Below are 55,457 nucleotides of genomic sequence, written 5' to 3' on the forward strand. Positions count from 1 at the left end.
AGCACGACGGATGCACCGATGATGCCCGTTGAGGCCGCCAGAATAATTCCGATCAGGGTCACGGTGATCGCCAGACCACCCCGAACCGTCCCGAACAGGCGCTGCATCGAGGACATCAGACGCTCGGCCACTCCGGATTCGTCCAGCATCAGCCCCATGAAGATGAACATCGGCAAGGCCACAAGAACCGCGTTCGACATGGTCGCATAGACCCGGTTCACAACCGCGCCAAGGGTCAGGTAATCAAGCCCGGTAAAGGTGCTTTCAAGCCCGGTCCACAACATCAGATCATTGTCGAACAGATAGGCAAGACCGCAGTAGGCAACGCCGACACCGGCCAGCACCCAGGCCACCGGGTATCCGGTGAAGAGCAGCGCGATGAAGGTCAGGAACATCGCGATGACCAGCTTTTCCTCGGTCGTTTCGACAAGGAAGGTCAGGCCAACACAAACCGCAGCAAACACGGCCAACACCAGCAGGACACGTCGCAGCGGTGCGCCTTCTCGTTCCGATGCCGGTCCGTAGAGCAAAGCATGACCGTCGTGGATCAACCGCGCCAGCGCGGCCAGCGCCAGAAGAATGAAACTGATCGGAATGACCGCCTTGAAGGCCCAGCGCGCAGGCAGGCCGGTGGGGCTATCCGAACGTTCGTTGACGCGGAAACTTTCGTAGAAATAGTCGTAGCCCTGATCGATCATCAGATAGATGAATGGGGTCAGCAGGGTCAGAATGCCGATCACCTCGATGATCCGCTGCGCGCGGCGCGATAACTGCATATGCAGGACGTCCACGCGGACATGGCTGTCAGTGATCAAGGCATAGGAAATGCCGATCATCGTGACGATGCCGTAGAAATGCCACTGAATCTCGTCCAGCTTGGGATAGTTCTGGCTGAACAGGTAGCGTAGCGAAACCTGGCTGAAGATCGCAGCCATCAGCAGGATGTTCGCCCACATGACCACATGACCCACCGCCTTGACCCCGGTGTCGATTGCAACGGCGATTTTCTGGCGGTCGGTTTCCGGGTGTTCCAGGATGCCCTCATAGGCTTCGACCGGATCGTTGAGGTTGTTTTGGGTGGCCATGGTCATTCCTCGCTCAGCAGCCCGGAGCGCGGGCAGTGAAAGGTTAGAAAGTCCGAAGTTCAGAAATAAGAACCGGAGCGGCGGATTGGGCCGCCCCGGTATCGTCAGTGAGAGAGAGCTTACTGACGAGGGAGGAAGGCGTTGGTCTTCCAGAGACTGTAACCGTCACGGAACTCGTTCATGTCGGCCAGAACTTGCGCAAAGAAGGCATCGTTTGCGGCTTCTTCAGCAGCGACCTCGTCCCAGGTCGCGCGGAAAGTATCCAGCATTTCGGGCGACCACTGTTTGATGGTGACACCGTTGTTTTCAACATTGTCGATCAAGGCAGCGTGCTGAATCGCTTCACCTTCGGCAAAGCTGTCTGCCATCGATGCCTTACAGGCAGTTTCGATGATCGCCTTGTGCTGATCGCTGGTTTCATTCCAGACATCCTTGTTGATCAGTAGTTCGAAAACGGTCGCCTGCTGGTGCCAGCCAGGGAAGTAGTTGAACTTGACCAGCTTGTGGAAGCCCAGACGCGCGTCGATCGCGGGCATCGAGAATTCGGTCGCGTCGATCGCGCCTTTTTCCAGCGCAGGGAAAATCTCGCCACCTGGTAGTAGAGAAGTCGCCACGCCCAGTTTCTGCATCACTTTACCGCCCAGACCGAAGAAGCGCATTTTCAGGCCGTTCAGGTCTTCGGGCGAGTTGATCTCGGACGCGAACCAGCCCGAGGTTTCCGGTGCGATGATGGCGCAAGGCAGAACTTTGACGTTGAAACCGGCCTGATCATACATTTCTTGATACAGGGTCATGCCGTTGCCATAGTAGAGCCACGCCATGTATTCACCCGCCTCGGGGCCAAAGGGCACGGCCGAAAACAGAGGCGCAGCCGGGATTTTACCCGCCCAATAGCCTGCGGTGGTGTAGCCTGAGTTGATCTTGCCGGTGGACACTGCGTCCAAAATCTCGAACGGCGGAACCAATTTGCCCGGCTCGTACACTTTCATCTTGAGCGTTCCGCCCGACATCAGTTCCAACTGATCAGCCACGCGTGGGATCGGCGAACCCAGGCCTGGCAGTTCGGTCGAAAAGGCAATCGGTGTTTTCAGCAGCAGTTTGTCAGCGGCAACCGCAGGTGCAGCCAGAATGCTGGCGGCCACGGCCAGGCTCGTCAGGGTCTTCTTCATGAAATCTCCTCCAGGGTAGGTCGGGACTTTGCCCCGATCATTGGCGCAGGCTCTTCCAGCGCCGCTCCGGTGGTAAACTAACTTTACCATTAATTTCCAGTCAACAACTTTCTTTACCACTGGAGGCAGCCACGGATGAAAGTAGGGAGCTTGTTTGAAGGAACTGCGATCGACAGAATCCGTATATTTAGGCAGCGTGTTGCATAATTTTTGTTCACAACCAGACACCTGAGGAATTCTGCGAGCACATGTTCCGAAGCTTGAATTTACGACCAAAATGGTTATGTTTATTTACCAGTTAAATTGAGTTTCGAGCATCACACAGGGCATCAGATCATGAGCACCACGGCGATATTTGAACCTGTTGGACACGAATCGCTGTCCGAAGCGGTGGTTGCGCAAGTTGAAGACCTGATCGCTTCAGGCATCCTGAAACAGGGTCGAAAACTGCCCTCGGAACGCGACCTGGCCGAGATGTTGCGCGTATCGCGCCCAAAGCTGCGTGAAGCCCTTCAGGTTCTGGAAGAACGCGGTCTGGTTACAACACAACATGGCGAAGGCACATTCGTCGCGGCCCTGACCGGACAGGCCATGATGCCAGCGCTTCTTGCGCTATATGAACGCCACGAGCCTGCTTTTTTCGATTACCTGGAATATCGCCGCGAACAGGAAGGGTTTGCAGCCCGCCTTGCCGCGCATCGCGCCACCAAGGCCGATAAAGAGAGAATCTCGGAAATCCTCGACGAAAACGAGCGTGCGTGGCAGGAGCAAGACGCCAGGGCCTCGCAAGAGGCAGACTTTGCGCTGCATTCTGCAATCGTCGATGCCAGCCAGAACGCAACACTGATACATATGATGGCGTCGATCTACGAATTGACCCGCAAGGGAGTGTTCTACAATCGCGATTTTTTGCGCACGATTGACGGTACCGGGGAAAAGCTGTTGCAACAGCATCTTGAATTGGGTCGCGCCGTGATCGACGGCGACGAAGCGCGTGCCGAAAAAGCAGCCACCGACCATATCGATTTTGTCGAGGAATCATTCAGACTCGGGATCGAGCAACGCCGCCGCGAAGCCATGGCCGAAAAGCGTCGGATTTTGTCTCGGTAAAAGACAAAAAGGCGGAACTGTACCGTCCAATGCGGTTACTGGTCGGTTATCAATTGCGCGCTACTTTTGCCAGCTGGGCAGCCGCATCCTGACATCTTCAAGTCAGGTTCAAACCCCTCACCCGGCTTCAGTTATGGTCCCGACCATCCCCGTTTCTTTCACCGCCTCCATCGCCACAAAGGTGGACGTGCTGGCCACATGCGGCATGGCAGAGACCTTTTCAGCCAGAACGCGGCGATATTCCGACATGGTGGCGGTGCGCACCTTCAGAAGATAGTCAAAGTTCGAAGCGATCATATGTGCCTGTTCCACCTCAGCGATCTTGCACACGGCGGCATTGAACTCGGCCAAGGCTTTTTCACGGGTGTCGGTCAGACGGACCTCGACAAAAGCCACATGATCCAACCCCAAACGGATCGGGTCCAGCATCGCCCGATAGCCTTTGATCACACCATTTGCCTCTAAACGCTTCAGCCGTGCTTGCGTCGGAGATTTCGACAAACCAATCTCGCGCGCAAGATCTGCGACCGAGATACGGCCATCTTCGGCCAGAATCCTCAGAATCGACCGATCGAACCGATCCAGATCAGGAAAGTTCATTTGCGTCGCTCCATACGGAAATTTGAGAACAATGACCTTCCATTATACAAAACTTGGTCCGTTGTCCCGATTTTTCGCCCCTATATTACCACAAAGACCGGAGGACCCATGTCACACAGCCTGCGCACACTCATCGATACCCCAACCTATGCCGATCAGTCGGCTGTCCTTGACACCCTGATCACTCAGGCGAACCTGACGGATGCAGATCGCAGCGCCATCAGCTCTGCGGCAGCGCAGCTGGTGCGCGACATCCGTTCCAGCACCTCACCAGGGTTGATGGAGGTGTTTCTGGCCGAATACGGCCTATCCACCGACGAAGGCATCGCCCTGATGTGTCTGGCCGAAGCGCTGCTGCGGGTGCCGGATGCCGACACAATCGACGCGTTGATCGAAGATAAAATCGCACCTTCAGACTGGGGCAAGCACTTGGGGCAATCTTCGTCATCCCTTGTGAACGCGTCGACCTGGGCGCTGATGCTGACCGGTAAAGTACTGGACGAGGGCAAGGCGTCTCCGGTCGGAGCGTTGCGCGGGGCCATCAAACGGCTGGGCGAGCCGGTGATCCGCACCGCCGTAGCCCGCGCGATGAAAGAGATGGGGCGGCAATTCGTTCTGGGTGAAACCATTCACTCCGCTATGGAGCGTGCCCGCGGGATGGAGGAAAAGGGCTATACCTATTCTTACGACATGCTGGGCGAAGCGGCCCGGACAGACGCAGATGCCGCGCGTTACCACCTGTCCTATTCGCGCGCCATTTCGGCCATTGCCGAGGCCTGCACCCATGACGATATCCGTGCCAATCCCGGTATCTCGGTAAAACTGTCGGCCCTGCATCCTCGCTATGAACTGGCCCAGGAACAGCGGGTCATGGACGAATTGGTTCCACGGCTGCGTGCGCTGGCGTTGCTGGCCAAGGCCGCCGGAATGGGCCTGAATGTCGACGCCGAAGAAGCAGATCGCCTGTCGCTGTCGCTACAGGTGATCGAGGCGGTGATGTCTGATCCGGCCCTCGCCGGATGGCACGGATTCGGTATCGTGGTTCAGGCTTACGGCCCGCGCGCCGGGCTGGTTCTGGATACGTTATACGACATGGCCGAACGTCACGATCGCAAGCTGATGGTGCGACTGGTCAAGGGCGCCTATTGGGACACCGAAATCAAACGCGCGCAAGTCGAGGGGGTGGATGGGTTTCCGGTCTTCACCCACAAAGCAGCGACCGATGTCTCGTACATCGCCAATGCACGCAAGTTGCTGAACATGACGGACCGGATATATCCGCAATTTGCCACCCATAACGCCCACACGGTCAGTGCCATCCTGCATATGGCCGAGGATCAGCCCTACGAGTTCCAGCGTCTGCATGGCATGGGCGAGACCCTGCATCAGATCGTGATGGACAAGCAAAATACCCGCTGCCGAATCTACGCACCGGTTGGGGCGCATCGCGATCTACTGGCCTATCTGGTGCGGCGCCTTCTGGAAAACGGGGCGAATTCGTCCTTCGTCAACCAGATCGTCGATGAAAACGTGCCCCCGGAAGAGGTTGCAGCCGATCCGTTTGTCACTGTGCAGACACCTCCGCCCGCGCTGCCGAAAGGGCCGGAGCTGTTTCAACCCGAACGTCCCAATTCCAAAGGGTTTGATCTGCACCAGACGCCCACTCTGGATCAGATCGAGGCGGCGCGGGATGGGTTCCAGGCGCAGCATTGGTTTGCTCAACCCCTATTGGCTGACAAGGCCAAGCCCGAAGCCGAAGAACCTGTCACAAATCCGGCCAACCCGCAGGACAGGCCCGGTGCCGTTGCGTCGGCCAGCGCGGCGGATGCAGAGCTTGCCCTGGCCTCGGCCAACCCCTGGGACGCGCCCGCTGCCGAGCGTGCGCGCGTTCTGAACGCCGCCGCCGATCTATATGAAGCGCATTATGGTGAGCTGTTTGCCCTTTTGGCACGCGAGGCCGGGAAAACGCTGCCGGACGCGGTTTCCGAACTGCGCGAAGCGGTAGATTTCCTGCGCTATTACGCGGCCAACATTCCTGCGGCCAATCCCGCTGGAATTTTCACCTGCATCAGCCCTTGGAACTTCCCTCTGGCGATTTTCTCGGGGCAGATCTCGGCCGCGCTGGCCACTGGAAACGCGGTTCTGGCCAAGCCTGCGCCTCAGACGCCTTTGATTGCGCATCGCGCGATTCAGCTGATGCATGAGGCAGGCGTACCGCGAGATGCGCTGCAACTGCTGCCGGGTGGGCCTGCCGTGGGCGCAGCTCTGACGTCGGATGAGCGCGTCTCGGGCGTGGCCTTTACTGGGTCGACAGCCACTGCGCTCAAGATCCGTTCGGCGATGGCTGGATCTATGCGTCCCGGAACACCTCTGATCGCAGAAACCGGAGGTCTGAACGCCATGATCGTCGACAGCACGGCCTTGCCTGAACAGGCGGTACAGTCGGTCATTGAAAGCGCCTTCCAATCGGCGGGCCAGCGATGCTCAGCCCTGCGGTGCCTGTACCTGCAGGAGGATATCGCCGACGATGTTCTGACCATGCTCAAAGGAGCGATGGACGCGCTGAGCATCGGGGACCCCTGGCTGATCTCAACCGATTGCGGCCCGGTGATCGACGAGCAGGCCCGCCAAGGCATCGCAGACCATGTGGCCAAGGCGCGCGGCGAGGGACGGGTTCTGAAAGAGCTTCCGCTGCCGGCCGAAGGGATCTTTGTAGCACCCACTCTGATCGAGGTTTCTGGCATTGCCGCACTGGAGCGCGAGATCTTCGGCCCCGTACTGCACGTGGCCCGGTTCAAGGCGCAGGAGATTGACAAAATCATCGACGATATCAATGCTACCGGATACGGCCTGACCTTTGGCCTGCACACCCGCATCGACGACCGCGTGCAGCATGTGACCGAGGCGATCCATGCGGGCAACATCTATGTAAACCGCAACCAGATCGGCGCTATTGTCGGCTCTCAGCCCTTTGGTGGTGAAGGGTTGTCGGGCACCGGCCCCAAAGCGGGTGGGCCGAACTACTTGGCCCGGTTCTGCGCGCCGGACCGTCAAAGTACGGCGGATACTTGGAGCGCTGTGGCTGACCTGCCCGCGCCACAAGGGCAACCAGCGCCGGTCAAAACCCAGTCATTGCCCGGTCCGACCGGAGAATCGAACCGCTTGAGCGAATACCCCCGCCCACCATTGCTGTGCATGGGACCCGGAGAGATCGCCGCACAGGCGCAGGCTGAAGCCGTTCAGGCGCTGGGTGGCATCGCCATTCAGGCGACCGGTATGCTTGACCTGCACCGGTTAGAGAACCTGACCGGTATCTCGGGCGTTTTGTGGTGGGGAGATGACCAAACTGCCCGGCAGATCGAGCAGCATCTGGCGCGCCGCGACGGCCCGATTCTGCCCCTGATCCCCGGCAAACCCGACCGCGCCCGCGTTCTGGGCGAGCGTCATGTCTGTGTCGACACGACCGCTGCGGGCGGAAACGCTGCATTGTTGGGAGGTGCGGCATAAGCTTGCCTTGACGCCGGGCGCGCAAAAGCCCAGCGTCACACCATGTTTCCGATCCGAGACCATAACCCTTCGGGGCGCACGCCTTATGTTGTCTACGCGCTGCTGGCCGCCAACATTCTGATCTTCCTCAGCTATGTTGGTATCATGGACGATGGGCCAAGGATCAGCAGGCTGTTTTTCGACTACGCCATCATCCCGGCGCGGGTCAGCGACGGGTTTGGACTGGAAACCTTGGTGACGTCCATGTTCCTGCACGGCGGCTGGATGCATCTGGCCGGGAATATGCTGTTTCTATGGATCTTCGGCGACAATCTGGAAGACGAGATGGGCCACCTGCCCTTCCTGCTGTTCTATCTGGCAGCCGGGATCGGTGCGGGCCTCATTCACATCATCACCGGGCCGGCCTCTCAGGTCCCGACCGTTGGGGCCTCGGGCGCGATTGCGGGCGTGATGGGCGGCTATCTGCTGCTGTTCCCAAAAGCACGGGTGGATATTCTGCTGATCCTGATCGTCTATTTCAGGGTCTTCACCATTCCGGCCTTCATCATGCTGGGGGTCTGGCTGGCAATACAGTTCTTTGGCAGCGTCACCAGCCACCCGGACGAAGGCGGCATCGCCTATTGGGCCCATACCGGAGGGTTTGCCGTAGGCTTGATCCTGTGCATACCGCTATGGCTGCGGCGCGGAGGGGTGCAGTTCTGGGACCGCAACCATGGGCATCCGCCCCACCCCGAAGCAAAGTACAAGCTGTCACAGTCGCGCATACCGCGTGTTCCGCGTCGATAAGTTAAAAGGGGGTCAGGCCCTGATCACCTTGGCGAACTGATCAAAGATCGGTTCGTTCGAACAGATCACTTCACCGTCCTCCAGCACACTGCCTTCAGGGTTCAGTGCCTGCACGAATCCGCCTGCTTCTTTGACGATGATGATACCCGCCGCCAGATCCCATGCGTTCAGGCGACGTTCCCAGAAGCCTTCGTAACGGCCCGCGGCGACATACGCCATGTCCAGCGCTGCAGCACCCCAACGGCGCACACCGGCGCAGGCGGGCATCAAACGCGCCAGATCCTGCAGAGTTGCGGGCAGGTCCGAACGCCCACCAAAAGGCAGACCAGTCGCAAAGATCGATTCAATCATGCGGTGACGGCCTGACACGCGAATACGCATATCGTTCATCCATGCGCCTTCGCCTTTTTCGGCAAAGAACATCTCGTCCTTGGCAGCGTCATAGATCACACCGGCAACGATCTTGCCCTTATGTTCCAGCGCGATGGAGATTGCCCAGTGCGGCAGGCCATGCAGAAAATTGGTGGTACCATCCAGCGGGTCGACAATCCAGCGGCGGGTCGGGTCTTCGCCGTCAATCGTGCCGCCTTCTTCGGCCAGCCAGCCATAGGTCGGGCGCGCGCCCAGCAGTTCTTCCTTCAGAATGGCTTCGGCGGCGATATCGGCTTTCGAGACAAAGTCGCCCGCGCCTTTCATCGACACCTGCAAATTCTCGACTTCACGGAAATCCTTGACCAATGAACGCCCCGCTTTGCGCGCGGCCTTGATCATGATGTTGAGATTTGCACTGCCAACCATTGTCAAAGGGCTCCTGTCCGGTCAAACCGCGCGTATACTGCCGCAATGCGTCCTTGCCAAGAGGAATGATACGCATAACGGACCCGCCGCAAACGCCGTTACTGGGATTGCAGCGTGCGCGCTTCGTCCCGGGCCAGTTTCACCAGTTCCTGCACATAGGGTTTCTCCAGATCCTCAGACCGGACTGCAGCGTACAGGCGCCGTGTGATGCCCTCTTTCGTCAGGGGTCGGGTGACGTAGTCCGAGTTGTATTTGACCTCGCGCACGACCCAATCCGGCAAGACCGAGATCCCACGGTTTGACGCCACCAGCAGCAATATTACTGCGGTCAGTTCCACTTGCCGGATCGTGGCAGGCTCAACCCGTGCGGGGATCAGCAACTGGCTGAACACATCCAGACGCGTGCGCTCTACCGGATAGGTGATCAGGGTTTGACCCCGAAAATCCTCGGCCTCGATAAATTCATTCTTGGCCAGCGGATGGGTCGAGGCCGCCACAAAGACAGCGTGATAGTCGAACAACTCAACAAATTCGACACCCGGCAGGTCTTCGGGGTCGGACGAGACCACCAGATCAACCTCTTCCTTTTGCAAGGCCGGAAGGGCGTCGAAGGCCAGGCCGGGGCGGATATCCACATCAACATCACCCCAGGATTTTCTGAAGGACTCGAGCACGGGGAACAACCATTCGAAACAGGCGTGGCATTCGATCGCAATATGCATCCGCCCCGTGCGCCCGTCCCGCAGCGATGAAAATTCGTGTTGAGCGGCCTCGACCTGCGGCAGGATCTGTTCCGCCAATCGAAGCAATCGAAACCCTGCGGCTGACAGTTTCATGGGTTTGGAGCGGCGCAGAAACAGCTCGACCCCGGCCTGATCCTCCAACCCTTTGATCTGATGGCTTAATGCGGACTGGGTGATATTCAACTGGTCCGCAGCACGCGCCAGTCCACCGCATTCATGGATCGCCTTGATGGTGCGCAGATGCCGGAATTCAATGTGCATTTCGAACACCATTCATGTTGTTGTTGAATAATATGAGTTTGTCTCACATTGCCTGACATGGCACAAGTGGCTCAGATGATCCAGCGAGGCTGCAATGTCCAAACCTGAAATTTCATTCGAGTTCTTTCCACCCAAAACCCTGGAAGCCTCATTCCGTCTTTGGGACACGGTTCAGACCTTGGCCCCGCTGGACCCTCGCTTTGTCTCGGTCACCTATGGCGCTGGCGGTACAACGCGCGAACTGACACGCGACGCGGTTGCGACCCTGCATAAGTCGTCGGGGTTGAACGTGGCTGCACATCTGACTTGTGTCGATGCTTCGCGACAGGAAACGCTTGAGATAGCGGATACATTCGCACGCGCCGGTGTACAGGACATCGTCGCCTTGCGCGGTGACCCGCCAAAGGGTCAGGACACATTCGCGCCCCACCCCGACGGGTTTGCCAATTCGGTTGAGCTGATCGAAGCCTTGGCCGAAACCGAGATGTTCAGCATCCGTGTCGGCGCTTATCCCGACACGCATCCTGAAGCCGCAGATATGGCTGCTGATGTCGACTGGCTGAAAGCCAAGCTTGATGCGGGCGCGGATGAAGCTCTGACGCAGTTTTTCTTCGAAGCCGACACCTTCTTCCGGTTTCGTGACGCCTGTGCAAAGGCTGGGATCGACAAGCCGATCGTGCCGGGCATTCTGCCAATCGAGAATTGGTCGGGGGCTCGCAATTTCGCCAAGCGCTGCGGTACCCATATTCCTGTATGGGTCGAGCAGGCATTCGAAAAGGCAGTGCGCGACGAGCGCGAGGATCTGCTGGCGACTGCGATCTGCACAGAGCTGTGTTCAGACCTGATCGAAGGCGGCGTGGACAAGCTGCATTTCTACACCTTGAACCGCCCGGAACTGACACGCGATGTGTGTTTCGCGCTTGGCGTCACTCCGAGTGTTGAATTGGAAAACGTCGCCTGACGCAAAAATCCAAACGATTCTTTTAGGTTACGTTCAACCTAGGGCAATTTTCGCCCCATATTGTGCGAACTGTTTCACACTCGCATTCGCGAATTCACTGCTTTACGGGACAATTGAATCTCCTCGTTGCGATTGTTGTCAGCACCCACGCAAACCGGCTGGGGAATTTGACAAAACTATGACCTTGGCGACACTGAGGACGTGTAGTTTGTAACGAGTGTATTGAGTATGGAACCTGTTGATAAAGTGCGGGCACGCAGCGATGCCCTTGCAGATTTGGGTTTATCCCCGTCTGCCAGTTCCAGCGAAATCAGAGAGGCCTGGCGGCAGATTGCCTTTCATTCGCATCCCGATCACAGGGATGGTGACAGTTCAGGGTTTTCCCGCGCAAAGGCCGCTTATGATTTCCTGCGCAAGGAGGGATCGGTAAAAAAAGGCGGCTGCAACGCTGGTCCGCCCCAGCCACGCCGCCCGCGTTTGAAAAAGCGGATCATTGAACTGCCGCAAGAAGATATCGCCGCCTGCAAGGCAATGCTAAGTCCTGATCAGGTACTATCGCATATGCATAGCGCAGCAGATGCGTGCGACATACCCGAAGAGCGTGTCTCGGATCATGTTCCCGATGCAGTGGGCTGTTACGGGCGGCATTTGACCTATTTTGTCACCACGCCGGTCCACCACGGGGCAAATCGCGTGGCCCTGCCCACTACGGTCCTGAGCGGTACGCGGCATACCGAGGCGGAAATTCTGAGCTTTCAGTCCAAGGATACCGGCGCCGGAGAAGTGGTTATTCCCGATACCATCCGTGAACGCAAGTTTCCCGGGGCCAAGAGTGTACGGATCAGATTTGACGCCGATCAGGATATTCGGGATCAGTTCTGGCTTGCTGGCTAACCGCAAAAGCCCGGCTTAAACAAGCCGGGCTTTGATCTTTCAGTACCGGATCAATTGGAAACCGGACCTTCCGAAGTAAATTTCGGGATCACGCTGGTCGAGGCATCCGTGGGCTCGATACCCGGCCAGTTGCCTTCAGCGAGATTGATGTTGCCCGGGATGTCTTCTTCGAAGAACCCGACAACCACATCGGTGATGTTCAGGTACAGCTTGTCGTCCACAATCCGCCACAGGTTTGGGTTTGCCGGAACTTTACCACCGCGCGACACACCATAAGCGCAGTGCCCATCATATTGCGGTGCGTAATAGGCCGGGTTTTCCAGGAATTTGTCGCGGTTTTCCTCGGTCGCGAAAGCCCAGGTTGAACCGTTGTGTTCCGCGGTGATGTCGGCTTTGCCCCGCACGCCTTCCGGCTGCGACTGGCCAACAGGCACCTGTTCCAGATTGCGATAGGCGACAACGTCATAGCCCGAGACGGCAAAGCCAGTGCCGTCAACATATTGTGGGCCAGCAAAGGCCGGAATGGCCAAGAACAAGGCCCCGGCGAATGTCATTGCGAAGCGTTTCATGTGATCTATCCTTTTCGTGTCAACTGTCTCGGTGACGCCGTATTGGCTGGTCTGAGAAGACAATATGCGATTCCCGCCCAGTTCGTAGTCCACCTAACGGCGCTGTGACCCCGAACGAGAAAACGTGAGAGATTGCTCGTGGATTATTACAAAATTAGCCGGATAGACTGGGTTGGACTCTGCAGACTGCAACATTAGCTGTAAGGCAGCCGTGGGCACGGCCCCGCAAATTAGGGAAGAAAGGCAAGAGATGAGCGACCAATCCCCGTACACCCCTCCAACGGTCTGGACCTGGGACAGTGAAAGTGGCGGACAATTCGCCAACATCAATCGTCCAATTGCTGGGGCCACCCATGACAAGGACCTGCCAACCGGGCGTCATCCCTTTCAGCTGTATTCGTTGGCAACACCCAACGGTGTAAAAGTCACCGTGATGCTGGAAGAGCTGTTGGCGCTGGGCCATGAAGAAGCGGAATACAACGCCTGGCTGATCAACATCGGTGAGGGCGATCAGTTTGGCTCGGGCTTTGTTGGTGCCAACCCGAATTCAAAAATCCCCGCTCTTTTGGACCGGTCGGGCGAAGAACCAGTTCGTGTCTTTGAAAGCGCCTCGATCCTGTTCCATCTGGCCGAAAAGTTCGGCGCGTTCCTGCCCGAATCCGGTCCGGAGCGAACCGAAGTGATGAACTGGGTGTTCTGGCAGATGGGCAGCGCGCCCTACCTGGGTGGCGGGTTCGGCCATTTCTACGCCTATGCACCCGAGAAATGGGAATACCCGATCAACCGCTTCGCGATGGAGGCCAAGAGACAGCTGGACGTTCTGGATCAGGAATTGGCGGGTAAAACCTTCATCGCAGGCGACGAGTATACGATTGCCGACATGGCGATCTGGCCGTGGTATGGTCAGTTGGTTCTGGGTCGCCTCTACAGCGCTGCCGAGTTCCTGGACGTTGAATCGTACAAGAACGTCATGCGTTGGGCCAAGGAGATCGACGCGCGCCCAGCAGTTCAGCGTGGTCGTATGGTCAACCGCGCCTTTGGCGAGTCGCACACGCAGCTTCACGAGCGCCATGACGCCAGCGATTTCGAAACCCGCACGCAGGACAAATTGGAAGCGGCTGCAGAATAATCACAGCCCTCGTCGAATAACACGCGGTGCAGCTTGCGCCGCGTGTTTGCGTCTTGTCCGTTACTTCAGAATTGGCGGATTGTCCGGGTTGCTGCCGGGGACTTCCCGTACCGGCTCAGCCGCTTGCGACTTGGGCAGGTCAAACCGAAGACCCACCTTGGCCAGCAGCGCGGCGGCGGTCTCATTGGCGGTGAAGAAACCAACATCCATCGCGCCCGCCTCAATCCCGGAAAAGGTAAGCGCCTCGGACGCGGCCTTGGCCAGAGCGGTCTCGGCCCCGTCAACCACATCGACAAATCCCAACAAATGCCCCTGCGCGCCAGCCTCTGACTTGGTTGCAACCAAATAGGCCGCGCCGGCCAACCCGCCTGCGGTTGCCAGCTTGGCATCCAAAGCGGTCAGCAAGTTATCAGGCAAGTCGGAGGGTGGCATGAATTCAGCCAGCTTTTCCTCGACCTCTTGCGGACTGTGTTGCAGCGTTTCAGCCAACCAACCCAAAGCCTCTGCTGGCACCAGCATCGAAGATGGCGCCGTTTCCAGATTCAGGCCCAGCCCAATCCCCTGCCCAGCCAGCATCCCTGAAAGAACCCGCCCCGAAAGCGCGACGTAAGGCACGGGCCGTCCGGCAAACTGCGCCAGCCGCTCTTCTCGGTCGAAGACCAGCACAAAGCGCCCGTCGGCCACGTCGAACAGTTCGGGCGAGATATTCTCGCCCCGCGCTTCTTCGGTCAGCATCAGAAACAGTTCGCTGTCGGCAAGCCGTTCGAAGAAACGCAGCCGGGCAGCATCACTCTGCGAATCCGCCTGCATCGCGGCATGCGCTGTGTCCAACGCTGTGGTTTCAGTCATTCAGCACCTCTTGGACCCGCGCACGCAAAACCGGCAGCAGTTCAGCTTCGAACCACGGGTTTTTCTTCAACCATGCCGTATTGCGCCAGGACGGATGAGGCAAGGCAAAGACCCGCGGCGCATGGTCCTGCCAGCTTTGCACGGTGTTTGTTACAGAACCGCGCGCGCCAAGGTGGTATTTATGCGCGTGACCTCCGACCAGCACGGTCAGTGGCACCTGACCCAAATCCTGCATCACCCGATCATGCCAGGTCTTGCGGCACAAGGCGGGCGGCGGAAGGTCAGCGTTGCGGGCATCATATCCGGGAAAGCAGAACGCCATGGGTACAATTGACACACGGTCGCGATCATAGAAGATCGTGTCATCAATCCCCAACCAGTGCCGAAGCCTGTCGCCTGACGGGTCGGTAAAGGGCCGCCCAGACTCGTGCACCCGCGCGCCCGGAGCCTGCCCTGCGATCAAAATGGGCGTGCCAGCACGAAACCAGACGACCGGGCGTGGTTCATGCGCTGTTTCGGTTTGCGCGAACCTGTCAGCACAGAGGCGACAGGTGCGAATTTCGTCGGCAAGACTGTTCACCGGATTTCAAAACCTCTTATGGCCCAAGTGTCACAATCGGGAACATAAGGCCCAACGGTCACACCGCCAATCAGGTTGTCACAGGTTTTACCGCAACGCATTGATCATTTGTTTCATAATTCGACATAATGTAGCCAACATGGATCGGTAAAAATAACTCTTTCAGGCCGTCTGAAAGAACGGCAACACCACGGAACACGAGCAGCAGGCCCCGAATGTTAGAGTTCGACAATGTCAGCAAGTCCTTCTGGACCGGAACGCGCCGCAAGGTGATTCTGGATCAGGTCTCGTTCCGGGTCGAGCTGGGTACATCGCTGGGGGTTCTGGCCCCAAACGGCACCGGAAAAACTACACTTATCAACATGATGGCCGGCCTGGAAAAAGCCGACGAAGGCGTGATCCGCCGCGAGTGTCGTGTGTCTTTTCCGATGGGGTTCACCGGCGGCGTGTCGGGAAAACTGTCAGCGCTTGAGAACGCGCGCTACATAGCCAAGATCTACGGAATGGACCCGGATTATATCGAAGCCTATTGCAAATGGCTCTGCGGGTTGGGCGAGTATTTTGATCAGCCGCTTGCGACCTATTCCTCGGGGATGCGATCGCGGTTCACATTTTCTTTGATGCTGGCGCTGGATTTCGACATGTATCTGATCGACGAAGGGATGCCCGCGACAACGGATGTCGAGTTCAACGAAAAGGCCGGGTCCATCCTGAAAGAAAGATTACGGACCACAACGCTGGTCATCGTATCGCACAGCCCGACTGTGTTGGAGAAATTCGCTCAGCAAGCCGCCGTTTTGCTGGACGGGCAATTGTACATGTTTGACTCCTTGGAAGAGGCTAAGCAGCTATATGACTACGAAACCCAAGGTTAGAAAGTACAGCTGGCGCCGTAACAACCAGGCCGAAGGTTCGGCCGAGGCGCGGGCCGATGCAATCTCGCGCATTCGCAACGCAACGCAGGGACAAGCCCCCGTGGATGAGGCGCAGCCCGGCAAGCAGCTGGACGACATCAAACGCGAGGGCCTGACAGGACGGCAATTGCGCATCGCGCGACGGCTAGCGCAGAAACATGGGCTGGCTGCGACCTCGGATTATGATGCCGTACGGCTGCTGCGCAAGAAAGGCATCGACCCGTTCCAGCGCACAAATCTGCTGGACCTCGCTGCGGCCAAACCCTCGACTCAAAGCGACGACAAGGGCCCCAACGACAAGGTTAGCATAAAGCTGCCGCAGGCCGTGGGTGCTAAGAAAACCAATCTGCCGGGCCCCGAGCTCAGCCCGGCTGAACGGCGCAACCTAGAGATTGGGGAAATCCAGAAAGACATTGCGCGCAGACGCCAACGCAAACTGTTTGCCTTGTTTGCCCGTCTGGCCGTTTTTGTCTTTCTGCCGACCTTTGTCGTGGGGTTCTATTTCTACCGCATCGCCACCCCGATGTATGCCAGCGATTCTGAGTTTTTGATCCTGCAGGCAGATGGCGGGCCGGGCAGTGTCGGTGGCTTGCTGGCCGGGACGCAATTTGCGACCACTCAGGATTCCATTTCAGTTCAGTCTTTCCTGGAATCGAAAGAAGCGTTGTTGCTGCTGGACCGCGATGCCGGGTTTTCGGAGGTCTTCAAACAGGACTGGATCGATCCGATCCAGAGACTGGCACCTGATGCAACACTGGAAGACGCCTATAAGCTGTTCAAACGTATGATCACCATCGGCTATGATCCAACCGAAGGGGTCATCCGGATGGAGGTCGCCGCCCCAGATGCGCAAACCGCAACCGAGTTCTCGGAACGTTTGATCTCTTACTCCGAGAACCGGGTGAATGCCCTGTCCGGCAAGAAGCGCGAAGATCAGATGCGCGATGCATTGGAAAGTTTTGAGGCCGCGCAGGAAGCACGCAAAGAGGCGCAGGAAGAACTGATTGAGCTTCAGCTTCAGGGCGCGGTGCTGGACCCGGAAAACGTGATCGCCAGTTTGCGAAGCCGAATCAACGAGATCGAGGTGCTGGTTCAGGACAAGGAGCTTGAGCTTGCGGCCCTGCTGGACAATCTGCGTCCGAACAAAGCCAAAGTTGATGGTGTTCAGGCCGACATCGCCCGGCTGGAAAAAGTGCTGGAGGAGCTGAATGCCGAAATGCAGGATGCCTCAGACGGCGAAAACTCGCTGGCCCGCTTGAGCGTGCGAATACAGATTGCTCAGGCTGATCTGACGACGCGTGACATGATGCTGCAAACCGCAATGCAGCAAATGGAAGCCACCCGATCTGAAGCGAACCGGCAGGTGCGATATCTGACCGTCTCGGTGAACCCTATTCCCAGTCAGGAACCCAGCTATCCGCGCAAGTTCGAAAATACGATTTTGGCATTCCTGTTGTTTGCTGGTATCTACCTCATGATCTCGCTTACCGCGTCGGTCCTTCGTGAACAGGTATCCTCATAAGACCATGAAACATGTAAAAATCTCCGACCATACAGTCGGCAACGACCTTCCGCTGACCATCATTGCCGGCCCTTGTCAGCTGGAAACGGCAGACCATGCGCAAATGATTGCGGGAAAAATGAAAGAAGCCTGCGATGCGGCTGGTGCGCAGTATGTGTTCAAGGCGTCTTATGACAAGGCCAACCGGACCTCGCTGTCTGGCAAGCGCGGCATGGGAATCGACGCGGGGTTGCAGGTACTGGATGATATCCGCAAGACGATGGGCATCCCTGTTCTCACTGATGTTCACACCGAGGCACAATGCGCCATCGCGGCCGAGGCTGTGGATGTACTGCAGATCCCAGCGTTTCTGTGCCGTCAGACCGACATGTTGCTGGCTGCGGGGGAAAGCGGTAAGGCCGTTAACGTCAAGAAAGGCCAGTTTCTTGCTCCTTGGGAGATGACGAATATTGTCGACAAGGTCGAAAGCACCGGAAACCAGAACATCCTGCTGACCGAACGCGGCACCTCGTTTGGGTATAACACCTTGGTGGCTGACATGCGTGGCCTGCCCCAGATGGCAAAGACCGGCTATCCTGTGGTCATGGATGCAACACATTCGGTACAGCAACCCGGTGGCAAAGGTGGCTCGTCCGGTGGACAACGTGAGTTTGCGCCTGTTATGGCCCGAGCGGCCGTTTCGCTGGGTATTGGCGCTGTTTTCATTGAAACGCATCAGGACCCTGACACCGCGCCTTCGGACGGTCCCAACATGATCCCGTTGGACCAGATGCCCCAACTCGTTGACACACTGATGCGCTTTGATGCGCTGGCCAAAGCGAATCCTATTCAGATCTAAAGATTGAGACCCGTTATGACCAAACCCCTCCCCGAGGTGACCCCAAACACCTGGAGCTTTCTGCGCGACGCGATGATCAAACCCACCGGGTTTCGCGAATATGACGCTCGCTGGAAGTACCCTGAAGAGATCAACTTGCCCGGAATGACCGCACTGGGCCTGGGGCTGGGCACCCAGATGCGCAGGCGAGGGATCGAGCCCGTGATCGCCGTTGGCAATGACTATCGCGATTACTCGCTGGCAATCAAAAACGCGCTGATCCTTGGTCTGATGCAGGCCGGTATCCGCGTGAAAGATATTGGTCCCGCGCTGAGCCCTATGGCCTATTTCGCGCAGTTTCATCTGGACGTGCCCGCCGTGGCCATGGTCACTGCCAGCCACAACCCCAACGGCTGGACCGGTGTAAAAATGGGCTTTGACCGTCCTTTGACTCATGGCCCGGACGAAATGTCGGAACTGCGTGACATCGTTTTGAACGGCGAAGGGCAGCCCCATGAGGGCGGCTCGTATGAGTTCGTTGAAGGCGTAAAAGAAGCCTATATCGACGACCTGGTGGGCGACTTCAAAATGTCCCGCCCGCTGAAAGTGGTTTGTGCCACTGGCAATGGTACTGCCTCGGCCTTTGCGCCCGAGATTTTCGAGCGGATCGGGGTCGAAGTCGTGCCCAGCCACAATCGGCTGGACTATACCTTCCCCAATTACAACCCGAACCCCGAAGCGTTGGAGATGTTGCACGACATGGCCGCCACGGTGAAATCCAGCGGCGCCGATATGGCGCTGGGGTTTGACGGGGACGGCGACCGCTGCGGTGTTGTCGATGACGAAGGTGAAGAGATTTTCGCCGACAAGGTGGGCGTGATCATGGCCCGCGATCTGGCCAAGCTGTACCCCGGATCGACCTTTGTCGCGGATGTGAAATCCACCGGTTTGTTTGCCAGCGACCCAGAATTGCAGGCTTTGGGCGTCAAGGTGGATTACTGGAAAACTGGCCACAGCCACATGAAACGGCGGGTCAAGGAAATCGACGCGCTGGCCGGGTTCGAAAAGTCAGGCCACTATTTCTTGGCCGAGCCGGTCGGGCGCGGATATGACTGCGGTATGCGCGTGGCGGTCGAGATCTGCAAACTGATGGACCGCAACGCGGGTCAGAGCATGTCGGACCTGCGCAAGGCGCTGCCCAAGACCTGGTCGACCCCCACCATGTCACCCTATGCCGCGGATACCGAGAAATACGATATCCTCAAGCGTCTGGTCGACAAGCTGGTTGCCAAAGGTGAGGCGGGCGAGTCCCTCGCAGGCCGTTCGATCAAAGAGGTTGTCACCGTGAACGGCGCACGCGTCATTCTGGACAATGGCAGTTGGGGGCTGGTACGGGCCTCGTCCAACACCCCCAATCTGGTGGTTGTCTGTGAAAGCAGCGAAAGCGAGGCTGAGATGCGCGCGATCTTTGCCGATATCGACGCCGTCATCCGGACCGAGCCCGGCGTTGGCGACTACGACCAGACCATCTGAAGATAATGGCTTGGGGCATCTCCACGCCCCAAGCCCATCGGTTGCTCAATCGCCGCCAAACAGCTTGAGCAGACCTTTCTTTGCCTCTTCTTCAAGCTTGTTCTTCAGCGCATCTTCGATCTGATCGCTGTCGGTGATGGTCGTATCCAATTCATTCCCGACCTTCTCAAAGACCTTCTGCTTGGCGTCGTCTTCCAGCTCCTTGACCTTCACATCTGCCGCCGCCTCGATGACCTTGGTCAGGTCTGGCTTGATCGACGGGTTGCTCCACGGACCAACGATGCGTACCGGCACTGAAATTCCCTGTCCGGAATTGGCCCGAAGCGCCACGGGTGTGAAAATGTAGTCAATATCCCGTGCGCCCAGCCCAATCTTGCCCGCCCCATCAGCGCGGTAGTTCTTCAGCGACATGAGCAGATCGTTGTTTGTCAAGACACCCTGATCCATGGTGAAGCTTCCAGTCAGGCTGTTGAAAACGGTTGTTCCGCCCGATCCGGCCCCCTGCCCCATCAGGCGGTCCAGATCAAAACCGGATATTACACCTGTCCCGACATCCAGATTTCCCTTGCCGCTGAGGGAGCGCATGATCTGATCCTCAGACTGGCCAACGCCCAGAAACTCCAAACTTCCCGCAGCCGTGCCCGACAGACGTTCAACCCCGGCCAGTGTGGTCAGCGCCTGTTTCAGATCCATCCCATTAGCTTTGATGTTGCCGCCCACGGACAGACCGTTGCGATTGTTGGCAATCACCTGCCCGCTCAGCTGACCCGCAAACAACGTGGCCGGGTGCATTTCCAGCACCGCGCGTGATCGATCCAGCGACAGTGTCAGATCACTTTTGCCAAATGTCATGCCCGGAACGGCGATCGAGTTTGCCGTCAAACGGATTTTGCCGTTCGCCAGTGCCAAAGCGGATGCATCAATTGGTTCTTGCGACCACCCGTCCGCTGCCGGTGCACTTGGCGGCGACGCATCGCCCTGGGTAGGCTCTGTTTCAGAAATCCGCGAAAGATCCAGATCACCCGCATCCAGCCGCGCCACGATCTGTGGAGGATCCGAGATAGTGATATCCGCCTCTCCCACGAATCGGTTGTCATCCAGTTGCGCGGTCATATCCCGCAAGGAAATCCGGCCATCCTTGGTATAAGTCATATGCGCAGCGATATTTGCCTCAGTACCCAGCCCCAGCGGGATGTGCACACCGGTCTGACCAAGAGCGCCGAACATCTTCTCACTATTCCGCGCCACAACCTTGGTGGTTCCGTCCATTTCACCGGCCAGATTAACTCGACCGTCAAAACCAATCTCGCCCCCCGGCGCAGTCAAAGCCAGTTCCAAGGCGGTCACATCCCCATTGGAAAATGCGGGAAGGTCCGGAATTTTCAGATCCACTTCGACGGCCCCTCCGGGCACCGCCATTGTGGCCTGCATGATCATGGGGGCTGCGACCTGGGGCCAACTTGCAGACACTGTCACACCAGAGAAATCCATCTGTGTCACACCGTTCTCTACGTAAATCAGCCGCGCGTCGGTCAACTCCAGTTGGTCCAGGGTGACCTCACCTGCTGGCTCTGCAGGCGCAACGCCCCCAGCCGTGCCAGCAACCGGGGTAGTCGCCGGTGCGCCAAGTTCCCAATTAACGCGACCCTCTGATTGCTCTAACCGCAGGACAGGGTTGTCTGCAAATACGCGTTTGATCCTCAGATCGCCGTTCCACAACGCGGCGGCGTCTACGCCTACGGCAAGGCTGTCTGCGCTCAGCATCGGCTCGGGTCCAGCCCAGCTGGCGTTTCCGAACCGCACCGGACCAGTTTCCATACCCAGCACAGGCCAGAAGGACAGGCGCACGTCACCGCTCAACGTCAGATCCCGCCCGGTTTGCGCCTTTACTTGCTCTGCCAGGATCGCGCCCAGTTTGTCCCCGGGCATCAGCAGCAGCGCACCGATTACCAGCCCGACCACCGCCACAACAACAAACAGGATGCGCATCACCCACTTCATGATCTGCTCTCCGCCTTTTGGCTTATCTTTGCCATGATCATTCAAATCACACGTCACATTTGCAAGGGGAAGCGTTCCCCACTATATGCCGCGCATGACGACGAACCCGCCAAACCTCCGCCCCGACCTGGCGCCTGCCGCCCGGATCACCGAGACCCCCCATTCCAACCAGCCGACCATCGGCATGGTGTCGCTGGGTTGCCCAAAGGCGTTGGTTGACAGCGAACGCATCCTGACCCGACTTCGCGCCGAAGGATACGGCATTTCGCCCGATTACGCCGGGGCTGATGCCGTCATTGTGAACACCTGCGGGTTCCTCGACAGCGCCAAGGCGGAATCGCTGGACGCGATCGGAGAGGCGCTGGTTGAAAACGGCAAGGTCATCGTCACAGGATGCCTGGGAGCGGAACCGGATTACATTCGGGAACATCATCCCCGCATCATGGCCGTTACCGGACCGCATCAATACGAGCAAGTATTGGATGCGGTGCATGTCGCGGTTCCCCCCGCGCCCGATCCGTTTGTCGATCTGCTGCCAGCCAGCAGCGTGCAGTTGACCCCGCGCCACTATAGCTATCTGAAGATCTCGGAAGGCTGTAATCATAAATGTAAGTTCTGCATCATCCCCGATATGCGTGGTAAACTGGCCAGCCGCCCGGCCCACGCCGTTCTACGCGAGGCGGAAAAGCTGGTCGATAACGGCGTGCGTGAGCTGCTGGTGATCTCGCAGGACACCTCGGCCTATGGGCTGGACCGGAAATATGATGTGAACCCGTGGAAAGACCGCGACGTGCGGAGCCATATCACCGATCTGGCACGAGAACTGGGGCAGCTGGAGGCCTGGATACGCCTACACTACGTCTACCCCTACCCGCATGTGCGCGAGTTGATCCCGCTGATGGCCGATGCCGGGTGCAATGTGCTGCCTTACCTGGATATCCCCTTCCAACACGCCCACCCGGACGTTCTGAAACGTATGGCCCGCCCGGCTGCTGCGGCCAAAACGCTGGATGAAATCCAGGCCTGGCGCGACATCTGCCCGGACATCACCCTGCGATCGACCTTTATCGTCGGCTATCCCGGCGAGACCGAAGCCGAATTCCAGACCCTGCTGGACTGGATGGACGAAGCACGGCTCGATCGCGTCGGCTGCTTTCAGTACGAAAATGTGGACGGCGCGCGGTCGAACGACCTGCCCGATCACGTCCCGGCCGAGGTCAAGCAAGAGCGCTGGGAACGTTTCATGGAAAAGGCGCAGGCGATTTCCGAGGCCAAACTGGCGGCCAAGGTCGGCCAGACCCTGCAGGTGATCGTGGATGAGGTCGATGACGAGGCCGCCACCTGCCGCACCAAGGCAGACGCGCCCGAGATTGACGGCAACCTGTTCATTGATGAAGGTTTCGAAGCCCTTAATCCCGGAGATATCGTCACGGTTGAGGTGGACGAAGCCGGAGAATACGATCTTTGGGGCAAGCTCGCTTAAGGCTATTCCGCCCACCCGTTTCACCGCAGATGGGCAAAGCGTGAAGCAAGTTTATTGGTCGAACACACAAAAAGACCCGATCTTAGACTGAAAGCCACCTACGGAGGGTTTCATGTCTCGATACGTCAAACTTGTCCTGAACGGCGTGGTGTTCCTGATCGCCGCGTTATGTCTTGCAACGCCCTCTACCGCGCAAACTGCACCGGGCGGCCCCACCGGCTGGATCGCGGTCAGCGGCAAAAATTTCAGCCTTCAGAGTACCGGCCACCTCAAGATCAAGCGATATTATCTTGTGCCCAAATCCAAGGCACATGCCGAACACCCGCAGGTGCACCACAAAAAGCATCCCAAAACACATCGCTTTCACACACCGAAACGGCGCGTGATCGGACATGTGCCTTATAGGCAGATCAAACGGCACAAGTTCAAATCGTTCAGGTTCAAGCACAAATACGGCTTCAAAAAATACTGAACCGCCGAACGATGTGCGTTTGGTACAAACAGAAAGCCGCCTCAAAGGCGGCTGTCCATCGAACAATGTGCAGGCGGTCCGGTCATGGACCGCCTGCTAAAGGCTTATTGAGTAATCGGGTCACAGACCGTCTGGCCAGCCTCGGTTGTGGCAAGTTGATATCCGCCTGGGCAACTGGGTGTGCCGGCTTTGTCATAGCTGGGCTGTACATAAACAGGTGTCGGTTCTTCCTGCTGCGCGCAAGCAGTCAGGATCAGAGCAAATGCGCCAACGGCAGCGAGTTTCAGTTTCATGTCCGTCAATCCTCTATTACTTTTCTGATATTGCCCAGCTTTTCGGGGCCATAACCAGAATACGGGCTGAACTTCGATCTGGCAACTGAATCGATCACGTCTTTGTGACTCAGGGCGAAACCATGCCAGTTCAGGCAGGAAAGGCTGATCTCTGCAGCCTCAAAGCTACTCTTTTGGCGGCTTTGATCTAAACTGTTGTCTCGACATCAGCCAAAGACGGAGAAGCCATATGTCAGACGCGCCAAACATTGCCCAGAAATCACCGTTTCCGGTCGAGGTTATCGAAGGGAAAACCTATTTTTGGTGCTCATGTGGAAAATCTTCGCGGCAACCGTTTTGTGACGGGTCCCACAAAGGCAGCGGGTTTGAGCCGTTGAAATACACCGCTGACACCAGCAAAAAGGTCTTTTTTTGTGGATGCAAACACAGCGCCAAGCAGCCTTTATGCGACGGCAGTCACAACAAGCTGTGATCAGGTTCTCAACCCATTCAAGGTCTCGGCATTTGCGCAGAATTCCGGGGCTTTGTTGGCCAAAGTCTTCTGATCTGCCAGCCACAAGGCACACTGCCCTTCGCAGTTCGAGGCGCGACAACGCGTGACCAATTCGGCGTAACCTTCGGGTGACAGGCGGCCCTCTGCCATCGCCTCGGTCAGGGAAATACCCATGCAACGCGAGACAGAGCGTGTAAGCCAGAAATGCTGTTCAATCTCGCCCAATGTGATCTGCGCCATCACGCTTGCTCCAATTGTTGGGCCTTGAGAGCAGCGAATCGCTCTGTGTTCGGGCAGGTACTTGGTGCCTGTTCGATCTGATCACGCTGTTCCAGCCATTCCGGACAGTCATGGGCCCACGCACAACCGCGACATTGCTGCACGATCTCGGCCCATTCTTCGTGGTTCAGATGCCCCTTGCGATATGCCACCGCCAAATCGGTTCCGGTGGCCTGACCCATGCGCAGCACCAGACGCAGATGGGTCATGATATTGCCCAGTTGTGGCATGGCATACTTTCAATTCATGGCATAAGTTTATGGAGTAATTCCTGGTTCCGGCAATATTCCGGCGTCCCCTGTACGGCGGTTGCTTGACTCAGCAGAGCCTGACAATGCCCGGGGTTCGGACAATCCGTGCATCGCAATACCGCCTCGGATATCTGGTCCACGGAAACCGAGCCGCCAATGGCAGCTTCTTCAAGATCGATGTCCAGCTTTCTGGCCATGTCGTCCACCAAACCGGCGTGGAGCCGCAAGGTCTCTCGAGTGGGCATGTCGGTTCCTTTCCTTTCGCGCTTTGTCAAAAGGGTAGCGAATCTGCATCTTCAAACATTGACACAGGTCAAGATGCGACACCGATGTGATCTAGATAAGCGCGGGTGGCGTCCTGAACCCTGCGAAACCGGTCCCCACCCAGTTTTTTGCCGCCATACCAGCGGGTGACAATGATCACGTGGTTCTGCAACCCCGCCCTTTCGATCATGCGCAGGATCACCATGCCTGCCCCACTTTCCCCGTCATCGGCCTTCAACGCGCCGGTCGGCAAATTTGCGGCCCAGGTGTTGTGGGTCGCTTTGGCATAGCTTTTGTCCGATTTCAGGTCATCCAGCACGGCATCAATCTCGGTTCGTGACGCTACGGTGGCCCCGGACACCGCATATTTCGAGCCTCGATCCGTCAGGATCACCCCCAAACGCACAAGACCGGTCATTGTGTCAGGCCCAACTGTGCCGCCGTTTTGATCACAATCTGAACGCGCTGCGCATTTGGCGGGTGAGTTCCCAGAAACTTGTCGCCGGGGTCCGGAATCCGTTCAAAGAACTTCGCTCCAACCAGAGGATTGTATCCCGCATCGTATGTTATGATCGTTCCCAACTGGTCTGCCTCCAGCTCAAAATCCTTCAGATAAGCTTGAACACCAACCTTGGCCCCCAGCTTTTGCGCCTCTTCTATGGCGGCCGCATCACCGCCGCGCAACTGCTCTCGTCTACCAAACTCTGCTGCGCTGGCGCTGGCGTTCTCGCTTTGCCGGGCGATATGCCCCAAAACGTGATGCGCCGCTTCATGCCCCATGACAAAGGCAAGCTCATCGGCGTTCTGAGCAGATCGGATCATCGACCGCGTGAAAATGATCACTGGCTGCCCGTTCTCATCCAGTGTTTGAAACGCGTTGGCCTGGGCGCGCGGATTCAGATCGACAAGAACCCTGAACTCACAATTCTTGCGTCCAGGTTGTTTCAGACACTGCTTGCGTGCCTCGGCTCCGATGGCCTGACTAACCTGCTGAAAGGTCTGAATCTCAGGACCAGAACCTGGCTCATCCCTAACCCAATCTTCGGATGTTTGCACCCGCAGCGTATCCTGCGCACAGGCCGCCAGCAGCAGGGACAACAGTAAAATAAAGCATCTGCGCATGTCGCATCCTTTGGGCCAATCGGTCCGCCATTTCAACATAGTACGCCCCATCCGGAGAGACCACATCACACCTGGCAAGGAACGGCTTGCATTGCGTCACCGTGGCTTGCACTGTGGCCCTATGTTTTCGATTGAGCATGAATTCGACTCGACGGTCATTACACTTGTGGACGAAGGCGAAAAGCCTTTGCAGGAAGACGTTGTGATCAACAATTTCGCTGAATGCGTTACCCTTGAGCAATTGGACCCGCGCACTGAACAGGTTCAGAAGATCACCCTGTCACCGGAACAGGTGCGCGATCTGGCCGCCGCGCTGGATCTGCCCGAGGGCGTTTATCAGATACGCGAAACCGGGCCTCAGGGGTCATAGACAAAGACCTTGTTCCGCGCGGTCTGCCCCTGTTTCAGAGTAAGCGTCGAGGGGGCAATACCAAGGCACTTGGCAAGCAATACCAGAACCGCCTGATTGGCTTTGCCGTTCTCGGGCGGGGCGGTCACGAACACCCTGATCTGATCTTCTTCACAGATCACCCGATCCCGTGCCGCCTTGGGCGTCACCTTTACGTTCAGTGTAGCCCCGACCTGTGTCAGCGCGCTGAGGTCGGGCAAGTCGCGCAGTTTGGGTTTTACCATAGCCACCCCTTTTTCTTCAAAGTCTTGCATGACAGGCGTCGGAATGAAAATGATCCACGCAATGCATCGGCACACCCTTGAAACGGGCAAGTTGCCGACCAAGATACAGAGTCGTGATGTAAAGGAAGTTAACATATGTCCCTGAAAAGCCCCGCCGCTCTGGAGTTTTTGCAGTCGCGCCGGTCCCGGCCCGCCAAGACACTGATCGCACCGGCCCCGACACGGGACGAATTGCTGCCCTTGCTCACCGCTGCCGCGCGCAGCCCCGATCACGGTAAACTTGAGCCTTGGCGCTTTATCGTTCTGGAAAAAGGTTCCATGCCACGTTTGGCGACTTTGACCGAAGCATGTGGTCACAAGCTGGGAAAAAGCCCGGAAGACATCGCCAAAGCGCGAAGCCAGTTCGATTTGGGGCATCTGGCGGTTGCAGTCATCGAAGTGCAAAAACCGTCCGAAAAAATTCCTGCCATTGAACAAACCTATTCCGCAGGCGCGGTCTGCCTGGCCCTCCTGAACGCAGCGCTGGCAACGGGTTGGGGCGCGAATTGGCTGTCAGGCTGGCAAACACATGATCGCGACTTCTGCGTCGACGCATTTGGACTTGCAGAAAACGAACGTGTGGCTGGGTTGATTCACATCGCAACCGAAGGAACAGCCCCGCCGGAACGCCCGCGACCCGACGTGGCGGCCTTGACGGAATGGGTCACGGAATGATCATCCTGAACGCCTTTTTCAGCGCACTTGGCCAGACCGGAGACCCTAAGTTTCGCGCCGTTTTGCTGCGCGGTGTGGGATTGACGATCCTACTTTTGATTGTTGCCTGTGCGGGGGCGATCTGGCTGATCAACTGGTTGTCGGGCAGTGAGATATCCCTGCCCTTCATCGGTGCCGTACCCTGGCTGAACGACGTTCTGAACTATTCCGGGATCGTACTGGTCCTGATCCTGCCCGTTTTTCTGATGGTGCCGGTCGCATCGGCCATCACCTCGATCTTTCTGGACGAGGTTGCACAGGCGGTTGAGGACAAGCATTTTTCAGCTTTGCCGCCCGCACGGCGTATCCCGGTCTCAGAGGCGCTAATGGACGGCCTCAGTTTTCTTGGCGTTCTGATTGTCGCAAACCTGCTGGCGCTGATCCTCTATGCGATTTTCACCCCGCTTGCGCCTTTCATCTTCTGGGCGATGAACGGATTCTTGCTGGGGCGGGAATACTTCACCCTTGCAGCGATGCGTAGGATCGGGCGCGAAGGGGCTCGTAAACTACGCTCCAAACATTCGACAACGATCTGGGTGGCGGGCACATTGATGGCCATTCCACTTTCAGTGCCGCTGGTGAACCTGGTGATCCCGATCATCGGGGCCGCCACGTTCACCCATATCTATCACGCCCTGTCAGACCAAAACGCCTGAAAAGGTTTACCTTTGCTCCAACTGGTTCAGCCAGTCGAAATCCCGCACCGAGATCACGCCCGAAAGAATGATCCCGGCAATAATCGCCCACAGAACCACGGAAATGCCGGTGGTGATCCACATCTTTTTTTTCATGTGATGCACTTCCGGCGCGCCCGCATGCGTGCCCGGAACGATCTCACCCAGATCACCCTGGGTCTTGATGCGGATGGGCAGCACCACAAGCAGCGTCATAAACCAGATGACGGCAAACAATACCAGTGCGGCAGTAATGGTCATTTCAGCCCCTCCGGGGTTGGGAAATTACACCTGCTCCAGCTCGACCAGGCAGCCGTTGAAGTCTTTGGGATGCAGGAACAAAACCGGCTTTCCATGCGCCCCGATCTTGGGCTCGCCCGAGCCCAGAACGCGGGCACCAGTTGCTTTCAGATGATCACGGGCGGTTATGATGTCTTCGACTTCGTAACACAAATGGTGGATACCGCCCGAGGGGTTCTTTTCCAGGAATCCGTTGATCGGGCTGTCATCACCCAGCGGATATAGAAGCTCGATCTTGGTATTGGGCAATTCGATGAACACAACTGTGACGCCGTGATCCGGCTCATCCTGCGGTGCGCCGACATTGGCGCCCAGCGCATTGCGATATTGCGCTGAGGCGGCTTCAAGATCCGGCACGGCAATGGCGACGTGGTTCAGACGTCCAATCATGTCTCTCTCCTGCTGTCCTGCGTTGCAGGGGTTATGGGGGCTGATCCGTCAAAGGACAAGTGCGCCAAATCGCGCGTTAACGTCGTGTTAGCCAGAAGTTCCTAGCGTGAGGCATCTGCTGGATAGGAGAGCTGCCATGGACGATTCGGGTCTACTTGCCACCACCACCGTCACGCCCACCGCGACGCGGCCCTTGTTGGGTCAGACCATTCTGGTTGTCGAAGACAGCCGTTACGCTTGCGACGCGATCCGCCTGATGTGCCTGCACAGCGGCGCACGTGTTCGCCGCGCGGATTGTCTTAAATCGGCCCGACGGCACCTGCAGATCTATCGCCCCTCTGTCATACTGATCGATATGGGCCTGCCAGATGGGTCCGGGGCCGACCTGATCGCCGAACTGGCCGAGACAACGCCCCGTGTCAGCGTCATCATGGGCCTGTCAGGCGATGATGCCAACGAAAGTCAGGCACTGGCTGCCGGAGCGGATGGATTTTTGGCCAAACCGCTAAAATCAATGTCCTATTTTCAGAAATCCATTCTGGAACGTCTGCCCGAAGATCGCCGACCAAGCGGGCGATATGCGATCCGGGATGAGGTCATCGAGCCTGATCCGATGGCCTATCAGGACGACATGGCCCATATAGCCGACGTTCTGACCGGACCCAACGATAATCGCACACTGGATTATGCCGCCCAGTTCCTGCAGGGCGTTGCACGCGAGGCAGGAGACAACTCCCTTGCGGAAGCTGCGCGGAAGCTCGCTTGGTCCCGCGCAAACGGTGCGCCCTTTACGATGCAGGCGGCGCAAGTCGCCGGGATGGTTCAGACTCGTCTGGAACAGCGGGAGGCTATCTGACAATGGTCACGGCCTATTTCATTACCGCAACGCTTCTGTGCCTTTGGGCTTATCGCCAGACGCGACAAACAGCGCGCAGCATTCGGGTCAATCGAGATCAACTGGAAAACCCACTGGACTGATACGCGGAACGTTTCCTATCGCCATATGAAAACCGCCCGCATTTACGGGCGGTTTTACATTAGTCCTGAGGAATGATCCGCAGACCAAGCTCCATCAACTGATCCGAGGTCGGATCAGAGGGTGCATCCATCATCAGATCTTCGGCGCGCTGGTTCATCGGGAACATCATCACTTCGCGAATATTGGCCTCATCCGCCAGCAACATCACGATCCGGTCAATGCCCGCCGCACACCCACCGTGCGGGGGAGCGCCATAGTGGAAGGCGTTGAACAGAGCGCCAAAGCGGGATTTGACTTCATCCTCGCCATAGCCTGCCAGTTCAAAGGCTTTCAGCATGATTTCCGGCTTGTGGTTCCGGATCGCGCCCGAAACCAACTCGTACCCGTTACAGGCCAAATCGTACTGGTATCCGCGCACGTCCAGCGGGTTACCTTGCAGCGCTTCCATACCGCCCTGCGGCATCGAGAACGGGTTGTGCTCAAAATCGATCGCGCCGGTTTCTTCGTCCTGCTCATAGATCGGGAAGTCCACGATCCAGGCAAAGGCAAAGCGGTCTTTCTCGGTCAGGTTCAGTTCTTCACCGATCACGTCGCGCGCTTTACCTGCAACCTTTTCAAAGGCTTTCGGCTTACCACCCAGGAAGAACGCCGCATCGCCGACACCCAGACCCAGTTGCTGACGGATCGCTTCGGTGCGCTCGGGGCCGATGTTCTTGGCCAGCGGGCCAGCGGCTTCGAACTCACCAAAGTATGCATTCGCTAGAAGTTGGGCCCTACGCCAATTTCCTGCATCCAGCGCTCGCGTAATTTTATCCTTAACCTCGTCTTCGATTTGGAAAGTGGCATCAATTTCAGCCAAAATTGAGCGACCTATGTCCAAGATTGGACCGACTGCTTCACGAGCCTCTCCGCCAACTTTCATCAGAAGCTCGGCGGCATCGTTCAGTTTCTCAACTTTGTCGAGCAAAACATCAGTTGGCTTCTCCGAACGAAGACGCCAGAAGATGTAACCCATTCCAGGCAGTCCTTCTTTCTGGGCAAAGGCGTTCATGCGGTCACAGAACTTGCGGCTGCCGCCAGTCGGCGCAGGGATAGCGCGGATTTCGGTGCCTTCCTGCTCCAGCAGCTTTGCGAAAATCGCAAAGCCAGATCCGCGGAAGTGGTCAGAGACCACTTGCATTTTGATAGGGTTACGCAGGTCGGGCTTGTCGCTGCCATACCACAGGGCCGCGTCCTTGTAGGAAATTTGCGGCCAGTCCTGATCGACCTTGCGGCCTCCACCGAACTCTTCAAACACGCCGGTCAGAACAGGCTGGATCGTGTCGAACACGTCCTGCTGCTCGACAAACGACATCTCGAGATCAAGCTGGTAGAAATCGGTGGGCGAACGGTCGGCACGCGGGTCTTCGTCACGAAAGCATGGCGCAATCTGGAAATACTTGTCGAAGCCCGACACCATGATCAGCTGTTTGAACTGCTGAGGGGCCTGAGGCAGCGCGTAGAACTTGCCCGGATGCAGGCGCGAGGGCACCAGGAAATCGCGTGCACCTTCGGGCGAGGACGCAGTGATGATCGGCGTTTGATATTCGCGGAAGCCCTGATCCCACATACGTTTGCGCATCGAGGACACGACGTCCGAGCGCAGGGTCATGTTCTGCTGCATCGCTTCGCGGCGCAGGTCCAGATAGCGATAGCGCAGGCGGGTTTCTTCAGGGTATTCCTGATCGCCGAACACCATCAGCGGCAGTTCGTCGGCAGCACCCAGCACTTCCAGTTCACGCACGTAAACTTCGATCTCGCCGGTGGGCAGCTTTGCGTTCACCAGTTCCGGGTCACGCGCTTTGACGGTGCCGTCGATGCGAATGCACCATTCGGACCGGACTTTTTCCAACTCGGCAAAAGCCGCGCTGTCGCCGTCGCATAGAACCTGCGTCACACCAAAATGGTCGCGCAGGTCGATGAACAGCACGCCACCGTGATCGCGAACCCGATGCACCCAACCGGACAGGCGGACGGTTTCACCAACATTGGCGGCGGTCAGAGCGGCGCAGGTGTGGCTGCGGTAGGCGTGCATGGATCATATCCCTTCGGGCGCAGAATTCGTCGCGCCGATACACCCCGTCAGGCCCGGAAAGTCAAGGCAGGTCGCGCCGTCAAAACGGCCTTTGCACATTGCCTGAGTAGAAATAGACACCCAGCCCCACCGCAAAGATGATATTGCCCGCAATTGCGTGCAACAGCACCGCATAGAAGAACGAGCCGCGCTGTCGATACGCCCACGTGAACAATAGCCCGCCCGCGAAGGTCATCAGGGCGACGATCCAGCTCCAGTACATCAGGTGGGCGAACGAAAATACTGCGGCATTTAACAGATAGGCCGCGCGTCTGTTAGGCAGGATCGCGTGATAGCGGCGGAAGAACAGAGGGCGGAACAGCAGTTCTTGCGGCAGGGCAGACAGCAATGGATAGCCGGCCCAGATGAACGCCAGCATCTCGGGGCGGTGTATTACCAAGAAAAACGCGGCATCCGGGCGCGTGACGTGTATCAACCCCACGCAGAAGACGGTCATGATGGCGGCAAAAAGTGCCACCTCACGCAGCGACCAGTTGGCCCAGTCATAACGCAATTCAGCCCACTGAAAGCCTGGTGTCCGGTGCAACAACACTATACCCAACCCAGTCAGGGCAAACAGCGCCGGGAACATCCAGTTGGGTGGGAAAAGAACGGCGATCAGCAAAGGCAGGCCAACATAGAAAAGGCCAAATTCCAGCCTCAGCCGTGGCAGTGCAACCAGCGGTCCGATCATCGTGCTGTCTTTGGTCACGTGTCTATCAGCTCCACCCGGATCAGCCCGCGCAATGAATTGCCCATATGTACAATTTGCGCGTTTTTGAGATCGGTCAAGGTCAGTACGGCTTCTGTAACTGTTTCTTTATCCAGCAGTTCTTCACGCAGTATCCCCGGCAACAGCCCGCTGGACAGGGCGGGTGTCAGAACTCGACCATCGGACATTTCCAAAAACACGTTTGTTATGGTGCCTTCGCACAATTCGCCAAGCTCATTCAGGAACAACAGCTCATCGACACCTTCGGGCAACCCTGCGCGCGCAGAGTCATAGAGTGATCGTTGGGTTGTCTTGTGACGCAACCACAGGTCATTCGAAGCCAGACGCTGATCGGACAAAGCGACGCGCCAGATTGATGGATTGGCAGCCAGAACACCAGTCGTCAGATCAAACACACCAGATGTGTCCAGTGTCAGGCGGCAACGTAACGGGGTATCGCCGACAGCTTCATTCAGCACAGCGGTCGCTTGATCCGGGTTAAACGGGATATCAACGACCCCCGCCGTGCGGGCCATACGCGCCAGATGACGGTCCTGCCGAACGAACCCCCGCTCAGGCCGGAAAGCCAGCGTTTCGATCAGACGGAAATCAGGCTCAGCTGGCGGGCGAAGCGGGCTTTCCATAGCGCCTCCTCATATTCTGACGGGGCAGTGCTGTCCCAGACGACTCCACCGCCTACGTTCAGAGTGGCGTGATCGTCTTCAAGCATCAAGGTGCGGATGGCCACATTGAATTCGGACCGACCGTCAGGCGCAGCCCAGCCAATGGTGCCGCAATAGATGTCACGCGCCCACGGCTCCAGCTCGGCCAGAATTTCAATTGCACGAATCTTAGGCGCACCGGTGATCGACCCACAGGGGAACAGCGCCGTCAGAATCTCACCCAGCCCGACGCATTTATGCAATTGCGCCCGGACCAGTGAGACCATCTGATGCACAGTGGCATAGGTTTCGACCCGAAACAGATCGGGAACATGAACCGACCCAGGCAGCGCGACGCGGCTGATGTCATTGCGCAGAAGGTCAACGATCATCAGGTTCTCGGCCCGGTTCTTTTCGTCCGTGGACAGGAAAGCCCGACGCCAATCGTCCTCTTCCGGGTCGTCGCTGCGTGGCTGGGTGCCCTTCATCGGGCGCGTTTCGATCTTTCCGCTCTCATCCGTGCGGAAAAACAGCTCGGGTGAGCGGCTAAGCAGATCCGGTAACCCATCTTGCTGCACCAATGCACCATGGCCCACCGGTTGCCCCGCAGCCAACGCGGCATAGAGTGTTTCGCCGTCGCCCGAAACCGTCAGGTCAATCGGGAAGGTCAAGTTGGCCTGATAGATGTCGCCCGCGCCGATGGCCTCGTGCACAGCCTGAAACGCCTGTGTATAGCACTCTTCATCCCAACGAGGTTGAAATTCGCTAACTTCACCGGCGGCGGTTGGCAGGGTAACACGATCCGGCGCGTCGTAAGCACCAAAGCACAGCAAAGGCAGGCGACGGTCGTTGGGCAACAGGTTCAGCAGCCGGGGCTCCAGCGCATAACCAAGCTCGTAACTGGCGTACCCTGCCAGCCAGGCACCACCCGCGCGCGCCTCATCCAGCGCCGCCAGAGCCTGGGGAACCTCTTCCGCGACATCCGCGCGGATAATCTGGGACGGACGCTGGAACCGGGTTCCACGCCCGGCCGGTCCCTGATCGAAACGAATACGCACTTGCATCCTCAATTGCCGTGAGGGGCCGTATAGAGAATACTCCACCAAGTGAAAGAGGGGAAAGCGGCAATTTCGCCCCTGTTTCCGATCCCTCTTGCACCTTTTCGCGCGGTCCCTATAACGCAGGACAATTTGGGCGCTTGGGCGGTGCCCTGACTCGCTGACAATCAAAGGAACCAGGCCATGCCGAGAAGAACCGACATCCAGTCGATCATGATCATCGGGGCGGGCCCCATTGTAATCGGTCAGGCCTGCGAATTCGACTATTCCGGCGCTCAGGCCTGCAAGGCGCTGCGCGAGGAAGGCTACCGGGTCATTCTGGTGAATTCGAATCCGGCGACGATCATGACCGATCCCGGTCTGGCGGATGCCACTTATATCGAGCCGATCACGCCCGAAGTGGTCGCCAAGATCATCGAGAAAGAACGCCCTGACGCCCTACTGCCCACCATGGGTGGTCAGACCGGCCTGAACACGTCGCTCGCACTGGAAGAAATGGGTGTGCTGGACAAGTTCGGTGTCGAGATGATCGGTGCCAAGCGCGACGCCATCGAGATGGCCGAAGACCGCAAACTGTTCCGCGAGGCGATGGATCGTCTGGGGCTGGAAAATCCCAAGGCCACCATCGTAACCGCACCGCGCAAACCAAACGGCAGCGCGGATTTGGACGCGGGTGTACAGATCGCTTTGGATGAGCTGGAAGAGATCGGCCTGCCGGCCATCATCCGCCCTGCCTTTACCCTTGGCGGTACCGGCGGCGGCGTGGCTTATAACCGTGAAGACTATATCCACTTCTGCCGTTCGGGTATGGATGCATCGCCGGTGAACCAGATCCTCGTCGATGAAAGCCTGCTGGGCTGGAAGGAATACGAGATGGAGGTGGTGCGCGACACTGCCGACAACGCCATCATCGTTTGTTCGATTGAAAACATCGATCCGATGGGCGTTCACACGGGTGACTCGATCACCGTGGCCCCTGCCCTGACGCTGACCGACAAGGAATACCAGATCATGCGCAACGGCTCGATTGCTGTTTTGCGCGAGATCGGCGTTGAAACCGGTGGCTCGAACGTACAATGGGCGATCAACCCCGACGATGGCCGCATGGTCGTGATCGAGATGAACCCGCGCGTGTCACGCTCTTCGGCGCTGGCCTCCAAGGCAACAGGTTTCCCGATTGCCAAGATCGCCGCAAAACTGGCCGTGGGCTACACGCTGGATGAGCTGGACAACGACATCACCAAAGTCACACCTGCGTCGTTTGAACCGACCATCGACTATGTCGTAACCAAAATCCCGAAATTCGCATTCGAGAAATTCCCGGGCTCGGAACCCTACCTGACCACCGCGATGAAATCGGTGGGCGAAGCCATGTCCATCGGCCGCACGATCCACGAATCGATGCAAAAGGCGCTGGCTTCGATGGAATCGGGCCTGACCGGCTTTGATGAGATCGAAATCCCAGGCTTGAACGTGGGTCTCTGGGATGAGGCCGACGATAAAGCTGCCGTCATCAAGGCGATCAGCCAGCAAACGCCGGACCGTCTGCGTACCATTGCGCAAGCTATGCGTCATGGTCTGACCGATGACGAAATCTTCGGCGTCACCAAATTCGACCCCTGGTTCCTGGCCCGCATCCGCGAGATCATTGAAGCCGAGCGTCAGGTTCGCAAAGACGGGCTGCCCGTCACCGAGCACGGTATCCGTAGGCTGAAAATGCTGGGCTTCACCGATGCGCGCCTGGGCAATCTGACGGGCCGGGATGAGGACAATGTCCGCCGGGCCCGCCGCAATCTGGGTGTCACCGCCGTCTTCAAACGCATCGACACTTGCGCCGCCGAATTTGAGGCGCAGACGCCCTATATGTACTCGACCTACGAAGCCCCGATGATGGGCGAGGTCGAATGCGAAGCACGTCCGAGCGACCGGAAAAAGGTCGTCATTCTGGGCGGTGGTCCCAACCGGATCGGTCAGGGGATCGAGTTCGACTATTGCTGTTGTCACGCCTGTTTCGCACTGACCGAAGCGGGCTATGAGACCATCATGATCAACTGCAACCCCGAGACCGTGTCGACCGACTATGACACCTCGGATCGTCTGTATTTCGAGCCTTTGACTTTCGAACACGTGATGGAAATCCTGACGAAAGAACAGGAAAACGGCACGCTGCACGGGGTCATCGTTCAGTTCGGCGGCCAGACCCCGCTGAAACTGGCCAATGCGCTTGAGGCCGAAGGTATCCCGATCCTGGGCACCACCCCGGACGCCATCGACCTGGCTGAAGACCGTGAGCGGTTTCAGGCGCTGGTCAACGATTTGGGCTTGAAGCAGCCCAATAACGGCATCGCCTCCACCGACGAGCAAGCACTTGAAATCGCCGAAGACATCGGCTTCCCGCTGGTGATCCGCCCCTCTTACGTTCTGGGTGGCCGCGCGATGGAAATCGTCCGCGATATGGATCAGCTGAGACGCTACATCAACGAGGCCGTTGTGGTCTCGGGCGACAGCCCTGTTCTGCTGGACAGCTATCTGGCTGGCGCGGTTGAGCTGGACGTTGATGCGCTGTGCGATGGCACCGACGTTCATGTCGCAGGCATCATGCAACATATCGAAGAGGCCGGCGTGCACTCGGGTGACTCGGCGTGTTCGCTGCCACCCTATTCCTTGTCGAAAGAGATCCTCGCGCAGATCAAGGATCAGACGTTCAAACTCGCAAAGGCATTGAACGTTGTCGGTTTGATGAACGTCCAGTTCGCGATCAAGGACGATGAGATTTATCTGATCGAAGTGAACCCGCGCGCCTCGCGCACCGTGCCATTTGTGGCCAAGGCGACCGACAGTGCGATTGCGTCTATCGCCGCGCGCGTCATGGCAGGCGAAAAGCTGGCAAACTTCCCGCAACGCCCGCCCTACAAAACCGTGGACGATACCAAGATCGCTGATCAGATGACGTTGGCCGATCCCGATATGCCGTGGTTCTCGGTGAAAGAGGCCGTTCTGCCCTTCGCGCGCTTCCCCGGTGTTGACACGATCCTGGGCCCGGAAATGCGCTCGACCGGTGAGGTCATGGGTTGGGACCGCGACTTCCCGCGCGCCTTCCTCAAGGCACAGATGGGCGCGGGTATGGTCCTGCCGTCCTCGGGCCGTGCCTTTATCTCGATCAAGGATGCCGACAAAGGCGCAGCGATGCTTGAGGCCGCACAAGTTCTGGTCGAGCAGGGCTTCACGCTGGTCGCCACCCGCGGCACGCAAAGCTGGCTGGCGGAACAGGGTGTGCCCTGCGACGTGGTCAACAAGGTCTATGAGGGTCGCCCTGACGTGGTCGACATGCTGAAAGACGGGCAGGTCCAACTGCTGATGAACACCACCGAGGGCGCGCAGGCGGTTGAGGACAGCAAGGCCATCCGGTCCATCGCGCTTTATGACAAGATCCCGTACTACACCACCGCCGCTGCAAGCCACGCTGCTGCGCTGGCGATCAAGGCGCAGGCCGAAGAGGATGTCGAGGTGAAGTCGCTGCAGGGGTAACCCGCCTGAGCCACAAATGGCTCATTGACGAACAAACAGTTGTGCGCCCGTTGACCTACCATCAACGGGCGCGCATTTTTTTCAGGCACAAGGAGAATGAAACAATGCGGGTATTTCTGGTTCTCACAATTTTCACCGTTCTGGCTGCATGTGATGTGCCGTTTGTTCCATTAATTTGACCTAACCGGGTCCGGCCTTTCCAACAGACCCGGTCTAAGCTTGTTTTCAAGTGGTCAGCGCCTCGCGTCTTTCGTCCCGCTTGAAGAAAAGCAGGTAGAACACTGGCGCGGCGACCATGGTCAGAACGGTTGCAAACGCCAGACCGCCCATGATCGTCACCGCCATCGAGACAAAGAACGCGTCCGTCAACAGCGGTGCCATACCCAGAATGGTCGTGATCGCAGCCAGCATCACAGGGCGCAAACGGGAGACTGAGGCTTCGACGATGGACTCACGCAGGGGTTTTCCTGTGGCGCGAACAAGGTCGATCTCTTCCACCAGCACGATGCCGTTTTTGATCAACATGCCGGACAGGCTGAGCAGACCCAGAAGCGCGGTGAAGGTGAACGGCAGGCCAGTTCCCAGCAAGCCAATGACCACACCGTTGACCGACATCGGCACCAGCAGCCAGATGATGATCGGTTGACGGATAGCGTTGAACAGCAGGACCGAGATCAGAACCATGATCAGAAGGCTCAGAGGCAATTGCTTGCCCAGGCTTTCCTGTGCATCGCGTGAGTTTTCGAACTCTCCGCCCCACTCCATCTTGTACCCGGGGGGCAGCTCGATGGCCTCGATGGCGTCACGTACGTCGGCATGAACCTGTGCTGCCGTCAGGTCAGGCGGAATGTCCGCACCGACGGTGATGGTCAAAACACGGTCACGACGGTGCACCAGCGTATTGAGCGACTTGTACTCGAACCCGTCGACCATCTGTTCGATCGGTACAAATTTCTCAGACTGGTCCGAGTACACCACCTGATCGACGATTGAATAATCTCCGTCCACCGGTCGGCGCAGGATGATCGGGATCAGACGATCACGTTCCCGGAACACACCCCCCGTGATGCCGTCGGTCGAGAATTGCAGCGTAGCGGCAATATCCTCGCGCGTGACACCAGCGGTCTGCGCCCGCTCGGTGGCATAGATCGGCTGCACCGCCAGCTCCTGCTCGCGCCAGTCGTGGTGGACGAGCAGCGCGTTGGGCGATGCCGCAGCCATGCGCTGCACGGCCTCGTCGGCAAGCTGACGCAGCACCACCGGATCACTGCCCGAGAACCGGGCCTGGATCGGGTCACCGCCACCGGGTCCAAAGACCAGACGCTTGGTGCCAAACTCACCTTCCGGAAACTGGACAGATCCAAACGCTTCCAGATCCGCCTGCAAGGCCGGAATGTCATCCAGGCTTTCTGTGCGGATGATCATGTGCCCATAGCTCGGGTTCGGTTTTTCCGCCGAGTAGGTCAGCATGAAACGGGTCGCGCCCTGCCCCACGAAGGTTGTGACCGAAACCACGTCTTCGCGGTCGGCCAGCCAGTTTTCGAACACCGCCATATCTTGCGCCGTACGCGCAATCGGTGTGCCCTGAGGCAGCTTGTAATGCACGAAGAACAGCGGCGTGTTCGAGTTCGGGAAGAACTGCTGTTTCATCAGCCCGAACCCGGCGTAACAGACAACCGTCACACCGATGAGGCCAGCAACAACCAGCCAGCGGAAGCGCAAGGCGAAGCGAAGGATCGCGCCGTAGATACGGAACAGAATGCCTCCGTAAGCGTCGATCTCACCTTCTTTGCCCTGCTTGAAGAAGTAGTGCCCCAACAGCGGCGTAGCAGTTATGGCCAGTATCCAGCTGAGCAACAGCGAGATACCGATCACCGCAAACAGTGAGAACAGAAACTCACCCGTCGCATCGGGGCTGAGGCCGATGCCGGCAAATGCCATGATACCGATTACAGTGGCCCCCAACAGCGGGATCTGGGTTTTCGATGCCACATCTTCAGCGGCATCGCGCGAGGACTTGCCGCGCAACATGGAGATCTGCATCCCTTCGGCCACCACGATGGCGTTGTCTACAAGCATCCCCATGGCAATGATCAGGGCGCCCAGCGATATCCGCTCCATCTCGATCGAGAACAGCGACATGAACAAGAGCGTGCCGACCACGGTCAACAACAGGGTCGAGCCCACGACTATAGCTGCGCGCCAGCCCATGAAGATACCCAGCACGGCGACCACGATGGCCACTGACATGGCAAGGTTCACAAGGAAATCGTTCGAGGCCTGCTCGACCACCACATGTTGCTGGTAGATCGGCAGAATTTCCACACCGAAGGGGATATTCGCGTCCAGTTCCGCGAATTTGGCGTCGGCCCGTTTGCCGACTTCGACGATGTTTTCCGTGGCCAGGCCCGCGATGCCAAGGGTGAACGCCTCGGTCCCGTTGTAGCGAATCATGATATCCGGATCGTTCTGACGGGCGCGATAGACGTCGGACATGTCGAACAGGTTGATCACCTGCCCTTGCGAGCCAACGGACAGACCCGCAATGGCCGACACACTGTCAGACCCTTCGGCGGTAAGGATGGTGGTGCGTTCGTTTTCCGAGCGCAAAGACCCCGAGGAATTCACCGAATCCGCGTTGGCGATGGCTTCGTTGATCGCCTGCAGCGGTACATTCTGGTTCACCGAAATCGCCAGATCAGGCTCCACAAAGATTGCTTCATTCGGCAGGCCCTGAGCCTCGACATCCGCCACACCGTCAACGGTCAGCAATTCCCGTCGCAGGAAGGTGGCCAATTCGTGCTTTTCGGCATCCGAGAACCCTTCGGCGGTTACGGCATAGAACAGACCAAACACATCTCCAAAACCGTCATTCACGTAAGGTTGGCTGACGCCCGACGGCAAGCCGCGTGCTGCGTCGCGCACTTTGGCCCGCAGGCGGGTCCAGATGGCAGGCAGTTCGGTGCCGTCGTAGGTCGACTTGATCTCGACCTCGATCAGAGATTGCCCGGGTTGGTTGACCGAGGTGATAACGTCCACCTCGCCCATCTGCTGGATCGCGGATTCCAGCGGCTCAGATACTTCCAGCGCCACCTGTTCCGCTGTGGCGCCGGGGTATTGCGTGGCGATAACCGCGTTTTTGATCGTGAAGGCCGGGTCTTCCAACCGGCCAAGCGACATGAACCCCCAGATGCCCCCAAACAGGGCAATGAGGATGATCAGCCATGTGTAAAGCGGCCGATCGATCGAGGCACGAGCGATGTTCATCTGTCAGCACCTCAGTTCGCGAAGCCGGTGAACCGACGCACGGACTGACCGTCTGTCAGTACCGCGCCACCGGCAACAACAACTTCGTCACCATCGGACAAGCCCGTCAGCACCCGCACATCGCCGGTCTGCGTGGGTTCAATGGTCACCGGAACACGGCGAACGGTGCCTTCATCCGCTCCGACCGGAGAGAACACCATGACGCTGAGTTCACCGGTGGCGTCCGCGACAATGGCGGTCGCTGGCACGACGATACCTGTGCGTCCATCGCGGACCTGAACGTTCACGGTGACTGAAGATCCCGGAAGGATTTGCAACCCCTCGGGCGGAGACAGGCCAAACTGGATACGGAATGTCTGACCCACGCTGGAGGTTTCAGCGTCGAATTCCCGGATTTCCAGTGGGAAGACCTCGTCGCTGACGGGGAATTTGGCGGTGATCGTTCTTTCATCGTTTTGACCTGAACGTTGGAACAGGATCTCGGGCACGTCCACCTCAATGCGCAGTTCGGACATGTCGTGGATGCGGACAATGGGCGCGCCTGCCGATACGGTGGTGAAAGCCTCAACTGCGCGGCTGGAGACAAGCGCATCGAACGGCGCAGTCAGGGTTGCATGTTCCAACTCGTATTCCGCGTCGCGCAGGGCAATCGCGGCCAGTTGCGCCTCGGTCTCCGCGTCATCGACCGCCACCTGGCTGGCCGTTGTGCCCCGCAGGCGGGACAAGCGGGCAACTGTACGGTCCGCTTGATCCTTTTGAAGACGCACACGATCCAGACGCAGATCGAACGGCTCCTGATCCAGACGTGCAATCAGGCCGTCTTTGGGGATCACGAACCCTTCGTTGACGGGCATCTCGACGATCTGACCAGCCACCTGAAAGGCCAGATCAACGGTCTGACGCGCAGCGACGCGGCCAAAGAATTGGCGGGTGAAGCCAGGTGCTGTCTCGCGCACCTGCATGAGCTTTACCGGTTTGGGGGTGCCTTGAGCGGCAATGGGGCTTGCCAGAACGGCCAGAGCAAGGCCGATAGAGGTCAGGAGTTTCATTTCTTCAATCCCTCGGGAATTCCCGTTTTCAAAACGTTGTCACGGATTTTGCACGCAAGTCGCGCGAATTCGGCAGTTTCTTCTTTGTTCAGACCCGAGGCCCTGTGAAACAGGTCTCCGGCCTCGGCCACCAGCATATTGCGGGCCTCCTCGCCTTGGCCGGTCAGCACCAGCAACCAGGCGCGGCGATCTTCGGGGTCACGCTCGCGCGTCAAGTAGCCTGCTTTTTCAAGGGAATCGGCAGTGGCCGTGATTGTTGAAGGCACGCTTAGCATATCGGCAGCCAGCACCCCCATGCGCTTTGGCTGATCCAGCTTGATCAGCATGTGGCATTCGGGGTGGCTCAGGTCCGTTTTGATACAGTCAAATGTCTCTTCCAGCTTCCAGTACAGGGCATACACCCCCATGATCGCCTGAATCTCGGGGCTGAGGCGGCCAAGCCTGGTGCTGATATCGTTTGGCATTGAGGTTCTCCGCGCACGTTTGGGGGCGATATACTTCGATTTCTGAACTATTCAAGATATGAAATTGCGCCTCCGGAAACATTCCCTTGGGTCAACATACCTTGATCAAATCACACCATGACTGCATTTTGAGCAAATCCGAAACATTCAGGGCCCGCCATGTATACCCCCGCCATCACCGGTTCCGGTGTCTTCACGCCTCAAAACGTCATCACCAATGCAGAACTTGTTGAGGCGTTCAACGCTTATGCCGACAAACAGAACGCGAAGAATGCCGAGGCTATTGCCGCAGGGCAGATGGAGCCAATGCAACATTCCTCGGAAGAGTTCATCGTGAAGGCGTCGGGAATCGAGAACCGCTATGTGATGGACAAGTCTGGTGTGCTGGACCCGGACCTGATGCACCCGTCGCTGCGGCAGCGCAGCGACGATGAGCCCGGGATCATGACCGAGATGGCAGTGGATGCCTGCAGGAAGGCGCTTGCTCAGGCGGGGCGCAACGCGGCAGATGTCGATCTGGTAATCTGTGCGGCCTCGAACCACGAACGCGCCTATCCGGCGGTTGCGATTGAAATACAGCAGGAACTGGGTATCGACGGGTTCGGCTTTGACATGAACGTCGCGTGCTCTTCGGCCACGTTCGGCATACAGGCGGCGGCGGACATGGTGCGGTCAGGATCGGTGCGTGCGGCGCTGGTGGTGAACCCGGAAATATGCTCGGGCCATCTGGAATGGTGCGACCGCGATTGTCACTTCATCTTTGGTGATGTCGCGACAGCAACCCTGATCGAACGGATCGAAGAAGCACAAGGCCCGCATTTCGAAATCCTCTCGACCCGCTGCGCCACCGCGTTTTCCAACAATATCCGCAACAACAACGGCTTTTTGCGCCGCTCGCGCCCGGATGGGATGACCGACCGGCGCGACATGCAGTTCATGCAGAACGGGCGGAAAGTGTTCAAGGAAGTGCTGCCGATGGTCAGCAAGCACATCAGCGACCACATGGATGCCGAAGGGGTCAGCAATACCGACCTCAAACGCCTCTGGCTGCATCAGGCCAACAAAACCATGAACGATTTCATCGGCAAAAAGGTTCTGGGCCGTGAGCCCGAAGCGGGCGAGCAACCAAACATCCTTCAGGATTATGCAAACACGTCATCCGCCGGGTCGATCATCGCGTTTTCGAAGTATTCCAACGACCTGCAAGACGGTGATCTTGGGCTGATCTGTTCTTTCGGGGCCGGGTATTCGGTTGGGTCGGTGATCGTAAAGCGCCACGCCTAAAAGCGCTTATTGCACCGCAGTGACTCTAAACATTTGGAAGGCGTCTTCACCCGAACCTGAAATGCGGGTGAGGTAGTCCGGCACCTCGCCCTCGACCAATCGCGTCTGCAAACCACGCCCGCCTGACGCCGCGCTCCAGAAATCGGCCCGTGGTGCCGAGGTGCAGAGAAGCACGTAGTCTATGCCCAGCGCATTTAAGTGCGGCGCGATACGTGTGGCGTCGGATCGAAACAGGTCGATCTGCGCCAGAATTCCGGCCTGATTGCGGTGGTAATTGCCAGCCAGCACCGCGTGGTCGGTGTAACGCAGCACGTTTGCTGCAAAATCGAAGTCAATCAGAACCATACCACGGGGTAGATCGCGCAGCGCCGCATAAGCCTGCTGCGTGCGGCAAGAGGCACCAGCCTCTGAAGAGTCTTGCCCTGCGGCTGACGCCGAAGCGGCAAAAGACGGGTTGAACAAAGCCCCAAACTGTTTTTCCAAACTGATGCCGATCTTGGGTGAAACGCAAATGACAAACGCCACCATCGCCAGCCCGGCGGCCACATGGCGATCCCGCGCGTAAGCGTTGTACAGCACACGCAGGATCTGCGCCTGAACCGCCACCAACGAGACGCTGAAAAAGGTCATCATCCGGGACTGGTAAAGGAAAACGACAAAGCCGACAGCGATCAACGCAAGAAACAGAGTGTAATCCAAACCAGCGCGGGACCTGAGCGCGAAAGCCAGCGCCGCTCCCGTCGTCAGCAGGGACATCGCCATCAGGGCAATGACCTCACCCCAATGCCGTTCAAGCACTACGCTGATACCTTGCGCTTCGGCTATCTGTCCAAGCCAGAATACTCGCATCTCTTGCGGCAACGCGTCGATAGGATTGCTGAGGCAATACGGCGCAAAGACATAGGAGCAGGCCAGTGTCACGGCCCCGGCACCGAGGCAGGCAACAATCCGGCCAGGACGAGACCAGCCGGAACCGATCCAGGCCACAGCAGCAAGACCAAGTGCGGCCACACTTGCGGGCAATGCCACGCTGATGGTCAGTGCATCACAACTTGGGTAAAAGAAACTATCCCGCCCAGTCGTCGCGAGACTGGTCAGCGCAAGGGTCAGGGCCAGTCCAACGCCGAAGGTCACAGTGCGGTGGCGCGCAGGTGTGCCGTTGATCATCCAGTCGATGGCACAAAACACCGCAATGAGTGCGATCTGCAATATGGCTTCGGTGCCCACCGACACCGACAGCGCCAGGCAAAGCCCCAGCATCCAACCGGCATAGCGCCTGTCCTTACGCAGCACAAAAAAAGCAATCGCCGCTGCAAAGAGCAGGATTTGAAGATTGTGATGATCGAAAGAAAAATAGTCGAACTTCCGCGAGTGTTCGAGAGTCAGCACGCCGATTACGAGAGCCGAGATTGCGCCCTCACGCCCGCCCAGAACACCTCCGGTCATCGCAAAGGCCCATAAGGTCAGTGCTGCCAGTAGCGCTGGCCAGAAAAAGGCCGTGATCTGAAAGGCGATGTCGGGGCCAAAAACCGGCTGGAGTGCAAAGTGAAGCCCGGCAATCGGGGCATCGACCAAGCGGGACCAGTGCATCAGGGTTCCATCGTTGGGACCCAGTCGCTGCTGATAGGCGTCAAACCAGCCTTGCCCTTCCAGCAGGTCGCGCACACCGACCCAGCGCATTATATCGTCGGAGCCTTCGCTGTGGCCGCTCAGCGTCATCAAGACCACAAGCACTACAAAGGCGCAGACAAAGGCCAACAAGACCACCGGATCCGTACGGCTGTTGTAGATCTGCTGCGATGTTTGCATGATCATGTGCCCTTGAAGGTGTTTTCTGCACTATAAACCTATTGCACGGGCGTGACTGAATTGAGGCGCGTGTTATGGCCCTGGACATTTTCTGACCGCAATTTATTGGCTTCTGAGCCTAGCGATCCGACCGCCGGATTTCAGCCGGATACAGGCGCCCGCATAGGAAAAACGGGACTAGCTGACGCTTTCTTCTTCCAGGTGCAACTTCATCTCGATCAGAACCTGTTGCAGCAGGCTGGTTTCCCTCAACAGCCGCTTGGCCTCGTTCACGGTTATGATGCCGTCTTCGATGGCTGCCTGATACTCGGTCATCAGCATTGCAAACCGCTGGCTGAGCGCGATGACATCCGAGTTCACGCCGCCTGTACGCGGCTCAGTCGAATTGCGGTCGGTATAAGACAAGGTGATATTCTTCAGATCCGCCAAAGCCGACGTGACATGCGGGTAAGTTGCCGCGTTTTCAAGACGGGCCACCGCATCCACAGGCATGAACCTGTCCGCATGTTCGGCGTTGTCGGAATAATACCGGCCCAGAGTGGCCTTGGATTTCCCGGTAATTTCACATGCGGCTTCGATTCCGACGTCTTTGACCAATGCTTCTGTATGCTTTTTCAGATAGGCCCCGATATCTGCCATTTTATTACCTTTGTTACCTGCAAACGCCTGCCCGATGTCCAATTGGGGGAAAGCGTCGGGAAATTTCCCATAACCGATTCATAATTGAAATGTCATACATTGACTATCCCTCAGATATGCGGGGGATTTTGTGAGTGAGTGGCGGCAGTTCAAGCCGGTAACGAGTGATTGCGAGGCGGTATTGTTTGGCTTCGCTCCGTTTTGGCCACATGTTGGCCGACGGCGTCGCTGTTGTGGATGTCGGGGTTCCATCCCCTAGAGCGTAGCTCGGCCTCTGCAAAAACAACGGCGACGTCGCTCTGTCAAAACGATTGATATCTTGTTCCTTTGCATCAGGCAATTTAGACCCGCGCCATGGCAAAGCTGTATTTCAACTATTCGACAATGAACGCGGGTAAATCGACCGTGTTACTGCAGGCCTCGCACAACTATCGTGAGCGCGGGATGCAGACTTATCTGATGACTGCCGCCATCGATGGACGAGCAGGAGCTGGGCGGATTGCATCGCGTATCGGTATCTCGGAACAGGCCGACACATTCACACCTGACGACGATGTCTTCGCCATGATTCAGAAACGCCTGGACGAAGGCGCGGTGGCGTGCGTGTTCATCGACGAGGCCCAGTTCCTGTCCGAAGAACAGGTCTGGCAGCTGGCGCGTGCGGTCGATGATCTGAAAGTTCCGGTGCTGGCCTATGGGTTGCGCGTGGATTTTCAGGGCAAACTGTTCCCCGGATCAGCCGCCCTGCTGGCCCTTGCCGACGAAATGCGCGAGGTGCGCACCATCTGCAAATGCGGCCGCAAGGCAACGATGGTGATTCGTCAGGACGAAAACGGCAACGCCATAACCGAAGGTGCCCAGGTGCAGATCGGCGGCAACGAAACCTATGCCTCGCTTTGCCGCAAGCACTGGCGCGATGCGATGGGCGACTAAACCGGATTAGGCAGCGTCCTGCCCGCCACAAAGGCCGCGACGTTGTCCAGCGCCATATGGCCCATGCTGCTTCGCACCTCTTCGGTGGCCGTGCCCAGATGGGGCAGCAGGGTGACATTTTCCATATCACAGAGGACCTGTGGTACACTGGGCTCGAACTCGTAGACGTCCAGCCCAGCCCCTGCAATCTGACCGGATTGCAGTGCCGAGATCAGAGCGGCTTCGTCCACGACTTCGCCCCGAGCGATGTTTATCAGAATGGCTGAAGGGCTCACCGCCTCAAGGATATGCGCATCAATCAGATGGCGGGTTTCCGCGCCACCGGGCACCGCGAGCACAAGGAAGTCGACCGAGGCGGCCAAGCTCTGCAATTGGGGCATGAACTCTGCCGGGAAATCCAGATCCTTGGCACTGCGGGATTGATAGGCCACCTGCATTCCAAAGCCGAAATGGCACCGACGGGCGATAGCCTGCCCGATGCGGCCCATACCAACAATACCGACGCGTTTGCCGCTGACGTGATGCCCCAGCATCTGCGTTGGGTGCCAGCCTTGCCATTGACCCGAGCGGACCAGCCGCTCGCCCTCGCCCGCGCGTCGGGCTGTTGTCAGCAGCAAGGTCATGGCGATATCCGCCGTCGCATCGGTGACCGCACCGGGCGTGTTGGTCACCTCCAATCCTGCTGAGCGTGCGGCATCCACATCGATGTGGTTATAACCAACGCCGAAATTGGCCAACAGCTTGCAACGAGGCTTGTCTGCATCCCCAAAAACCTGAGCGGAAAACTGGTCGCCCAGTGTCGGTACAACGACATCGAACTCTGCCAAAGCGGACAGCATCTCCTGCTGTGACATGGGCATGGTGTTCTCACGTATCTCCACGTCAAACTCAGCACGGGCGCGAGCCTCGACCGCCGAGGTCATTGGTCGTGCAATCAGTAGTTTCATCAGTGCATCCGTCCGCCGGTTGGAACTTTGCCATCGGGGCCGATCAGAACGATCTCGCCATTTTCATCGGGCAGACCCAGGACCAGAACCTCGGACATGAACCTGCCGATCTGGCGCGGAGGGAAATTGACCACAGCCATGACCTGTTTGCCAACCAGAGCCGACGGATCGTAATGCGCAGTGATCTGGGCCGAGGTCTTGCGTTCACCGATCTCTTCCCCGAAGTCGATCCACATCTTGATCGCAGGTTTGCGGGCCTCGGGATAGGGTTCGGCGCGGATCACCTCGCCCACCCGGATATCGACTTTGAGAAAGTCGTCGAATGAAATCTCACTCACGTGACAGCTCCTTGGATCGGTCGGTTGCGGCTTTGACGGCACGGTGCAGTAGATCGGGGAACCCCTGTTCATCATGCATCAGCACCTCAAGCGCGGCCTGCGTGGTGCCATTCGGAGAGGTCACATTGATGCGCAGCTGAGCCGGGTCGTCCTCGGCCGCCATGGCCAACGCACCAGCGCCTGCGACAGTAGATATCGCCAGTTTCATGGCAAGTTCCGCAGGCAAACCCTGTGCCTCGCCAGCGGCAGCCAGAGTTTCAATCAGGTGGAAGACATAGGCCGGGCCGGATCCGCTGAGACCGGTTACGGCGTCCATCTGCGCCTCATTGTCCAGACGCACGGTCTCGCCCACTGCCGACAGCAAGCTTTCGGCCAAAGTCAGATCATTGTCCGAGGCATGGCTGTTGCCAATCAGCGCCGTGATGCCCTGACGGATGGCCGCGGGTGTGTTGGGCATGGCGCGAATGATTGGGGTATCGCTGCTCAATACGGTTTCGAACGAGGCGATCGAGGTGCCCGCCGCGACCGAGACAAACAGGCTGTCACCACCGCCCAGTGCCTGAATAGCAGGCAAAGCCTCACCCATCATCTGCGGCTTGACCGCGACCAGCACCACGGCGGGCGCTTCGGGCAATGGAGTGTTGATGTTGACGCCCTGCGCCTTCAGCCAGTCGGACGGGTACGGGTCGATCACCCAAACGGACGCTGGCGGGAGGCCGTGTTCCAGCCATCCCGCCAGCATTGCGGACCCCATCTTACCGCACCCCAGAAGCACAAGCCCCTGTTCGGCCACACGCGTCATGTCCATTTGCCCCTCCCGCGTTACATGTCGGTTTGGGGCAAAGCTTTACGCCCGGCCGTAGGCCTCTGCAATGGCCACTTGCATGGCTTCTTCTGGGCCTCGATTGCCCCAGGTCACCAGTTGGATCGCGGGGTAGTACCGCTCGGCGCTCATGACTGCGGCGGTGATCATTGTGTTGATCTGATCCGCGCTGGCTGTTTGCCCCCCTGCAAGGACCAGCCCATAGCGGTAAACCATCAGCTTCTGGTTTGCCCAATAGGTAAAGGCGCCCGCCCAGCATTGATCATTCATCTTGTTGAGCAACTCATAGAGCTGCATTTCGCGCTCGGCCGGCGGTTCCATCTCAAACGAGCACACCATGCGCAGCGTTTCGTCGTAGTTGGACCAGGCCAGAGTGATCGAGTAAGTCCGCCATTGTCCTTCGACGGCCATGGCGATCTGATCGTCGCCTATACGGTCAAAATCCCAATCGTGATGTTCGGCCAGGTTTTCAACAATGTCGATCGGATGAATGTCTTCTTCGAGATACTGCTCGGAAAGGGCCATAATGCCACCTCACTAATCTCTAGCATTTCGGGACTGGCAGCGCCCCAGCGCTAGTTGCCTTCTCTACAAGCCGGGCTTCCCCCGTAGGCCTGTACTAAATATGGTGCGATGTACCGTGAGTTCTGGCAACCCTAATTCTTGGGGATAACAGCAATAAGTTGTGGACAGAAGGCAACGGCGATCAAAATATTGGCACTTGGGTCAGCTTTGTCTTGATTAAATTCTGTGACACGTCAGAATACACGTCACCGCACAATCCGGGTTGGATTGCGCGATTCCGGGGCTCGTCCAAATTTTTGAAAATGACAAAACGCCCGGGGCGTTATTTGTCCAGCTTCGCCTCAAGCGCGGCGATGCGGGCTTCGAGTGCCGCATTTTCTTCACGCGCTTTCTGGGCCATGGCGCGGACGGCATCAAATTCTTCGCGGGTGACGAAATCGCGGTCGGCCAACCAGCGGTCTATCATCGACTTCATTGCATTTTCGGCCTCTTCACGCGCACCCTGCGCCACGCCCATGGCGTTGGTCATCAGTTGGGACACGTCGTCCAGGATCTTGTTGCGGGTTTGCATATCTTTACTCCGGTATCGCGATTGTTCCTTATATGGGGAAAGAATGGCGCAGGCTCAAGGTTGACTTGCCCTACAAACCACGGGCAATGAGACGCACATGCAGGCTGTTCTGAATTTCCCCGATCTGTCGCCCGAATTGTTCTCGATCTCGCTGTTCGGGATGGAGTTCGCTTTAAGATGGTATGCGCTGGCCTATATCGCGGGCATCCTGATCGCCTGGCGGCTGGCTGTTGTGGCGCTGCGCCGCCCTGTCCTGTGGCCCACAGGCGGCCCGCCGATGAAGCCAGAACAGCTGGAGGATCTGGTCACCTGGATCATTCTTGGTGTGATACTGGGCGGGCGACTAGGCTTTGTATTGTTTTATCAACCTGCCTATTACCTTTCGCACCCGTTGGAGATTCTGAAGGTCTGGCAAGGCGGCATGGCGTTTCATGGCGGTCTGCTTGGTGTAATCCTCGCGTCCTACCTATTTGCCCGTCGCCATAAGATCCCTGCCCTGTCGCTGGGTGATCTGGTCGCCTACACCGTTCCGCCCGGTTTGCTGCTGGGGCGGTTGGCTAATTTCGTGAATGCCGAGCTGTGGGGCCGCCCAAGCGAGCTGCCCTGGGCCGTCATTTTTCCCGGCTTTGCCGCGCAGGATTGCCCCGGTGTTGTTGCGGGCATGTGTGCGAGACACCCGTCGCAGCTGTATGAAGCCGCGCTGGAAGGTGTGTTGCTAGGCGTGTTGCTGCTGTGGCTGGTCTATCGCAGGGGGGCCTTTCAGAAGCCCGGCCTGATCATGGGCCTGTTTCTGGCGGGGTATGGCGCGTCTCGCTTTATTGTTGAGTTTTTCCGCCAACCGGATGCCCAGTTTGTGTCACCCGGCAACCCGCTGGGGCTGGCTTGGCATTTGGGTGGCTATGGCCTGACCATGGGGCAAATACTGTCATTGCCAATGATCGCGATTGGCCTTTGGTTTGCCCTGCGCGCACGGCGGGCGGCATGAGCCTGACCGATCATCTGGTCGCCCGCATCCGGCAGGATGGGCCAATGAGCGTGGCAGACTACATGGCCGAATGCCTACTGCATCCCACGCAAGGCTATTACACTACGCGCGATCCACTCGGAACCAAGGGGGATTTCACCACCGCGCCGGAGATCAGTCAGATATTCGGGGAAGTGATCGGCCTGTCTCTGGCGCAAAGCTGGATGGATCAGGGGCGACCTGCGCCCTTCACCCTGTGCGAACTGGGACCGGGGCGCGGTACACTGATGACCGATATTCTGCGCGCAACGCGGGCTGTCCCGGGGTTTCACGAGTCCGCTCAGGTCGTGCTGATCGAGGCATCGCCTGTATTGAAACAGGTGCAGGCCGAGACGCTGAAGGATTACGCGCCAACCTGGATCGACAGCGTCGCAGCCCTGCCGGACCAGCCGCTGCTGCTGGTGGCGAACGAATTCTTTGATGCCCTGCCCATTCGTCAGTTCCTGCGCGAAGGCGACGGCTGGTGCGAACGTCTGGTGGGCGAACGGGGTGGCTCGCTTCTGTTCGGGCGGGGTCCAAACGGGCCGCAGGTGGCGCTAAGTGACAGGCTCACAGAAACCAAGGACGGAGATCTGGTTGAACTGTGTGCGGCAGCGATTCCCATTCTGACCGTGATGGCCAGCCGGATCGCCAGCCATGGCGGCGCGGCGTTGATCGTGGACTATGGCGACTGGCATTCGCTGGGTGACACGTTACAGGCCCTGCAAAACCATGAACACACCGATCCTCTGGCCGCACCCGGTCAGGCCGATCTGACCGCACATGTGGACTTTGAACCTTTAGCCGTTGCAACCCGTGCCTGCGGATGCCGCCACACGCGCCTGACCCCACAGGGCGTGTTTCTGGAACGGTTAGGTATAACCGCACGCGCGCAAACACTGGCAAAGGCGCTGAGCGGATCCGAGCTGGACTCGCTGATCGCCGCACATCGCCGGTTGACGCATCCTGACGAAATGGGAAATCTGTTCAAAGTGATGGGCCTTTTCCCGGCCTATGCCGCCCCACCGCCAGGATTAGAGCCATGACATTGGAAATTCTGACCTCAGACTTGCTGTCGCCGTTGCGCCATGGGTTCTTCACCCGTCGCGGAGGTGCCTCGTCGGGGATATTTGATGGGCTGAATTGTGGCTATGGATCCTCAGATCAGACCGAAGTTGTGGCGCTGAACCGCAAGCGGGTGGCCGATGCGATGAATGTTGCGCCCGAAGCGATGATCGGCGTGCACCAAGTCCATTCGCCGACAGTTCTGACCGTTGAAGGCCCAGTTGAAGGCAAAAGGCCCAAGGCGGATGCCATCGTCACCGCGACCCCCGGTCTGGCCCTGACTATTCTGACAGCGGATTGTCAGCCGGTCCTGTTTGCCGATTCTGACGCGCGGGTGATCGGCGCGGCCCATGCGGGCTGGCGCGGGGCGCTGGACGGCGTACTTGAGGCTACGTTGGACTGCATGGAGGCGTTAGGGGCCAATCGCAACAACATCAGTGCCGTGATCGGTCCCAGCATTTCCCAACGCGCTTATGAGGTGGGACCCGAGTTTCTAGACGCTTTCATGGCGGATACACCGGACAACACCCAATTCTTTGCAAATGGTCAGGATGACCGGCTGCAATTCGACTTGCCCTCTTTTGGCCTGCACAGGCTGCGGCAGGCCGGTGTTGGACAGGCGGAATGGACCCGGCATTGCACCTATTCCGACCCGGATCGGTTCTATTCCTATCGCCGTGCAACACACGCGAAACAAGCCGATTACGGCAGGCTGATCTCAGTCATAAGATTGTGATTTTGGCCCAGATTTAGACCCCTCGCCACTTTTCCGCCACATTTGTTGTGTTTACCGGACTCAAGAATCGTAACGAGTTTTGCCAGTCATCAGATGTGTATCTGACGTTCGTGTTTCGAACGCTGGCGTGTTGAGTGAAAGGAGTGTGAAGCTTCTATTTTTTGTCTGCAATTCATCCCGGATAAGCCTTATCCGCGCCGTAAATGGGCGTCACAAAAGGTTCAAACAGGATGCGGGAATGACCTTCCCGAACAAGGCAGGACAAAAAACATGAAACCCAAATCTCGCTTTCTCAAAGCCATGGTCGCCGCCACGCGGGATCAGAAGCTGGAAATGCCATGGAAACGGGTTTCAAGCCATTCTGTCAGGGTCGCAAGCCGTATCGCGGCTCGACGCTGAGACAGAAACGCCCCAAGACCAAGCTGCCGGTCTAAAAAGGGCGATAACGCATCAGGCATACTCCGGCTTGATGTGTAATGGGGCGCGAGCGAGAGGTTCGTGACCTGATCAGGAGTTGTGTGTGCGGGCAATTTTCGCCCGTGAAGTACGAGTTTGTCTGGGGGGTCAATGTGTTGACCATTGGAAAGCGAGATTTCGTCGCCATACGGGGCATAGCAGCCACCGTCCAAGGGTCTTCCATTTGTTTCAAGACAAAGAACCTGTTCGTCAGGTGGGCCTGTACGGGGGTACGCCAGGCCTGTTCGGACATTTGAGGGGACGGAATATTTATGACTATTCCTAATTCATTGGCCCGAGCGGCCAGAAATGCCATCGAAACGTCGGCCATGCTGCGGGAAGCACCGCGGCCGGTCACAAAACCCAAGGCGCAATTGCGCCGTTACGAAGTCAGCAGCCTGCTGCCAAACGGCGACGTGTCTCAGACCCGTCACATTGCGCCCGCTCTGCCGATGTTCGAAGATGCCTTTTGTGCTTTTTCACGCGGGTCGCTGGTTGAAACGGAACACGGGCCAGTTGCAATCGAGGACCTGATGCCAGGGGATACGGTTCTGACGCAGGACGGCAACTCGCAAACTGTTCTTTGGAAGGGGTCGGTCACTCTGATTCCGGGCCGCGAGGATTCTCGCGGGCGGACACGCCCACTGACGCGGATCATGCCGGATACATTCGGAATGCAGAAACCGATGTCAGGTGTAATCGCCGGACCTGCAGCGCGAATCGTCGGCGCTCCGGCGCATTTACGGCACCTTCATGGCGGGGAACCGATTCTCACGCGGGTCTCTGAGTTTCAGGATGGGATGGGTGTGATTGAAACAATGCCGCCCACGCCGGTTGAACTGTTTCACATTTGCCTGAAACGGCATTCCGTTATTCGTGTAGATGGTTTACAGTTCGAAACATATCACCCAGGTGTGAACGCGGTTCGCATGATCAGCCATTCGTTGCGGTCGATCTATTTGAACCTGTTTGCGCATATCGAGTCGCTCAACGATTTTGGCTCGCTGCTGATGCCGCGTACCGGAGATGGAGAGATCGACGCGATGTCAGCCTGAGTGTGATTATGGTTACTGCATTATGGGGGGCATCATGCAGCTGGTACTAAGTTGGGTTCTATCCCTTGCGGTGGCTGCGATGCTGCCACCAAACACCGCACAGCCGAAACGTGTAGGCGTTACGCCATCCGGGTCATACGTTCTTCCAGAACGTCGAACGGCACGCCTGGCTCGTCTTTTGCGCCGCGGATAACAAGCGATGTCTT

General features: G+C 57.9%; 58 protein-coding genes (2 of these 58 cut by a window edge). 25 read left to right on the forward strand and 33 right to left on the reverse strand.

Going from position 1 to position 55,457, the window contains the following annotated elements:
• Both ALB80_RS14220 and ALB80_RS14225 read right to left on the reverse strand, forming a co-directional pair.
• Positions 1–1,085: the 5' portion of a TRAP transporter large permease subunit gene (locus tag ALB80_RS14220; protein ID WP_050604870.1), read on the reverse strand. 979 nt of this gene lie to the left of the window's left edge; only the first 1,085 of its 2,064 coding nucleotides appear in the window; the start codon lies at positions 1,083–1,085; its stop codon lies off the left edge, out of view.
• Between the two features lie 119 nt (positions 1,086–1,204).
• Positions 1,205–2,254, reverse strand: a complete 1,050-nt coding sequence (locus tag ALB80_RS14225; RefSeq protein WP_050604753.1) for a TRAP transporter substrate-binding protein — start codon at positions 2,252–2,254, stop codon at positions 1,205–1,207.
• A 336-nt stretch (positions 2,255–2,590) separates the two neighbouring features.
• Here ALB80_RS14225 and ALB80_RS14230 point away from each other — a divergent pair, with 336 nt between their 5' ends.
• Positions 2,591–3,364 carry a FadR/GntR family transcriptional regulator gene (locus tag ALB80_RS14230; RefSeq protein WP_172677897.1) on the forward strand — a complete coding sequence of 258 codons (774 nt, stop codon included), beginning with the start codon at positions 2,591–2,593 and terminating at the stop codon, positions 3,362–3,364.
• Between the two features lie 117 nt (positions 3,365–3,481).
• On the opposite strand, the gene ALB80_RS14235 is transcribed toward ALB80_RS14230, so the two are convergent.
• Positions 3,482–3,964, reverse strand: a complete 483-nt coding sequence (locus tag ALB80_RS14235) for an Lrp/AsnC family transcriptional regulator (RefSeq protein ID WP_050604754.1) — start codon at positions 3,962–3,964, stop codon at positions 3,482–3,484.
• Between the two features lie 108 nt (positions 3,965–4,072).
• Here ALB80_RS14235 and putA point away from each other — a divergent pair, with 108 nt between their 5' ends.
• Positions 4,073–7,471 (forward strand): bifunctional proline dehydrogenase/L-glutamate gamma-semialdehyde dehydrogenase PutA, encoded by a 3,399-nt coding sequence (putA, locus tag ALB80_RS14240; protein WP_050604755.1) that lies wholly within the window; start codon positions 4,073–4,075, stop codon positions 7,469–7,471.
• A gap of 42 nt (positions 7,472–7,513) precedes the next feature.
• Positions 7,514–8,257, forward strand: a complete 744-nt coding sequence (locus tag ALB80_RS14245) for a rhomboid family intramembrane serine protease (RefSeq protein WP_050604756.1) — start codon at positions 7,514–7,516, stop codon at positions 8,255–8,257.
• A 12-nt stretch (positions 8,258–8,269) separates the two neighbouring features.
• Here the strand turns inward: ALB80_RS14245 and ALB80_RS14250 are convergent, their stop codons facing one another.
• Together ALB80_RS14250 and ALB80_RS14255 are read right to left on the reverse strand one after the other, a co-directional pair.
• The gene (locus ALB80_RS14250) at positions 8,270–9,055 is read right to left on the reverse strand and encodes an inositol monophosphatase family protein (protein WP_050604757.1); all 786 of its coding nucleotides are present in this window, start codon (positions 9,053–9,055) and stop codon (positions 8,270–8,272) included.
• 98 nt (positions 9,056–9,153) lie between these two features.
• Complete coding sequence (locus ALB80_RS14255) at positions 9,154–10,059, reverse strand: LysR family transcriptional regulator (RefSeq protein WP_050604872.1); 906 nt, start codon at positions 10,057–10,059, stop codon at positions 9,154–9,156.
• 94 nt (positions 10,060–10,153) lie between these two features.
• Between ALB80_RS14255 and metF the strand changes: the two genes are divergently transcribed.
• Entirely contained in the window at positions 10,154–11,020 is an 867-nt protein-coding gene (metF, locus tag ALB80_RS14260) for a methylenetetrahydrofolate reductase [NAD(P)H] (protein ID WP_050604758.1), read from the forward strand.
• 228 nt (positions 11,021–11,248) lie between these two features.
• Complete coding sequence (locus tag ALB80_RS14265) at positions 11,249–11,914, forward strand: J domain-containing protein (RefSeq protein ID WP_050604759.1); 666 nt, start codon at positions 11,249–11,251, stop codon at positions 11,912–11,914.
• A 50-nt stretch (positions 11,915–11,964) separates the two neighbouring features.
• Here the strand turns inward: ALB80_RS14265 and ALB80_RS14270 are convergent, their stop codons facing one another.
• Positions 11,965–12,483 (reverse strand): YHS domain-containing (seleno)protein, encoded by a 519-nt coding sequence (locus ALB80_RS14270; protein ID WP_050604760.1) that lies wholly within the window; start codon positions 12,481–12,483, stop codon positions 11,965–11,967.
• A gap of 250 nt (positions 12,484–12,733) precedes the next feature.
• Between ALB80_RS14270 and yghU the strand changes: the two genes are divergently transcribed.
• A complete protein-coding gene (gene yghU / locus ALB80_RS14275; protein ID WP_050604761.1) occupies positions 12,734–13,612 on the forward strand; it encodes a glutathione-dependent disulfide-bond oxidoreductase in 879 nt (292 codons plus the stop codon).
• 60 nt (positions 13,613–13,672) lie between these two features.
• Here yghU and ALB80_RS14280 read toward each other — a convergent pair whose 3' ends face one another.
• Positions 13,673–14,461 (reverse strand): SseB family protein, encoded by a 789-nt coding sequence (locus tag ALB80_RS14280; protein ID WP_050604762.1) that lies wholly within the window; start codon positions 14,459–14,461, stop codon positions 13,673–13,675.
• On the reverse strand, positions 14,454–15,041 hold the full coding sequence (locus ALB80_RS14285) for a uracil-DNA glycosylase family protein (protein ID WP_050604763.1): 588 nt from the start codon (positions 15,039–15,041) through the stop codon (positions 14,454–14,456). Before ALB80_RS14285 ends, ALB80_RS14280 begins: the two co-directional genes overlap by 8 nt.
• A gap of 215 nt (positions 15,042–15,256) precedes the next feature.
• Here ALB80_RS14285 and ALB80_RS14290 point away from each other — a divergent pair, with 215 nt between their 5' ends.
• Genes ALB80_RS14290 through ALB80_RS14305 form a run of 4 tightly spaced genes read left to right on the forward strand, consistent with a single transcriptional unit; the run spans position 15,257 to position 19,827 of the window.
• Positions 15,257–15,916, forward strand: coding sequence for an ABC transporter ATP-binding protein (locus ALB80_RS14290; RefSeq protein WP_050604764.1), 660 nt, complete (start codon positions 15,257–15,259; stop codon positions 15,914–15,916).
• On the forward strand, positions 15,894–17,477 hold the full coding sequence (locus ALB80_RS14295; RefSeq protein WP_050604765.1) for a capsule biosynthesis protein: 1,584 nt from the start codon (positions 15,894–15,896) through the stop codon (positions 17,475–17,477). The genes ALB80_RS14290 and ALB80_RS14295 overlap by 23 nt, the downstream gene beginning before the upstream one ends.
• Positions 17,478–17,481: 4 nt before the next feature.
• Positions 17,482–18,315 (forward strand): 3-deoxy-8-phosphooctulonate synthase, encoded by an 834-nt coding sequence (gene kdsA, locus ALB80_RS14300; protein WP_050604766.1) that lies wholly within the window; start codon positions 17,482–17,484, stop codon positions 18,313–18,315.
• Positions 18,316–18,330: 15 nt separating this feature from the next.
• Positions 18,331–19,827, forward strand: a complete 1,497-nt coding sequence (locus ALB80_RS14305; protein WP_050604767.1) for a phosphomannomutase/phosphoglucomutase — start codon at positions 18,331–18,333, stop codon at positions 19,825–19,827.
• Between the two features lie 45 nt (positions 19,828–19,872).
• On the opposite strand, the gene ALB80_RS14310 is transcribed toward ALB80_RS14305, so the two are convergent.
• A complete protein-coding gene (locus ALB80_RS14310) occupies positions 19,873–21,828 on the reverse strand; it encodes an AsmA family protein (protein ID WP_050604873.1) in 1,956 nt (651 codons plus the stop codon).
• Between the two features lie 94 nt (positions 21,829–21,922).
• Here ALB80_RS14310 and rimO point away from each other — a divergent pair, with 94 nt between their 5' ends.
• Together rimO and ALB80_RS14320 are read left to right on the forward strand one after the other, a co-directional pair.
• The gene (rimO, locus tag ALB80_RS14315; protein ID WP_050604874.1) at positions 21,923–23,311 is read left to right on the forward strand and encodes a 30S ribosomal protein S12 methylthiotransferase RimO; all 1,389 of its coding nucleotides are present in this window, start codon (positions 21,923–21,925) and stop codon (positions 23,309–23,311) included.
• Positions 23,312–23,423: 112 nt separating this feature from the next.
• Positions 23,424–23,783 carry a hypothetical protein gene (locus ALB80_RS14320; protein WP_050604768.1) on the forward strand — a complete coding sequence of 120 codons (360 nt, stop codon included), beginning with the start codon at positions 23,424–23,426 and terminating at the stop codon, positions 23,781–23,783.
• A gap of 104 nt (positions 23,784–23,887) precedes the next feature.
• On the opposite strand, the gene ALB80_RS14325 is transcribed toward ALB80_RS14320, so the two are convergent.
• The gene (locus tag ALB80_RS14325) at positions 23,888–24,076 is read right to left on the reverse strand and encodes a hypothetical protein (RefSeq protein WP_050604769.1); all 189 of its coding nucleotides are present in this window, start codon (positions 24,074–24,076) and stop codon (positions 23,888–23,890) included.
• A gap of 229 nt (positions 24,077–24,305) precedes the next feature.
• Between ALB80_RS14325 and ALB80_RS14330 the strand changes: the two genes are divergently transcribed.
• A complete protein-coding gene (locus ALB80_RS14330; protein ID WP_050604770.1) occupies positions 24,306–24,548 on the forward strand; it encodes a CDGSH iron-sulfur domain-containing protein in 243 nt (80 codons plus the stop codon).
• Here ALB80_RS14330 and ALB80_RS14335 read toward each other — a convergent pair whose 3' ends face one another.
• From ALB80_RS14335 to ALB80_RS14355, 5 genes are all read right to left on the reverse strand, one after another.
• Entirely contained in the window at positions 24,549–24,809 is a 261-nt protein-coding gene (locus tag ALB80_RS14335) for a DUF6455 family protein (protein WP_050604771.1), read from the reverse strand.
• Positions 24,809–25,078, reverse strand: a complete 270-nt coding sequence (locus ALB80_RS14340; protein ID WP_050604772.1) for a DUF6455 family protein — start codon at positions 25,076–25,078, stop codon at positions 24,809–24,811. The genes ALB80_RS14335 and ALB80_RS14340 overlap by 1 nt, the downstream gene beginning before the upstream one ends.
• 14 nt (positions 25,079–25,092) lie before the next feature.
• Complete coding sequence (locus ALB80_RS14345; RefSeq protein WP_050604773.1) at positions 25,093–25,344, reverse strand: DUF6455 family protein; 252 nt, start codon at positions 25,342–25,344, stop codon at positions 25,093–25,095.
• A gap of 68 nt (positions 25,345–25,412) precedes the next feature.
• The gene (locus tag ALB80_RS14350; protein ID WP_050604774.1) at positions 25,413–25,781 is read right to left on the reverse strand and encodes a YigZ family protein; all 369 of its coding nucleotides are present in this window, start codon (positions 25,779–25,781) and stop codon (positions 25,413–25,415) included.
• A complete protein-coding gene (locus tag ALB80_RS14355; RefSeq protein ID WP_050604875.1) occupies positions 25,778–26,485 on the reverse strand; it encodes a M48 family metallopeptidase in 708 nt (235 codons plus the stop codon). Before ALB80_RS14355 ends, ALB80_RS14350 begins: the two co-directional genes overlap by 4 nt.
• Before the next feature lie 121 nt (positions 26,486–26,606).
• Between ALB80_RS14355 and ALB80_RS14360 the strand changes: the two genes are divergently transcribed.
• Complete coding sequence (locus tag ALB80_RS14360) at positions 26,607–26,855, forward strand: hypothetical protein (RefSeq protein WP_050604775.1); 249 nt, start codon at positions 26,607–26,609, stop codon at positions 26,853–26,855.
• On the opposite strand, the gene ALB80_RS14365 is transcribed toward ALB80_RS14360, so the two are convergent.
• The gene (locus ALB80_RS14365) at positions 26,843–27,118 is read right to left on the reverse strand and encodes a DUF167 domain-containing protein (protein WP_050604876.1); all 276 of its coding nucleotides are present in this window, start codon (positions 27,116–27,118) and stop codon (positions 26,843–26,845) included. The two genes, ALB80_RS14360 and ALB80_RS14365, sit on opposite strands and share 13 nt — an antisense overlap.
• 135 nt (positions 27,119–27,253) lie before the next feature.
• On the opposite strand from ALB80_RS14365, the gene ALB80_RS14370 reads away from it, so the two are divergent.
• Together ALB80_RS14370 and ALB80_RS14375 are read left to right on the forward strand one after the other, a co-directional pair.
• Entirely contained in the window at positions 27,254–27,832 is a 579-nt protein-coding gene (locus ALB80_RS14370; protein ID WP_050604776.1) for a nitroreductase family protein, read from the forward strand.
• Positions 27,829–28,527, forward strand: coding sequence for an EI24 domain-containing protein (locus tag ALB80_RS14375; RefSeq protein WP_172677898.1), 699 nt, complete (start codon positions 27,829–27,831; stop codon positions 28,525–28,527). The genes ALB80_RS14370 and ALB80_RS14375 overlap by 4 nt, the downstream gene beginning before the upstream one ends.
• A gap of 6 nt (positions 28,528–28,533) precedes the next feature.
• On the opposite strand, the gene ALB80_RS14380 is transcribed toward ALB80_RS14375, so the two are convergent.
• A complete protein-coding gene (locus ALB80_RS14380; protein WP_050604777.1) occupies positions 28,534–28,806 on the reverse strand; it encodes a DUF1467 family protein in 273 nt (90 codons plus the stop codon).
• 24 nt (positions 28,807–28,830) lie between these two features.
• Positions 28,831–29,235: a methylmalonyl-CoA epimerase gene (mce, locus tag ALB80_RS14385; protein WP_050604778.1), complete on the reverse strand. Its 405-nt coding sequence runs from the start codon at positions 29,233–29,235 to the stop codon at positions 28,831–28,833.
• Positions 29,236–29,371: 136 nt separating this feature from the next.
• On the opposite strand from mce, the gene ALB80_RS14390 reads away from it, so the two are divergent.
• Positions 29,372–30,091 carry a response regulator gene (locus ALB80_RS14390; RefSeq protein ID WP_050604779.1) on the forward strand — a complete coding sequence of 240 codons (720 nt, stop codon included), beginning with the start codon at positions 29,372–29,374 and terminating at the stop codon, positions 30,089–30,091.
• A 181-nt stretch (positions 30,092–30,272) separates the two neighbouring features.
• Here ALB80_RS14390 and aspS read toward each other — a convergent pair whose 3' ends face one another.
• From aspS to ALB80_RS14410, 4 genes are all read right to left on the reverse strand, one after another.
• Positions 30,273–32,288 carry an aspartate--tRNA ligase gene (aspS, locus tag ALB80_RS14395; RefSeq protein WP_050604780.1) on the reverse strand — a complete coding sequence of 672 codons (2,016 nt, stop codon included), beginning with the start codon at positions 32,286–32,288 and terminating at the stop codon, positions 30,273–30,275.
• Between the two features lie 79 nt (positions 32,289–32,367).
• Positions 32,368–33,021, reverse strand: coding sequence for a CPBP family intramembrane glutamic endopeptidase (locus ALB80_RS14400; protein ID WP_157054222.1), 654 nt, complete (start codon positions 33,019–33,021; stop codon positions 32,368–32,370).
• Between the two features lie 14 nt (positions 33,022–33,035).
• A complete protein-coding gene (locus ALB80_RS14405; protein WP_050604782.1) occupies positions 33,036–33,683 on the reverse strand; it encodes an aminotransferase class IV family protein in 648 nt (215 codons plus the stop codon).
• Positions 33,638–34,765: an aminodeoxychorismate synthase component I gene (locus ALB80_RS14410; RefSeq protein ID WP_050604783.1), complete on the reverse strand. Its 1,128-nt coding sequence runs from the start codon at positions 34,763–34,765 to the stop codon at positions 33,638–33,640. Before ALB80_RS14410 ends, ALB80_RS14405 begins: the two co-directional genes overlap by 46 nt.
• Positions 34,766–34,942: 177 nt before the next feature.
• Between ALB80_RS14410 and carB the strand changes: the two genes are divergently transcribed.
• Positions 34,943–38,287: a carbamoyl-phosphate synthase large subunit gene (gene carB / locus ALB80_RS14415; protein ID WP_050604784.1), complete on the forward strand. Its 3,345-nt coding sequence runs from the start codon at positions 34,943–34,945 to the stop codon at positions 38,285–38,287.
• Positions 38,288–38,512: 225 nt separating this feature from the next.
• Here the strand turns inward: carB and ALB80_RS14420 are convergent, their stop codons facing one another.
• The 3 genes from ALB80_RS14420 to ALB80_RS14430 are packed head-to-tail and all read right to left on the reverse strand — an operon-like array spanning position 38,513 to position 43,067.
• Positions 38,513–41,554 (reverse strand): efflux RND transporter permease subunit, encoded by a 3,042-nt coding sequence (locus ALB80_RS14420; RefSeq protein WP_050604785.1) that lies wholly within the window; start codon positions 41,552–41,554, stop codon positions 38,513–38,515.
• An 11-nt stretch (positions 41,555–41,565) separates the two neighbouring features.
• Positions 41,566–42,603, reverse strand: a complete 1,038-nt coding sequence (locus tag ALB80_RS14425) for an efflux RND transporter periplasmic adaptor subunit (RefSeq protein WP_050604786.1) — start codon at positions 42,601–42,603, stop codon at positions 41,566–41,568.
• Complete coding sequence (locus ALB80_RS14430) at positions 42,600–43,067, reverse strand: MarR family winged helix-turn-helix transcriptional regulator (RefSeq protein ID WP_050604787.1); 468 nt, start codon at positions 43,065–43,067, stop codon at positions 42,600–42,602. The genes ALB80_RS14425 and ALB80_RS14430 overlap by 4 nt, the downstream gene beginning before the upstream one ends.
• Before the next feature lie 159 nt (positions 43,068–43,226).
• Here ALB80_RS14430 and ALB80_RS14435 point away from each other — a divergent pair, with 159 nt between their 5' ends.
• Positions 43,227–44,351, forward strand: coding sequence for a beta-ketoacyl-ACP synthase III (locus ALB80_RS14435; RefSeq protein WP_050604788.1), 1,125 nt, complete (start codon positions 43,227–43,229; stop codon positions 44,349–44,351).
• A 6-nt stretch (positions 44,352–44,357) separates the two neighbouring features.
• Here ALB80_RS14435 and ALB80_RS14440 read toward each other — a convergent pair whose 3' ends face one another.
• Both ALB80_RS14440 and ALB80_RS14445 read right to left on the reverse strand, forming a co-directional pair.
• A complete protein-coding gene (locus tag ALB80_RS14440; protein ID WP_157054216.1) occupies positions 44,358–46,160 on the reverse strand; it encodes a hypothetical protein in 1,803 nt (600 codons plus the stop codon).
• A gap of 177 nt (positions 46,161–46,337) precedes the next feature.
• The gene (locus tag ALB80_RS14445; protein ID WP_050604878.1) at positions 46,338–46,799 is read right to left on the reverse strand and encodes a hypothetical protein; all 462 of its coding nucleotides are present in this window, start codon (positions 46,797–46,799) and stop codon (positions 46,338–46,340) included.
• A 354-nt stretch (positions 46,800–47,153) separates the two neighbouring features.
• On the opposite strand from ALB80_RS14445, the gene ALB80_RS14450 reads away from it, so the two are divergent.
• The gene (locus ALB80_RS14450) at positions 47,154–47,732 is read left to right on the forward strand and encodes a thymidine kinase (RefSeq protein WP_050604790.1); all 579 of its coding nucleotides are present in this window, start codon (positions 47,154–47,156) and stop codon (positions 47,730–47,732) included.
• Here the strand turns inward: ALB80_RS14450 and ALB80_RS14455 are convergent.
• The 5 genes from ALB80_RS14455 to ALB80_RS14475 all read right to left on the reverse strand — a co-directional run bounded on the left by ALB80_RS14455 (position 47,729) and on the right by ALB80_RS14475 (position 50,936).
• Positions 47,729–48,679: a D-glycerate dehydrogenase gene (locus ALB80_RS14455; protein ID WP_050604791.1), complete on the reverse strand. Its 951-nt coding sequence runs from the start codon at positions 48,677–48,679 to the stop codon at positions 47,729–47,731. The genes ALB80_RS14450 and ALB80_RS14455 overlap by 4 nt on opposite strands.
• On the reverse strand, positions 48,679–49,017 hold the full coding sequence (locus ALB80_RS14460; protein ID WP_050604792.1) for a tRNA-binding protein: 339 nt from the start codon (positions 49,015–49,017) through the stop codon (positions 48,679–48,681). The genes ALB80_RS14455 and ALB80_RS14460 overlap by 1 nt, the downstream gene beginning before the upstream one ends.
• A complete protein-coding gene (proC, locus tag ALB80_RS14465) occupies positions 49,010–49,825 on the reverse strand; it encodes a pyrroline-5-carboxylate reductase (protein WP_050604793.1) in 816 nt (271 codons plus the stop codon). The genes ALB80_RS14460 and proC overlap by 8 nt, the downstream gene beginning before the upstream one ends.
• A gap of 39 nt (positions 49,826–49,864) precedes the next feature.
• On the reverse strand, positions 49,865–50,365 hold the full coding sequence (locus ALB80_RS14470) for a YbjN domain-containing protein (RefSeq protein ID WP_050604794.1): 501 nt from the start codon (positions 50,363–50,365) through the stop codon (positions 49,865–49,867).
• A gap of 322 nt (positions 50,366–50,687) precedes the next feature.
• A complete protein-coding gene (locus ALB80_RS14475; protein WP_050604795.1) occupies positions 50,688–50,936 on the reverse strand; it encodes an accessory factor UbiK family protein in 249 nt (82 codons plus the stop codon).
• Positions 50,937–51,033: 97 nt separating this feature from the next.
• Between ALB80_RS14475 and lgt the strand changes: the two genes are divergently transcribed.
• From lgt to ALB80_RS14500, 5 genes are all read left to right on the forward strand, one after another.
• Positions 51,034–51,921 (forward strand): prolipoprotein diacylglyceryl transferase, encoded by an 888-nt coding sequence (gene lgt, locus ALB80_RS14480; RefSeq protein ID WP_050604796.1) that lies wholly within the window; start codon positions 51,034–51,036, stop codon positions 51,919–51,921.
• On the forward strand, positions 51,918–52,985 hold the full coding sequence (locus tag ALB80_RS14485; protein WP_050604797.1) for a class I SAM-dependent methyltransferase: 1,068 nt from the start codon (positions 51,918–51,920) through the stop codon (positions 52,983–52,985). The genes lgt and ALB80_RS14485 overlap by 4 nt, the downstream gene beginning before the upstream one ends.
• Positions 52,982–53,740 carry a peptidoglycan editing factor PgeF gene (gene pgeF / locus ALB80_RS14490; protein WP_050604798.1) on the forward strand — a complete coding sequence of 253 codons (759 nt, stop codon included), beginning with the start codon at positions 52,982–52,984 and terminating at the stop codon, positions 53,738–53,740. The genes ALB80_RS14485 and pgeF overlap by 4 nt, the downstream gene beginning before the upstream one ends.
• Before the next feature lie 270 nt (positions 53,741–54,010).
• Positions 54,011–54,139, forward strand: coding sequence for a hypothetical protein (locus ALB80_RS22835; RefSeq protein WP_256364025.1), 129 nt, complete (start codon positions 54,011–54,013; stop codon positions 54,137–54,139).
• A gap of 329 nt (positions 54,140–54,468) precedes the next feature.
• Positions 54,469–55,251, forward strand: a complete 783-nt coding sequence (locus tag ALB80_RS14500) for a Hint domain-containing protein (RefSeq protein WP_050604800.1) — start codon at positions 54,469–54,471, stop codon at positions 55,249–55,251.
• A gap of 119 nt (positions 55,252–55,370) precedes the next feature.
• On the opposite strand, the gene ALB80_RS14505 is transcribed toward ALB80_RS14500, so the two are convergent.
• A protein-coding gene (locus ALB80_RS14505; RefSeq protein WP_050604801.1) for an Lrp/AsnC family transcriptional regulator crosses the window boundary here: on the reverse strand, positions 55,371–55,457 show its final stretch. It continues 414 nt past the right edge of the window; the window shows 87 of its 501 coding nt (coding positions 415–501); its start codon lies off the right edge, out of view; its stop codon occupies positions 55,371–55,373.

Origin of the sequence: Ruegeria sp. 6PALISEP08, assembly GCF_001238295.1 — a bacterium.
Taxonomy (GTDB): Bacteria; Pseudomonadota; Alphaproteobacteria; order Rhodobacterales; family Rhodobacteraceae; genus Ruegeria.

Excerpts from the sequence above, each read along its gene's own strand:
- ALB80_RS14355 (WP_050604875.1), bottom strand. The coding sequence starts at position 26,485 with ATGCGCAGATGCTTTATTTTACTGTTGTCCCTGCTGCTGGCGGCCTGT.
- ALB80_RS14340 (WP_050604772.1), bottom strand. The coding sequence starts at position 25,078 with ATGCCACAACTGGGCAATATCATGACCCATCTGCGTCTGGTGCTGCGC.
- ALB80_RS14335 (WP_050604771.1), bottom strand. The coding sequence starts at position 24,809 with ATGGCGCAGATCACATTGGGCGAGATTGAACAGCATTTCTGGCTTACA.
- ALB80_RS14380 (WP_050604777.1), bottom strand. The coding sequence starts at position 28,806 with ATGACCATTACTGCCGCACTGGTATTGTTTGCCGTCATCTGGTTTATG.
- ALB80_RS14250 (WP_050604757.1), bottom strand. The coding sequence starts at position 9,055 with ATGGTTGGCAGTGCAAATCTCAACATCATGATCAAGGCCGCGCGCAAA.
- ALB80_RS14305 (WP_050604767.1), top strand. The coding sequence starts at position 18,331 with ATGACCAAACCCCTCCCCGAGGTGACCCCAAACACCTGGAGCTTTCTG.
- ALB80_RS14430 (WP_050604787.1), bottom strand. The coding sequence starts at position 43,067 with ATGCCAAACGATATCAGCACCAGGCTTGGCCGCCTCAGCCCCGAGATT.
- ALB80_RS14475 (WP_050604795.1), bottom strand. The coding sequence starts at position 50,936 with ATGCAAACCCGCAACAAGATCCTGGACGACGTGTCCCAACTGATGACC.
- ALB80_RS14360 (WP_050604775.1), top strand. The coding sequence starts at position 26,607 with ATGTTTTCGATTGAGCATGAATTCGACTCGACGGTCATTACACTTGTG.
- ALB80_RS14400 (WP_157054222.1), bottom strand. The coding sequence starts at position 33,021 with ATGATCGGACCGCTGGTTGCACTGCCACGGCTGAGGCTGGAATTTGGC.
- ALB80_RS14405 (WP_050604782.1), bottom strand. The coding sequence starts at position 33,683 with ATGGAAAGCCCGCTTCGCCCGCCAGCTGAGCCTGATTTCCGTCTGATC.
- ALB80_RS14470 (WP_050604794.1), bottom strand. The coding sequence starts at position 50,365 with ATGGCCCTTTCCGAGCAGTATCTCGAAGAAGACATTCATCCGATCGAC.
- ALB80_RS14455 (WP_050604791.1), bottom strand. The coding sequence starts at position 48,679 with ATGAAACTACTGATTGCACGACCAATGACCTCGGCGGTCGAGGCTCGC.
- ALB80_RS14270 (WP_050604760.1), bottom strand. The coding sequence starts at position 12,483 with ATGAAACGCTTCGCAATGACATTCGCCGGGGCCTTGTTCTTGGCCATT.
- ALB80_RS14350 (WP_050604774.1), bottom strand. The coding sequence starts at position 25,781 with ATGACCGGTCTTGTGCGTTTGGGGGTGATCCTGACGGATCGAGGCTCG.
- ALB80_RS14290 (WP_050604764.1), top strand. The coding sequence starts at position 15,257 with ATGTTAGAGTTCGACAATGTCAGCAAGTCCTTCTGGACCGGAACGCGC.
- kdsA (WP_050604766.1), top strand. The coding sequence starts at position 17,482 with ATGAAACATGTAAAAATCTCCGACCATACAGTCGGCAACGACCTTCCG.
- pgeF (WP_050604798.1), top strand. The coding sequence starts at position 52,982 with ATGACATTGGAAATTCTGACCTCAGACTTGCTGTCGCCGTTGCGCCAT.
- ALB80_RS14485 (WP_050604797.1), top strand. The coding sequence starts at position 51,918 with ATGAGCCTGACCGATCATCTGGTCGCCCGCATCCGGCAGGATGGGCCA.
- ALB80_RS14235 (WP_050604754.1), bottom strand. The coding sequence starts at position 3,964 with ATGAACTTTCCTGATCTGGATCGGTTCGATCGGTCGATTCTGAGGATT.
- aspS (WP_050604780.1), bottom strand. The coding sequence starts at position 32,288 with ATGCACGCCTACCGCAGCCACACCTGCGCCGCTCTGACCGCCGCCAAT.
- ALB80_RS14425 (WP_050604786.1), bottom strand. The coding sequence starts at position 42,603 with ATGAAACTCCTGACCTCTATCGGCCTTGCTCTGGCCGTTCTGGCAAGC.
- mce (WP_050604778.1), bottom strand. The coding sequence starts at position 29,235 with ATGATTGGACGTCTGAACCACGTCGCCATTGCCGTGCCGGATCTTGAA.
- ALB80_RS14325 (WP_050604769.1), bottom strand. The coding sequence starts at position 24,076 with ATGAAACTGAAACTCGCTGCCGTTGGCGCATTTGCTCTGATCCTGACT.
- ALB80_RS14225 (WP_050604753.1), bottom strand. The coding sequence starts at position 2,254 with ATGAAGAAGACCCTGACGAGCCTGGCCGTGGCCGCCAGCATTCTGGCT.
- ALB80_RS14500 (WP_050604800.1), top strand. The coding sequence starts at position 54,469 with ATGACTATTCCTAATTCATTGGCCCGAGCGGCCAGAAATGCCATCGAA.
- ALB80_RS14420 (WP_050604785.1), bottom strand. The coding sequence starts at position 41,554 with ATGAACATCGCTCGTGCCTCGATCGATCGGCCGCTTTACACATGGCTG.
- ALB80_RS14345 (WP_050604773.1), bottom strand. The coding sequence starts at position 25,344 with ATGCCCACTCGAGAGACCTTGCGGCTCCACGCCGGTTTGGTGGACGAC.
- lgt (WP_050604796.1), top strand. The coding sequence starts at position 51,034 with ATGCAGGCTGTTCTGAATTTCCCCGATCTGTCGCCCGAATTGTTCTCG.
- metF (WP_050604758.1), top strand. The coding sequence starts at position 10,154 with ATGTCCAAACCTGAAATTTCATTCGAGTTCTTTCCACCCAAAACCCTG.
- ALB80_RS14310 (WP_050604873.1), bottom strand. The coding sequence starts at position 21,828 with ATGAAGTGGGTGATGCGCATCCTGTTTGTTGTTGTGGCGGTGGTCGGG.
- ALB80_RS14435 (WP_050604788.1), top strand. The coding sequence starts at position 43,227 with ATGTATACCCCCGCCATCACCGGTTCCGGTGTCTTCACGCCTCAAAAC.
- ALB80_RS14375 (WP_172677898.1), top strand. The coding sequence starts at position 27,829 with ATGATCATCCTGAACGCCTTTTTCAGCGCACTTGGCCAGACCGGAGAC.
- ALB80_RS14370 (WP_050604776.1), top strand. The coding sequence starts at position 27,254 with ATGTCCCTGAAAAGCCCCGCCGCTCTGGAGTTTTTGCAGTCGCGCCGG.
- ALB80_RS14450 (WP_050604790.1), top strand. The coding sequence starts at position 47,154 with ATGGCAAAGCTGTATTTCAACTATTCGACAATGAACGCGGGTAAATCG.
- putA (WP_050604755.1), top strand. The coding sequence starts at position 4,073 with ATGTCACACAGCCTGCGCACACTCATCGATACCCCAACCTATGCCGAT.
- ALB80_RS14445 (WP_050604878.1), bottom strand. The coding sequence starts at position 46,799 with ATGGCAGATATCGGGGCCTATCTGAAAAAGCATACAGAAGCATTGGTC.
- ALB80_RS14230 (WP_172677897.1), top strand. The coding sequence starts at position 2,591 with ATGAGCACCACGGCGATATTTGAACCTGTTGGACACGAATCGCTGTCC.
- ALB80_RS14320 (WP_050604768.1), top strand. The coding sequence starts at position 23,424 with ATGTCTCGATACGTCAAACTTGTCCTGAACGGCGTGGTGTTCCTGATC.
- ALB80_RS14410 (WP_050604783.1), bottom strand. The coding sequence starts at position 34,765 with ATGCAAGTGCGTATTCGTTTCGATCAGGGACCGGCCGGGCGTGGAACC.
- carB (WP_050604784.1), top strand. The coding sequence starts at position 34,943 with ATGCCGAGAAGAACCGACATCCAGTCGATCATGATCATCGGGGCGGGC.
- ALB80_RS14295 (WP_050604765.1), top strand. The coding sequence starts at position 15,894 with ATGACTACGAAACCCAAGGTTAGAAAGTACAGCTGGCGCCGTAACAAC.
- yghU (WP_050604761.1), top strand. The coding sequence starts at position 12,734 with ATGAGCGACCAATCCCCGTACACCCCTCCAACGGTCTGGACCTGGGAC.
- rimO (WP_050604874.1), top strand. The coding sequence starts at position 21,923 with ATGACGACGAACCCGCCAAACCTCCGCCCCGACCTGGCGCCTGCCGCC.
- ALB80_RS14440 (WP_157054216.1), bottom strand. The coding sequence starts at position 46,160 with ATGCAAACATCGCAGCAGATCTACAACAGCCGTACGGATCCGGTGGTC.
- ALB80_RS14265 (WP_050604759.1), top strand. The coding sequence starts at position 11,249 with ATGGAACCTGTTGATAAAGTGCGGGCACGCAGCGATGCCCTTGCAGAT.
- proC (WP_050604793.1), bottom strand. The coding sequence starts at position 49,825 with ATGGACATGACGCGTGTGGCCGAACAGGGGCTTGTGCTTCTGGGGTGC.
- ALB80_RS22835 (WP_256364025.1), top strand. The coding sequence starts at position 54,011 with ATGAAACCCAAATCTCGCTTTCTCAAAGCCATGGTCGCCGCCACGCGG.
- ALB80_RS14330 (WP_050604770.1), top strand. The coding sequence starts at position 24,306 with ATGTCAGACGCGCCAAACATTGCCCAGAAATCACCGTTTCCGGTCGAG.
- ALB80_RS14245 (WP_050604756.1), top strand. The coding sequence starts at position 7,514 with ATGTTTCCGATCCGAGACCATAACCCTTCGGGGCGCACGCCTTATGTT.
- ALB80_RS14365 (WP_050604876.1), bottom strand. The coding sequence starts at position 27,118 with ATGGTAAAACCCAAACTGCGCGACTTGCCCGACCTCAGCGCGCTGACA.
- ALB80_RS14280 (WP_050604762.1), bottom strand. The coding sequence starts at position 14,461 with ATGACTGAAACCACAGCGTTGGACACAGCGCATGCCGCGATGCAGGCG.
- ALB80_RS14255 (WP_050604872.1), bottom strand. The coding sequence starts at position 10,059 with ATGCACATTGAATTCCGGCATCTGCGCACCATCAAGGCGATCCATGAA.
- ALB80_RS14390 (WP_050604779.1), top strand. The coding sequence starts at position 29,372 with ATGGACGATTCGGGTCTACTTGCCACCACCACCGTCACGCCCACCGCG.